The 56,094-nt window shown below is 66.0% G+C and carries 53 protein-coding genes (2 of these 53 cut by a window edge); 36 read left to right on the top strand and 17 right to left on the bottom strand.

Features of this window, described 5'->3' with window-relative positions:
- Both ACIPPQ_RS10050 and ACIPPQ_RS10045 read right to left on the bottom strand, forming a co-directional pair.
- Positions 1–1,753, bottom strand: the 5' portion of a protein-coding gene (locus tag ACIPPQ_RS10050) for a cation:proton antiporter domain-containing protein (protein WP_446543956.1). The gene continues 17 nt to the left of window position 1, outside the view; only the first 1,753 of its 1,770 coding nucleotides appear in the window; the start codon lies at positions 1,751–1,753; its stop codon lies off the left edge, out of view.
- Between the two features lie 66 nt (positions 1,754–1,819).
- On the bottom strand, positions 1,820–3,034 hold the full coding sequence (locus tag ACIPPQ_RS10045; RefSeq protein ID WP_446543955.1) for an NADP-dependent isocitrate dehydrogenase: 1,215 nt from the start codon (positions 3,032–3,034) through the stop codon (positions 1,820–1,822).
- 163 nt (positions 3,035–3,197) lie between these two features.
- Between ACIPPQ_RS10045 and ACIPPQ_RS10040 the strand changes: the two genes are divergently transcribed.
- Together ACIPPQ_RS10040 and ACIPPQ_RS10035 are read left to right on the top strand one after the other, a co-directional pair.
- Positions 3,198–3,932 (top strand): phosphatidylserine decarboxylase, encoded by a 735-nt coding sequence (locus tag ACIPPQ_RS10040; protein WP_446543954.1) that lies wholly within the window; start codon positions 3,198–3,200, stop codon positions 3,930–3,932.
- A 19-nt stretch (positions 3,933–3,951) separates the two neighbouring features.
- The gene (locus ACIPPQ_RS10035) at positions 3,952–4,722 is read left to right on the top strand and encodes a CDP-alcohol phosphatidyltransferase family protein (RefSeq protein WP_446543982.1); all 771 of its coding nucleotides are present in this window, start codon (positions 3,952–3,954) and stop codon (positions 4,720–4,722) included.
- On the opposite strand, the gene ACIPPQ_RS10030 is transcribed toward ACIPPQ_RS10035, so the two are convergent.
- Positions 4,706–4,966, bottom strand: coding sequence for a hypothetical protein (locus ACIPPQ_RS10030; RefSeq protein ID WP_446543953.1), 261 nt, complete (start codon positions 4,964–4,966; stop codon positions 4,706–4,708). The genes ACIPPQ_RS10035 and ACIPPQ_RS10030 overlap by 17 nt on opposite strands.
- A gap of 312 nt (positions 4,967–5,278) precedes the next feature.
- On the opposite strand from ACIPPQ_RS10030, the gene rpsB reads away from it, so the two are divergent.
- From rpsB to rpmE, 12 genes are all read left to right on the top strand, one after another.
- Positions 5,279–6,112 carry a 30S ribosomal protein S2 gene (gene rpsB / locus ACIPPQ_RS10025; RefSeq protein ID WP_327457633.1) on the top strand — a complete coding sequence of 278 codons (834 nt, stop codon included), beginning with the start codon at positions 5,279–5,281 and terminating at the stop codon, positions 6,110–6,112.
- A 136-nt stretch (positions 6,113–6,248) separates the two neighbouring features.
- Positions 6,249–7,175: a translation elongation factor Ts gene (tsf, locus tag ACIPPQ_RS10020; protein ID WP_327457631.1), complete on the top strand. Its 927-nt coding sequence runs from the start codon at positions 6,249–6,251 to the stop codon at positions 7,173–7,175.
- 117 nt (positions 7,176–7,292) lie between these two features.
- Positions 7,293–8,015 (top strand): UMP kinase, encoded by a 723-nt coding sequence (gene pyrH, locus ACIPPQ_RS10015; protein ID WP_446543952.1) that lies wholly within the window; start codon positions 7,293–7,295, stop codon positions 8,013–8,015.
- 53 nt (positions 8,016–8,068) lie between these two features.
- Positions 8,069–8,623, top strand: a complete 555-nt coding sequence (gene frr / locus ACIPPQ_RS10010) for a ribosome recycling factor (RefSeq protein WP_293646677.1) — start codon at positions 8,069–8,071, stop codon at positions 8,621–8,623.
- Between the two features lie 34 nt (positions 8,624–8,657).
- The gene (gene uppS, locus ACIPPQ_RS10005) at positions 8,658–9,350 is read left to right on the top strand and encodes a polyprenyl diphosphate synthase (RefSeq protein WP_446543951.1); all 693 of its coding nucleotides are present in this window, start codon (positions 8,658–8,660) and stop codon (positions 9,348–9,350) included.
- 3 nt (positions 9,351–9,353) lie between these two features.
- Positions 9,354–10,031, top strand: a complete 678-nt coding sequence (locus tag ACIPPQ_RS10000) for a phosphatidate cytidylyltransferase (protein WP_446543950.1) — start codon at positions 9,354–9,356, stop codon at positions 10,029–10,031.
- Between the two features lies 1 nt (position 10,032).
- Positions 10,033–11,199: a 1-deoxy-D-xylulose-5-phosphate reductoisomerase gene (locus ACIPPQ_RS09995; protein ID WP_446543949.1), complete on the top strand. Its 1,167-nt coding sequence runs from the start codon at positions 10,033–10,035 to the stop codon at positions 11,197–11,199.
- Positions 11,192–12,325, top strand: a complete 1,134-nt coding sequence (gene rseP, locus ACIPPQ_RS09990) for an RIP metalloprotease RseP (protein WP_446543948.1) — start codon at positions 11,192–11,194, stop codon at positions 12,323–12,325. Before ACIPPQ_RS09995 ends, rseP begins: the two co-directional genes overlap by 8 nt.
- Before the next feature lie 73 nt (positions 12,326–12,398).
- On the top strand, positions 12,399–15,062 hold the full coding sequence (gene bamA / locus ACIPPQ_RS09985; protein ID WP_327457616.1) for an outer membrane protein assembly factor BamA: 2,664 nt from the start codon (positions 12,399–12,401) through the stop codon (positions 15,060–15,062).
- A complete protein-coding gene (locus tag ACIPPQ_RS09980) occupies positions 15,062–15,730 on the top strand; it encodes an OmpH family outer membrane protein (RefSeq protein WP_446543947.1) in 669 nt (222 codons plus the stop codon). Before bamA ends, ACIPPQ_RS09980 begins: the two co-directional genes overlap by 1 nt.
- A gap of 5 nt (positions 15,731–15,735) precedes the next feature.
- Positions 15,736–16,215, top strand: coding sequence for a 3-hydroxyacyl-ACP dehydratase FabZ (fabZ, locus tag ACIPPQ_RS09975; protein WP_446543946.1), 480 nt, complete (start codon positions 15,736–15,738; stop codon positions 16,213–16,215).
- A gap of 119 nt (positions 16,216–16,334) precedes the next feature.
- Positions 16,335–16,562 carry a 50S ribosomal protein L31 gene (rpmE, locus tag ACIPPQ_RS09970; RefSeq protein WP_327457609.1) on the top strand — a complete coding sequence of 76 codons (228 nt, stop codon included), beginning with the start codon at positions 16,335–16,337 and terminating at the stop codon, positions 16,560–16,562.
- Positions 16,563–16,589: 27 nt separating this feature from the next.
- Here the strand turns inward: rpmE and ACIPPQ_RS09965 are convergent, their stop codons facing one another.
- Positions 16,590–18,062 carry a glycerol kinase gene (locus ACIPPQ_RS09965; protein WP_446543945.1) on the bottom strand — a complete coding sequence of 491 codons (1,473 nt, stop codon included), beginning with the start codon at positions 18,060–18,062 and terminating at the stop codon, positions 16,590–16,592.
- Between the two features lie 307 nt (positions 18,063–18,369).
- Here ACIPPQ_RS09965 and ACIPPQ_RS09960 point away from each other — a divergent pair, with 307 nt between their 5' ends.
- Genes ACIPPQ_RS09960 through ACIPPQ_RS09950 form a run of 3 tightly spaced genes read left to right on the top strand, consistent with a single transcriptional unit; the run spans position 18,370 to position 22,575 of the window.
- Positions 18,370–19,752: a DEAD/DEAH box helicase gene (locus tag ACIPPQ_RS09960; RefSeq protein ID WP_446543944.1), complete on the top strand. Its 1,383-nt coding sequence runs from the start codon at positions 18,370–18,372 to the stop codon at positions 19,750–19,752.
- A 59-nt stretch (positions 19,753–19,811) separates the two neighbouring features.
- Positions 19,812–21,479, top strand: coding sequence for an MFS transporter (locus ACIPPQ_RS09955; protein ID WP_446543943.1), 1,668 nt, complete (start codon positions 19,812–19,814; stop codon positions 21,477–21,479).
- 58 nt (positions 21,480–21,537) lie between these two features.
- The gene (locus ACIPPQ_RS09950) at positions 21,538–22,575 is read left to right on the top strand and encodes an alpha/beta fold hydrolase (protein WP_446543942.1); all 1,038 of its coding nucleotides are present in this window, start codon (positions 21,538–21,540) and stop codon (positions 22,573–22,575) included.
- Here ACIPPQ_RS09950 and ACIPPQ_RS09945 read toward each other — a convergent pair.
- Both ACIPPQ_RS09945 and ACIPPQ_RS09940 read right to left on the bottom strand, forming a co-directional pair.
- On the bottom strand, positions 22,529–23,281 hold the full coding sequence (locus ACIPPQ_RS09945) for an alpha/beta fold hydrolase (protein WP_446543941.1): 753 nt from the start codon (positions 23,279–23,281) through the stop codon (positions 22,529–22,531). The two genes, ACIPPQ_RS09950 and ACIPPQ_RS09945, sit on opposite strands and share 47 nt — an antisense overlap.
- A 48-nt stretch (positions 23,282–23,329) precedes the next feature.
- Positions 23,330–23,569: a hypothetical protein gene (locus ACIPPQ_RS09940; RefSeq protein WP_327457597.1), complete on the bottom strand. Its 240-nt coding sequence runs from the start codon at positions 23,567–23,569 to the stop codon at positions 23,330–23,332.
- A gap of 194 nt (positions 23,570–23,763) precedes the next feature.
- Here ACIPPQ_RS09940 and ACIPPQ_RS09935 point away from each other — a divergent pair, with 194 nt between their 5' ends.
- Positions 23,764–24,237: a hypothetical protein gene (locus ACIPPQ_RS09935; RefSeq protein ID WP_446543940.1), complete on the top strand. Its 474-nt coding sequence runs from the start codon at positions 23,764–23,766 to the stop codon at positions 24,235–24,237.
- A gap of 46 nt (positions 24,238–24,283) precedes the next feature.
- On the opposite strand, the gene ACIPPQ_RS09930 is transcribed toward ACIPPQ_RS09935, so the two are convergent.
- From ACIPPQ_RS09930 to ACIPPQ_RS09915, 4 genes are read right to left on the bottom strand one after another with little or no spacing between them, the layout of a single operon-like run.
- A complete protein-coding gene (locus tag ACIPPQ_RS09930; RefSeq protein WP_446543939.1) occupies positions 24,284–24,955 on the bottom strand; it encodes a spermidine synthase in 672 nt (223 codons plus the stop codon).
- Entirely contained in the window at positions 24,952–26,202 is a 1,251-nt protein-coding gene (locus tag ACIPPQ_RS09925; RefSeq protein ID WP_446543938.1) for an N-succinylarginine dihydrolase, read from the bottom strand. The genes ACIPPQ_RS09930 and ACIPPQ_RS09925 overlap by 4 nt, the downstream gene beginning before the upstream one ends.
- A gap of 3 nt (positions 26,203–26,205) precedes the next feature.
- On the bottom strand, positions 26,206–27,207 hold the full coding sequence (locus ACIPPQ_RS09920; protein ID WP_446543937.1) for an arginine N-succinyltransferase: 1,002 nt from the start codon (positions 27,205–27,207) through the stop codon (positions 26,206–26,208).
- A complete protein-coding gene (locus tag ACIPPQ_RS09915; protein WP_446543936.1) occupies positions 27,204–28,415 on the bottom strand; it encodes a hydrolase in 1,212 nt (403 codons plus the stop codon). Before ACIPPQ_RS09915 ends, ACIPPQ_RS09920 begins: the two co-directional genes overlap by 4 nt.
- Positions 28,416–28,608: 193 nt before the next feature.
- On the opposite strand from ACIPPQ_RS09915, the gene ACIPPQ_RS09910 reads away from it, so the two are divergent.
- The gene (locus ACIPPQ_RS09910; protein WP_446543935.1) at positions 28,609–29,784 is read left to right on the top strand and encodes a GGDEF domain-containing protein; all 1,176 of its coding nucleotides are present in this window, start codon (positions 28,609–28,611) and stop codon (positions 29,782–29,784) included.
- A gap of 2 nt (positions 29,785–29,786) precedes the next feature.
- Here the strand turns inward: ACIPPQ_RS09910 and ACIPPQ_RS09905 are convergent, their stop codons facing one another.
- Positions 29,787–30,086: a hypothetical protein gene (locus ACIPPQ_RS09905; protein WP_446543934.1), complete on the bottom strand. Its 300-nt coding sequence runs from the start codon at positions 30,084–30,086 to the stop codon at positions 29,787–29,789.
- 170 nt (positions 30,087–30,256) lie between these two features.
- Between ACIPPQ_RS09905 and ACIPPQ_RS09900 the strand changes: the two genes are divergently transcribed.
- The 5 genes from ACIPPQ_RS09900 (at position 30,257) to trhO (ending at position 36,626) form a co-directional block, all read left to right on the top strand.
- Positions 30,257–32,350: a malate synthase G gene (locus ACIPPQ_RS09900; RefSeq protein ID WP_446543933.1), complete on the top strand. Its 2,094-nt coding sequence runs from the start codon at positions 30,257–30,259 to the stop codon at positions 32,348–32,350.
- Positions 32,351–32,610: 260 nt separating this feature from the next.
- Complete coding sequence (locus tag ACIPPQ_RS09895) at positions 32,611–33,105, top strand: hypothetical protein (RefSeq protein ID WP_446543932.1); 495 nt, start codon at positions 32,611–32,613, stop codon at positions 33,103–33,105.
- A 38-nt stretch (positions 33,106–33,143) separates the two neighbouring features.
- A complete protein-coding gene (locus ACIPPQ_RS09890; RefSeq protein ID WP_446543931.1) occupies positions 33,144–33,767 on the top strand; it encodes a DJ-1/PfpI family protein in 624 nt (207 codons plus the stop codon).
- Between the two features lie 81 nt (positions 33,768–33,848).
- Positions 33,849–35,864 (top strand): GMC family oxidoreductase N-terminal domain-containing protein, encoded by a 2,016-nt coding sequence (locus ACIPPQ_RS09885; protein ID WP_446543930.1) that lies wholly within the window; start codon positions 33,849–33,851, stop codon positions 35,862–35,864.
- Between the two features lie 27 nt (positions 35,865–35,891).
- Positions 35,892–36,626, top strand: a complete 735-nt coding sequence (trhO, locus tag ACIPPQ_RS09880; RefSeq protein ID WP_446543929.1) for an oxygen-dependent tRNA uridine(34) hydroxylase TrhO — start codon at positions 35,892–35,894, stop codon at positions 36,624–36,626.
- Between the two features lie 4 nt (positions 36,627–36,630).
- Here the strand turns inward: trhO and ACIPPQ_RS09875 are convergent, their stop codons facing one another.
- Positions 36,631–37,965: a caspase family protein gene (locus tag ACIPPQ_RS09875; RefSeq protein ID WP_446543928.1), complete on the bottom strand. Its 1,335-nt coding sequence runs from the start codon at positions 37,963–37,965 to the stop codon at positions 36,631–36,633.
- A gap of 18 nt (positions 37,966–37,983) precedes the next feature.
- On the bottom strand, positions 37,984–38,607 hold the full coding sequence (locus tag ACIPPQ_RS09870; protein WP_446543927.1) for a class I SAM-dependent methyltransferase: 624 nt from the start codon (positions 38,605–38,607) through the stop codon (positions 37,984–37,986).
- A gap of 93 nt (positions 38,608–38,700) precedes the next feature.
- Between ACIPPQ_RS09870 and trxB the strand changes: the two genes are divergently transcribed.
- Positions 38,701–39,666, top strand: coding sequence for a thioredoxin-disulfide reductase (gene trxB, locus ACIPPQ_RS09865; RefSeq protein WP_446543926.1), 966 nt, complete (start codon positions 38,701–38,703; stop codon positions 39,664–39,666).
- A gap of 36 nt (positions 39,667–39,702) precedes the next feature.
- Here trxB and ACIPPQ_RS09860 read toward each other — a convergent pair whose 3' ends face one another.
- From ACIPPQ_RS09860 to ACIPPQ_RS09845, 4 genes are read right to left on the bottom strand one after another with little or no spacing between them, the layout of a single operon-like run.
- Entirely contained in the window at positions 39,703–40,497 is a 795-nt protein-coding gene (locus tag ACIPPQ_RS09860) for a hydrolase 1, exosortase A system-associated (protein WP_446543925.1), read from the bottom strand.
- Complete coding sequence (locus ACIPPQ_RS09855; RefSeq protein ID WP_446543924.1) at positions 40,482–41,150, bottom strand: hypothetical protein; 669 nt, start codon at positions 41,148–41,150, stop codon at positions 40,482–40,484. The genes ACIPPQ_RS09860 and ACIPPQ_RS09855 overlap by 16 nt, the downstream gene beginning before the upstream one ends.
- A 14-nt stretch (positions 41,151–41,164) precedes the next feature.
- Positions 41,165–41,431, bottom strand: a complete 267-nt coding sequence (locus tag ACIPPQ_RS09850; RefSeq protein WP_446543923.1) for a phosphopantetheine-binding protein — start codon at positions 41,429–41,431, stop codon at positions 41,165–41,167.
- Entirely contained in the window at positions 41,428–42,423 is a 996-nt protein-coding gene (locus ACIPPQ_RS09845; RefSeq protein WP_446543922.1) for a GNAT family N-acetyltransferase, read from the bottom strand. The genes ACIPPQ_RS09850 and ACIPPQ_RS09845 overlap by 4 nt, the downstream gene beginning before the upstream one ends.
- Before the next feature lie 35 nt (positions 42,424–42,458).
- Here ACIPPQ_RS09845 and ACIPPQ_RS09840 point away from each other — a divergent pair, with 35 nt between their 5' ends.
- The 11 genes from ACIPPQ_RS09840 to xrtA form a co-directional block, all read left to right on the top strand.
- A complete protein-coding gene (locus tag ACIPPQ_RS09840; protein WP_446543921.1) occupies positions 42,459–43,991 on the top strand; it encodes an acyl-CoA ligase (AMP-forming), exosortase A system-associated in 1,533 nt (510 codons plus the stop codon).
- Complete coding sequence (locus ACIPPQ_RS09835) at positions 43,988–45,217, top strand: pyridoxal-dependent decarboxylase, exosortase A system-associated (RefSeq protein WP_446543920.1); 1,230 nt, start codon at positions 43,988–43,990, stop codon at positions 45,215–45,217. Before ACIPPQ_RS09840 ends, ACIPPQ_RS09835 begins: the two co-directional genes overlap by 4 nt.
- 173 nt (positions 45,218–45,390) lie before the next feature.
- Positions 45,391–46,047 carry an XrtA/PEP-CTERM system exopolysaccharide export protein gene (locus ACIPPQ_RS09830; RefSeq protein ID WP_446543919.1) on the top strand — a complete coding sequence of 219 codons (657 nt, stop codon included), beginning with the start codon at positions 45,391–45,393 and terminating at the stop codon, positions 46,045–46,047.
- Between the two features lie 46 nt (positions 46,048–46,093).
- A complete protein-coding gene (locus tag ACIPPQ_RS09825; RefSeq protein ID WP_446543918.1) occupies positions 46,094–47,623 on the top strand; it encodes an XrtA system polysaccharide chain length determinant in 1,530 nt (509 codons plus the stop codon).
- Positions 47,624–47,637: 14 nt separating this feature from the next.
- Positions 47,638–48,663, top strand: coding sequence for a P-loop NTPase (locus ACIPPQ_RS09820; protein ID WP_446543917.1), 1,026 nt, complete (start codon positions 47,638–47,640; stop codon positions 48,661–48,663).
- Positions 48,663–50,378, top strand: coding sequence for a hypothetical protein (locus tag ACIPPQ_RS09815; RefSeq protein WP_446543916.1), 1,716 nt, complete (start codon positions 48,663–48,665; stop codon positions 50,376–50,378). The genes ACIPPQ_RS09820 and ACIPPQ_RS09815 overlap by 1 nt, the downstream gene beginning before the upstream one ends.
- 21 nt (positions 50,379–50,399) lie before the next feature.
- On the top strand, positions 50,400–51,671 hold the full coding sequence (locus tag ACIPPQ_RS09810) for an XrtA/PEP-CTERM system-associated ATPase (protein ID WP_446543915.1): 1,272 nt from the start codon (positions 50,400–50,402) through the stop codon (positions 51,669–51,671).
- 45 nt (positions 51,672–51,716) lie between these two features.
- Positions 51,717–52,577, top strand: coding sequence for an XrtA system polysaccharide deacetylase (locus tag ACIPPQ_RS09805; RefSeq protein ID WP_446543914.1), 861 nt, complete (start codon positions 51,717–51,719; stop codon positions 52,575–52,577).
- A gap of 17 nt (positions 52,578–52,594) precedes the next feature.
- Entirely contained in the window at positions 52,595–53,641 is a 1,047-nt protein-coding gene (locus ACIPPQ_RS09800; protein WP_446543981.1) for a FemAB family XrtA/PEP-CTERM system-associated protein, read from the top strand.
- 11 nt (positions 53,642–53,652) lie between these two features.
- Positions 53,653–54,867 (top strand): TIGR03087 family PEP-CTERM/XrtA system glycosyltransferase, encoded by a 1,215-nt coding sequence (locus ACIPPQ_RS09795; protein WP_446543913.1) that lies wholly within the window; start codon positions 53,653–53,655, stop codon positions 54,865–54,867.
- Positions 54,864–56,094: the 5' portion of an exosortase A gene (xrtA, locus tag ACIPPQ_RS09790; RefSeq protein WP_446543912.1), read on the top strand. 248 nt of this gene lie beyond the right edge of the window; only the first 1,231 of its 1,479 coding nucleotides appear in the window; the start codon lies at positions 54,864–54,866; the stop codon falls past the right edge of the window. The genes ACIPPQ_RS09795 and xrtA overlap by 4 nt, the downstream gene beginning before the upstream one ends.

Here is a 56,094-nt window from a genome sequence, read left to right as displayed (position 1 = left end):
GCGTCCGGCGAATGCGCGGCTCGTGATCGAGCTCGCCCTTGGTCATGATGTCGTGGCGCATCTTCGCGCGAACATCGTGGATCGAGGCGATCACCGGTCCCATTGCGACGCCGAGGTCGATCAGCACCGCTTCGGCGAGTTGCAGCGAGCTTTCGAGCGTTTCGGGGACGGCGTCATTGGCGCCCGCGCGATAAAGCGCCGCGGCATGGTCGGCGTCGCGCGCGCGGCTGATCACGGGCAGGTCGGGATATTTCTGCTTCAGCTGCCGCGTCATGCGCAGCTGCTGCACCGGGTCGTCCATCGTCAGCACGATGGCATTGGCGCTTTCGATCCCCAGCCGGTCGAGGCTTCCGGGCCGCGCGACGTCGGCGAAGCGTACGCTGAAGCCGTCGCGCCGCGCCGCGGCGACGGTGTCGATGTCGGCATCGACCGCGATATAGGGCCGGTCGTGCTGACGCAGCAGTTCGGCGATGGTGTGGCCGACGCGGCCGAAGCCGACGATCACGGTGCGGCCCTCGGGCGTTTCTTCGCCTTGTGCGTCGCCCGACCGCATTTCGATCCGCCGCGCCATGTCGTGGCCGATCCGCGCGAGGAGCGGCGTGATCGTCAGGCCGATCGCGGTGACCAGCTGCCAGAATTCGGCGGTGGTGCGGCTGATAAGCTGTGCCTGCAGCGCGGTCGCTAGCACGATCAGCGTGGTTTCGGACGGGCTGGACATCAGCAGGCCGACTTCGGCGGCGGTGCCGCGCCGCGCGACCCCGGAAAAGCGCAGCAGCGCGGCGGTCACGACGGCCTTGACGAGCACGACGCCGATCACGGCGGCGATCAGCTGGGGCCAGAGCGCGGCGATCGTCTTGAGGTTGAGCCCCATGCCCACGCTGATCAGGAACACCCCGAGCGCGAGGCCCTTGAACGGCGCGGTGATCGCCTCGACCTCGTTATGATATTCGGTTTCGGCGATCATCAGGCCCGCGAGTAGCGCACCGACGATCGGCGAAAGCCCGACCGCGGCGGTCGCAAGCGCCGCGACGATGACGACGAGCAGGCTGGCGGCGAGGAAGAGTTCGGGGTCCTTCGCGCGCGCCGCCTGCGCAAAGATCCGCGGCAGCAGGAACCAGCCGCCGATCGCGAGGCCGGCGACGACGACGACACCCTGCCACAGCGTCGTGAGCAGCAATTCGGCGCTGTCGCCCGACGCGGCCGGTGACAGCGCGGCGAGGACGAAGATGATCGGGACGAGCGCGAGGTCCTCGAACAGCAGCATCGAAAAGGCCGATTTGCCGACTGCGGACTTGGTGCCCGCGATCGGAAGCACGAGCGCGGTCGACGACAGCGCGAGCGCGATGCCGAGGCCATAGGCGGCGGCGGTCGACAGGTTGCCGACAAGCAGCAGCGCGGTGCCGAGGATCAGGCCGCACAGGGTCAGTTCGGCGGCGCCGATCCCGAACACCAGCTTGCGAAGCTGCCACAGGCGGCGAAACGACAGTTCGAGCCCGATCGAGAAGAGCAGGAGGATGATGCCGAGTTCGGCAAACAGCGCGATTTCCTCCGCCGACCCGATCGTGAGGTGACGCAGCCAGGGGTAATCGCCGGTCAGCGACCCCAATCCTGACGGCCCGACGAGCAGGCCGACGAGGATGAAGCCGATCACTGGCGAAATCCGGAACCGCGCGAACGCGGGGATGATGACGCCCGCGGCGCCCAGCACCACCAGCGCGTCGCCGATGAGCGAGGTTTCTGTCTCCGATACCATAAGGGCCGACCTTATGCAGGCCGGCCCCGATTGGCTAGACGTCTAACCCAACCTTTTTGGTTGTTATCAGCTACCCATCTTGGCTTCGAGATTTTCGACGATCGCCTCGAAGAAACCTTCGGTGGTCAGCCAGTTCTGGTCGGGACCGATCAGCAGCGCGAGATCCTTGGTCATCTTGCCGCTCTCGACCGTCGCGACGCAGACCTTTTCGAGGTCGTCGGCGAATTTGACCAGCTCGGCATTGCCGTCGAGCTTGCCGCGGTGCTTGAGGCCGCCGGTCCACGCGAAGATCGACGCGATCGGGTTGGTCGAGGTCGCCTTGCCCTGCTGGTGCATGCGGTAGTGGCGCGTCACGGTGCCGTGCGCGGCTTCCGATTCGACGGTCTGGCCGTCGGGGGTCATCAGCACGCTGGTCATCAGGCCGAGCGAGCCGAAGCCCTGTGCGACGGTGTCCGACTGGACGTCGCCGTCGTAATTCTTGCAGGCCCAGACGAACTTGCCGCTCCACTTGAGTGCCGAGGCGACCATGTCGTCGATCAGGCGATGTTCGTAGACGATGCCGATTTCATCGAACTTTGCCTTGAATTCGGCGTTGAACACTTCTTCGAACAGGTCCTTGAAGCGGCCGTCATAGGCCTTGAGGATCGTGTTCTTGGTCGACAGATACACCGGCCACTGGCGCGCAAGGCCATAGTTAAGGCTGGCGCGCGCGAAGTCGCGGATCGAATCGTCGAGATTGTACATGCCCATCGCGACGCCCGACGACGGGAACTGGAACACTTCCTCGTCGATCAGCGTGCCGTCCTCCCCTTCGAACACCAGGCGCAGCTTGCCGGGGCCGGGGACGCGGAAATCGGTCGCCTTATACTGGTCGCCGAACGCGTGACGGCCGACGACGATCGGGTCGGTCCAGCCGGGGACGAGGCGCGGGACATTCTTCATCACGATCGGTTCGCGGAAGACGACGCCGCCGAGGATGTTGCGGATCGTGCCGTTCGGCGACTTCCACATCTTCTTCAGGCCGAATTCCTCGACGCGCGCTTCGTCGGGGGTGATCGTCGCGCACTTCACGCCGACGCCATATTTCTTGATCGCGTTCGCGGCCTCGACGGTGATCTTGTCGTCGGTGCGGTCGCGTTCCTCGATGCCGAGGTCGTAATAATGAAGGTCGATGTCGAGATAGGGCAGGATCAGCCGTTCGCGGATCCATTGCCAGATGATCCGGGTCATTTCGTCGCCGTCGAGTTCGACGACCGGGTTGGCTACCTTGATCTTGCCCATGCTTTCAGCCTTTTTCCTTGGGGAGTCGGAGTTGCAGCGGGCCTTAGGCAAAGCGGGGCGATTGATCAACTGCCCCGTCGCAACGGGGTTCGTGCCCGGGTGGCAACGATCGCGGTGCCTTATCCATTGTCAGTATAGAAGCGGCACCCTAGAAGAACGGCCCATGTCCCATATCATATCCTCGAACCGCCCCGGCGGCGGTATCAAATGGCACTGGCCCTCGGTTCATCCCGAAGGCCGCAAGTTCCTGTTAATCGCCGGTATCGTGACCCTCTGCTTCTGGCTGCTCGGCTGGGAGATCGTCGGCTGGCTGATGCTCGGCGTGACGATCTGGGTCGGCGCCTTCTTCCGCGATCCGGTGCGCGTGACCCCGGCCGGCAGCGATGTGATCATCGCGCCCGCCGACGGGCTCGTCACCCAGATCGCCGAAGTGCCGCCGCCGCCCGAGATCGCGGGGGCCGACGGGCTGGGCGCCGCGCCGATGCTGCGCGTGTCGATTTTCATGAGCGTCTTCGACGTCCACATCAACCGCACCCCCGTCGCGGGGACGCTGCGCAAGCTCGTCTATATTCCCGGCAAGTTCGTGAATGCCGACCTCGACAAGGCGAGCGAGGAGAATGAGCGGCAGCATTTCGTCGTCGAACGCGCCGATGGCGTGCGCATCGGCTTCACCCAGATTGCGGGCCTTGTCGCGCGGCGCATCATGCCCTTCGTCACGATGGGCAACGAACTCGCCACCGGCCAGCGCGTCGGGCTGATCCGTTTCGGCAGTCGTGTCGACGTCTACCTGCCCGCGGGAACGACCCCGCAGGTGCTGTTGGGTCAGCGCACGCTGGCGGGCGAGACCGTCGTCGCGCGGATCGGTACGGCGGAGACGATCGAAGGCATCGGACAATAAGGTGGCGGACGGCCCGCCGATCGACGACGGACAGGTCGCGCCCGATGCGGCGGGGCGCCGTATCGCCGGGCTGAGCCTGCGCGCGTTCGCGCCCAATGCGATCACCATCCTCGCGCTCTGTTCGGGGCTGACCGGCGTCCGCTTCGCGATCGGCGGCGAATGGGCCGCGGCGGTGACGATGATCATCGTCGCCGGGGTGCTCGACGGGATGGATGGGCGGATCGCCCGGCTCTTGCGCGCGCAGAGCAAATTCGGCGCCGAACTCGATTCGCTGTCCGACGTGATCGCTTTCGGTGTCGCGCCGGCGATGATCCTGTTCCTCTGGTCGCTCGCCGCCGCGCCGAAATTCGGCTGGACCGCGGCGCTGGCGCTCGCGGTATGCTGCGCGCTCCGCCTCGCGCGCTTCAATTCGCGCATGGATGCCGATTTCCAGCCGCACAAATCGGCGGGCTTCATGACCGGCATTCCGGCCCCCGCGGGCGCGGGACTGTCGTTCGTTCCCGTCTATCTGTGGCTGGTGACCGGGAACGACCTGTTCCGCGAATGGTATGTCGTCATGCCCTGGGCGCTCGGCGTCGCGATGCTGATGATTTCTGCGATCCCGACCTACAGCTGGTCGTCGATCCGGCTCCGCCGCTCGTGGCGGCTGTTCGCACTCGCGGGCGTCGGCCTGCTCGGCGCGGCGCTCGTCACCGCGCCGTGGCAAACGTTGCTGGCGGTGTGCGCGCTCTACCTCGTGTTGCTGCCGTTCGGCATTGCAAGCTATGCGAAGGTCAGGCGGCGCGGCTGAGCGCCGGCTGCATGCGAGCCGCGGCGCGGACGGGGCGCGGGGCATCGCGGCGCGTCGGCGAACGGCGCAGCGTCACCGTCTGCGATGCGGGTCCAGGCTGCGGCGCAGTATCGGCAGGGAAGGCGCCTTCGCCGAGCAGCGCCGAGAGAATCGCATTCTCGTTATTCTTGAGCATGGCCAGGATCACCGTGACGCCGAGACCGGCGGCGAGGGCGAAGAGGAGGGCGGCTGCGACCTGAACCATGATCTTGTCCTTTCGGCTTTCGTATGCGAAACCTTTGGTTAACCAGCGACGGTTTCCATGGTCTTTTCGTTCCATGTTCCCGTTTTGTTCTCAACCTGTTTGCGACGAACGGAGTCGCTTTGTCGACGAATTGAGTCGACGCCGTCGTTCGGTTGAACCCGAAAATGCGCGCGCGGCCCTTGCTTTTGGTGGCCAAGCCCGCTAACGGGCCGCCCATTCCACATGGAAGGCGCACATACCGGTGCCGGGATCATCTCTTCGCGGATGCCTCGGTTCTTGCCTTTCAGAGGACTAACCGGAAGGAGAAAGACTATGGCGGCACCTGTCGTCACGATGCAGAATCTTATCGAAGCTGGCGCCCACTTCGGCCACCAGACCCACCGTTGGAACCCGCGCATGAAGCCGTATATCTTCGGCGCGCGCAACGGCATCCACATCCTCGACCTGTCGCAGACCGTGCCGCTCTTCGCGCGTGCGCTCGACTTCATCGCGTCGTCGTCGGCGGCCGGTGGCAAGGTCCTGTTCGTCGGCACCAAGCGCCAGGCGCAGGGCCCGATCGCCGATGCGGCCCGCGCTTCGGGTCAGCATTTCGTCAACCACCGCTGGCTGGGCGGCATGCTCACCAACTGGAAGACGATCTCGAACTCGATCAAGCGCCTCAAGACGCTCGAAGAGCAGCTCTCGGGCGACACCTCGGGCCTCACCAAGAAGGAAGTGCTCAACAAGACGCGCGAGCGCGACAAGCTCGAAATGAGCCTGGGCGGCATCCGCGACATGGGCGGCATCCCCGACGTGATGTTCGTGATCGACGCGAACAAGGAAGAGCTGGCGATCAAGGAAGCCAACGTCCTTGGCATCCCCGTCGTCGCGATCCTCGATTCGAACGTCTCGCCCGACGGCATCGCTTTCCCGGTTCCGGCGAACGATGACGCCGCGCGCGCCATCCGCCTTTACTGCGATGCGGTTGCCCAGGCGGCGACGCGTGGCGGCCAGCAGGCCCGCGCCAACCGCGGCGAAGACCTTGGCGCCGCTGTCGAGCCGACCGCCGAACCCGTTCTGGTCGAAGAAGCCGCCGCTCCGGTGACCGAGGACGAACAGGTCCCGGCCGAAGCTGCCGCCGAAACCGAACGTCAGAGCGACGCATAATCGCTCTCGGGCATGATGGGATGGCGCGCTGCTTCCAGTGGCCGCCGTCCCTGTCATTCCTCTGACTTATCGCCCCGCCATGCGCGCGGGCGTCCCGCGGGCCAGATGGGCTCGCCCCTTTTGAAAGGAATATTCCATGGCTGAGATTACGGCCGCCCTCGTCAAGGAACTGCGCGACCGGACGGGCGCAGGCATGATGGACTGCAAAAAAGCGCTCGCCGAAAACAACGGCGACATCGAAGCGTCGATCGACTGGCTGCGCACCAAGGGTCTCGCCGCCGCGGCCAAGAAGGCCGGCCGCGTCGCGGCCGAAGGTCTCGTCGGCTTTGCGACCGAGGGCGCCAAGGGTGCGCTCGTCGAAGTGAACAGCGAAACCGACTTTGTCGGCAAGAATGAGCAGTTCCAGGAATTCGTCCGTGACGTGACGCAGGTCGCGCTTGCCGGCAGCATCACCGACATCGACGCGCTGAACGCTGCGGCCTATCCGACCGGCGGCACCGTCGCGGAAAAGCTGACCAGCAACATCGCGACGATCGGTGAAAACCAGTCGCTGCGCCGCAGCGCGGTCGTCTCGGTCGGCTCGGGCGTCGTCACGGGTTATGTTCACAACGCTGCCGCACCCGGCATGGGCAAGATCGGCGTGCTGATCGCGCTTGAATCGACCGCCGGCGCCGACGTTCTTGAACCGCTCGGCAAGCAGCTGGCGATGCACGTCGCCGCCGCGAACCCGCTGGCGCTGAACGGCGACGATCTCGACGCCGACCTCGTCGCGCGCGAACGTGCGATTGCCGAAGAAAAGGCAGCCCAGTCGGGCAAGCCCGCCGAAATCGTCGGCAAGATGGTCGACGGCGCGATCGCCAAGTACCGCAAGGAAAATGCGCTGCTGTCGCAGCTCTTCGTGATGGACGGCAAGACCCCGGTCGCCGAAGTCGTCGCCGCCGCCGGCAAGGATGTCGGCGCGACGATCACGCTCAAGGGCTTCGTCCGCTTCCAGCTCGGTGAAGGCATCGAGAAGGAAGAAAGCGACTTCGCGGCGGAAGTCGCGGCCGCCGCTGGCGTCTGATAAAAGATACGCGCGATTGCAGCGCTGCGGCGCCGCAGTCCGCTTGGCAATGGCGCGTACTCTGACTAGGGTGCGCGCCATTCGCTTATTCATCGATTACATAAGGTTCCCCCAACTATGGCTCTGCCCGGCATGAAACGCATTTTGCTGAAACTGTCGGGCGAGGCGTTGATGGGCTCCAGCCCCTTTGGCATCGACCCCGAAACGGTCGCGAGCATGGCGGCCGAGGTCAAGGAAGCGAAGGGGCGCGGGCTTGAAATCTGCCTCGTCATCGGTGGCGGCAATATCTTTCGCGGTATGGCGGGCGCCGCCAAGGGCATGGACCGCGCGCAGGCCGACTATATGGGCATGCTCGCGACCGTGATGAACGCGCTGGCGATGCAGAATGCACTCGAACAGCTTGGCGTCGAAACGCGGGTCCAGTCGGCGATCGAGATGGACAAGGTGTGCGAGCCCGTTATCCGCCGCCGCGCCGAGCGCCATATGGAAAAGGGCCGCGTGGTGATCTTTGCCGCGGGTGTCGGTGCGCCCTATTTTACGACCGACAGCGGGGCTGCGCTCCGCGCCGCCGAAATGAAATGCGACGCGCTGCTGAAAGGTACCAGCGTCGACGGCGTCTATAACGCCGATCCGAAGAAGGACCCGAACGCGGTCCGTTACGACACGCTGAGCTATGACCGCGTGCTCGCCGACAATCTGAAGGTGATGGACGCGAGCGCGGTGGCGCTCTGCCGCGACAACCATATTCCGATCGTCGTGTTCAACATCCGCGAACCCGGCAATCTGGCGCGCGTGCTGGCGGGCGAGGGCGTTTCCACCATCGTCGGCGATGCCGACTGACGAAAACACGCCCGGCGACGCTGCGGCCTGAGCAATCAAGAGAGGAAAGACAGATGGCGAAATATGACAAGGCCGACCTTGAGCGCCGCATGCACGGCGCGGTCGAATCGCTGAAGAGCGACCTCGCGGGCCTGCGCACCGGTCGCGCGCACACCGCGCTGCTCGATCCGGTGACGGTCGAGGTCTATGGCAGCCACATGCCGCTTAACCAGGTCGCCTCGGTCAGCGCTCCCGAGCCGCGGATGCTGTCGGTGCAGGTGTGGGACAAGTCGAACGTCGGCCCCGTCGACAAGGCGATCCGTTCCGCCGGCCTCGGCCTCAACCCGATCGTCGACGGCCAGATGCTGCGCCTGCCGATCCCCGAAATGACGCAGGAGCGCCGCAAGGAACTTTCGAAGCTCGCCGGCCAATATGCCGAAAAGGCACGCGTCGCGGTCCGCAACGTCCGCCGTGACGGCATGGACAATCTCAAGGCCGACGAGAACAAGAAGGAAATCAGCGAGGACGATCGCAAGCGGTCGGAAACCGAGGTCCAGAAGCTGACCGACGCGACGATCGCCGAAATCGACGCCGCCGCGACCGCCAAGGAAAAGGAAATCCTGGGCTAGTGGATCGGTCGGTTTCCGGGACCCTGTGCAGATTATGACGACACCAGCCGCCAGCCACGGCGCACGCCATGTCGCCATCATCATGGACGGCAATGGCCGTTGGGCCAAGAAGCGCCTGCTGCCCCGCGTCGCCGGGCACAAGGCCGGGGTCGAGGCGGTGCGCACCATCGTGCGCGCGGCGGGCGACCTCGGCATCGAGGCGATGACGCTCTACGCCTTCAGTTCCGAAAACTGGAAACGGCCCGAGGAAGAGGTCAGCGACCTGATGGGGCTGATGAAGCGCTTCATCCTGTCTGACCTCGACGAATTCGCCGCGAACGATGTGAAGCTGAAAGTCATTGGCAACTGGCGGGCGCTCGCGCCCGATGTCGTCGCGCTGATCGAAAATGCACTGACTCGCACCTCGGGCAACAAGCGCACGACGCTCGCGGTCGCGCTCAACTATGGCGCGCAGGACGAGTTGGTGCGCGCGGCGACCGCTGCGGCTGCATCGGGCGAGATCACGGCCGATGCGATCGAGGCGAACCTCGATACAGCGGACATGCCGCCGCTCGACCTGCTGATCCGCACGTCGGGCGAAGTGCGGCTGTCGAATTTCCTGCTCTGGCAGTCGGCCTATGCCGAACTCTATTTCACCGACAAGCTGTGGCCCGATTTCAAACCGGCCGATCTGAAAGCAGCGCTCGACCATTTTGCGCGGCGCGACCGCCGATACGGGGGACTTTAGGGCATGGCGGCAGCGGGTAAATCGGATCTTTGGGTACGGATTGGTTCGGCGATCATCCTGTTCGCGATCGCGGGCACCGCGCTCTGGTTCGGCGGCATCGCCTTCGGCCTGTTGCTCCTCGTCGGCGGTGCGCTCGTCCTCGTCGAATGGTTCCAGCTGGTAAAGCGGATGACGCTGGGCGGCGGGGCCAAGACCGCGCTCAATATCCTCGGCCCGGTCCTCGTCCTCGGCGCGATGGCGGGGCTGTGGTTCATTCGCGACCATCTGGGCGTCACCGCCGCGCTCTGGGTCTTCGGCATGGTCTGGGCGACCGATATCGGCGCCTATTTCGCGGGCCGCGCCTTTGGGGGCGCGCGCCTCGCGCCGAAAATCAGCCCGTCGAAGACCTGGTCGGGGCTGATCGGCGGCATGGTCGCCGCGCTGATCGCCAGCGCCACCATCGGCGACCGCGCGGGCATCGTCGGCGTGCCCTTGTGGATCGGCCTGTTCATGGGGCTGCTCGCGCAGCTCGGCGACCTCGCCCAAAGCTGGATGAAGCGCCGCGCGGGGGTAAAGGATTCGGGCAAGCTCATTCCAGGCCATGGCGGCCTGTTCGACCGCGTCGACGGCGTGCTGCCGGTGGCGCTGCTGCTCGGCGCGCTGGCGTTTGCGGGACAGATCGCCGTGCGGGCGGCGGCCTGACATGACGCGCCGCCGCCTCTCGCTGTTCGGTGCGACGGGATCGGTCGGGCAATCGACCCTCGACCTCGTGCGGCGCGACGGAGAGGCGTGGGCGGTCGGGGTGCTGACCGCCAACAGCGACGTCGCCGAACTGGCGAAGCTCGCGAAGGAATTCCGCCCCGACATCGCTGTGGTCGCCGACGAGGCGCTTTACGGTGCGCTCAAGGAGGCGCTTGCGGGTACGGGGATCGAAGCCGCGGCGGGCGCCGATGCGCTGGTCGAGGCGGCAAGGCGTCCGGCCGATCTCGTGATGGCTGCGATCGTCGGGATCGCGGGGCTGGCGCCGACGATGGCGGCGCTCGAAGCCGGAACCGACGTCGCGCTCGCCAACAAGGAGGCGCTCGTATCTTCCGGCGAGTTGATGACCGCCGCGGCCCGCAACTCGGGCGCGACGATCCTGCCCGTCGACAGCGAGCATAATGCGATCTTCCAGTGCCTCGCGGGCGGGCGGATCGACCAGGTGCGCCGCATCATCCTGACCGCGAGCGGCGGCCCGTTCCGCACGATGAGCGCCGCCGACATGGCCCTCGTGACCCCGGCGCAGGCGGTGGCGCACCCGAACTGGTCGATGGGTGCGAAAATCAGCGTCGATTCGGCGACGATGATGAACAAGGGCCTCGAGCTGATCGAGGCGCATCACCTGTTCCCGGTCGGGCTCGAGCGGATCGAAATCCTCGTCCACCCGCAATCGGTAATCCACAGCCTCGTCGAATATATCGACTGCTCGACGCTGGCGCAGCTTGGCTCACCCGACATGCGCATCCCGATCAGCAGCGCGCTCGCCTGGCCGCAACGGATGGCGACGCCGTGCGCGCCGCTCGACCTCGCGACCATCGCGCGGCTCGATTTCGAGGCGCCCGACGAAGTGCGCTTTCCCGCGACCGCGCTCTGCCGCGCCGCGATCGCCGAGGGCGGCGCGCGCCCCGCGCAGCTCAACGCCGCGAACGAGGTGGCGGTCGCCGCTTTCCTTGGCGGACGGATTTCCTTTCCCGCGATCGTCGATACGGTGCGCCGGGTGATCGATGCGGCGGCCCCTGCGGTCCCCGCCTCGCTTCAGGACATATTCAGCGTCGATGCCGCATCCCGCGCGGCTGCCCAATATTTTGTGGACCAATTTGAACATGCTTGAGACCCCGGGTTTCGCTTTTACCGTCCTCGCCTTCCTGCTCGTGCTCGGTCCGCTCGTGTTCGTGCACGAATATGGCCATTACATCGTCGGGCGCTGGTGCGGGGTGAAGGCCGACACCTTCTCGATCGGTTTCGGGCGCAAGATCCTCGGATGGAGGGACAAGCGCGGCACCGAATGGAAGATCGGCTGGCTGCCGCTCGGCGGCTATGTGCAGTTCGCGGGCGACCGCGACGCGGTCAGCCAGCCCGACGCGACCTGGCACCAACTGCCGGCCGCGGAAAAGTCGCACACGTTCCCGGCGCAGCCGGTGTGGAAGCGCTCGTTGATCGTCGCTGCGGGCCCCGTCACCAATTTCCTGTTCGCGATCCTGATCCTCGCGGGCTTCGCCTGGGCCGGCGGCAAGCCGGTGACGCCGCCCGTCGCGGGCGGGATCGAGGCCGGATCGGCGGCGGCCGCTGCCGGTCTGCGCATCGGCGACCGGATCGTCACGATCGACGGGCGGCCGATAGAGACCTTCGGCGACATCCCGATGGCGGTCGCGCATCGCCCGGGCGAGGCGATGCAGGTGCGCGTCCTCCGCTCCGGAAGCGAGCGCACCGTCGAGCTGACCCCGCGGCTGGTCACCGAGAAGGACCCGTTCGGCAAGGAATATGAGCGCGCGATCATCGGCCTCGCGCCGCCGGCGCCGCAGTTGCAGCCGGTGTCGCTGCTCGAAGCGCCCGCTGTCGGGCTGCACCAGACCTGGCAGATCGTCCGGCAGACGGGCGAGGTGCTGGGCCAGTTCCTGACCGGGCGCCGGTCGATCAAGGACATGAACGGCCCGGTCAAGATCGCCGAGGTTTCGGGGCAGGCCGCGACGCTCGGCCTTGCGTCGCTGATATTCTTCATCGCGCTGATTTCCATCAATCTGGGGTTCATCAACCTCTTGCCATTGCCGATGCTCGATGGTGGCCATTTGCTATTTTATGCCTATGAAGCGATCCGCCGGCGCCCCGCGCCGCTGCAGGTGCAGGAATGGGCGTTTCGGTTCGGCTTTGCGGCGGTTGTCACGCTGATGCTGGTCGTAACTTTCAACGATTTGGCCTCATTGGGCCTGTGGGACCGGATCGCGCGCTTGATTGGCTAGCGAGTCTGGGGCAGGGAGTTGCGCGCGAACCTGCGGTCAGGCGGGTTTGTCGCTTTCGAGTTATTTTTTCGGGATGAACAGCGTGGCTTCACACAAATTCTCGGCGCGGACACAGCTGTCGGCCCTCCTCATGGCAGGTACGATGCTCGCGGCGCCGGCGATGGCGCAGCAAGTGGCGCCGCCGACCGTCCCCGCGCCCGCTCCCGAAGCGGCGCCGACCGCGACGACTGTCCAGTCGATCACCGTCGTCGGCAACCAGCGGCTCGAAGCGCAGACGATCCTGTCGTACCTGCGGCTGCGCGTCGGTCAGCAATATGATCGTTCGGTGCTCGACCAGGCGCTGAAGGACCTCGCCGCGACCGAATTGTTCAAGGATTTCCAGATCACCGACAACGCCGGTGCGCTGACGATCCAGGTGACCGAGAACCCGGTGATCAACCGCGTCATCCTCGAAGGCAACAAGCGCCTCAAGGAAGACAAGATCCGGCCCGAGATCAAGCTGGCGCCGCGCCAGATATTCACCCGCTCGAAGGTCCGCGCCGACGTCGCGCGTATTATCGAACTCTACAAGCGGCAGGGCCGCTTCGCCGCGACCGTCGAGCCCAAGATGGTGTCGCTCGACCAGAACCGCGTCGACGTGGTGTTCGAGATCAACGAAGGACCGAAGTCGAAGGTCCGCCAGATCAACATCATCGGCAACGAGAAGTTCAGCGACGGCGACCTCAAGGACGAGATGGCGACGAAGCAGTCGAGCCTGATGACGATCCTGTCGTCGAACACCAGCTACGACCCCGATCGCCTCGCTTATGACCAGCAGAAATTGCGCCTCTTCTACCTCACCAACGGTTACGCCGATTTCCGCGTCATCTCGGCGGTGGCGGAGCTGACGAGCAACAAGCAGGACTTCATCATCACCTATGTGGTCGAGGAAGGCGAACGCTATAAGTTCGGCGACGTCGACGTGAAGAGCGAGATCCGCGACTTCCAGCCCGAAATGCTGAAGAAGCTGCTGCCGATGCACACCGGCGACTGGTATGATGCGAAGCTGGTCGAGGACACGGTCGAAAGCCTCAGCGAGACCGCCGGGCTGTTCGGCTATGCCTTTGCCGACATCAACCCCGAATTCCGCCGCGATCCCGAAACCAAGACGATGGCGATCACCTTCAACGTCGGCGAAAGCCCGCGTACTTATGTCGAGCGCATCGACGTCAACGGCAACACGCTGACGCACGACAAGGTGGTCCGCCGCGAATTCCGCCTGAACGAAGGCGACGCCTTCAACAGCTTCGGTATCAAGCGCACCGAGAACCGCATCAATAGCTTGGGCTATTTCCAGGAAAATCTGGAAATCGAGCGCAAGGAAGGCAGCGCGCCCGACCGCATCATCCTCGAAACCAATGTCGAGGAAAAGCCGACCGGCGAACTGTCGCTGTCGGCCGGCTTCTCGTCGATCGAGAATTTCCTGCTCCAGGCCTCGATCCGTCAGCGCAACTTCCGCGGCCTCGGCCAGCAGCTCCAGGCCTCGGTCAACTATTCGAGCTATTCGAAGTCGGTCGAACTCGGCTTTACCGAACCCTATCTGTTCGACCGCAATATCTCGATCGGCGGCAGCATCTATCGCCGCGATTTGAACTCGTTCAACTTCATCAACAACGACCGCCGGACGACGTTCCAGCAGGTCACGACCGGCGCGCAGATCAACGCCGGCGTGCCGCTGACCGAATTCATGTCCTTCTTCGCGCGCTACAGCATCAACTTCGACGATGTGACGCTCGACAAGGGGATCTATTATTTCGGGAACGAGTGCGATCCGCTCGTCGCGGGCCGTTACCTCTGCGATGCGATCGGCACGCGGACGACCTCGCTACTCGGCTACACGCTCGCTTATGACGACCGCGACAACCGCCTGCGCCCGACCCGCGGCCAGTCGCTGTCGCTCAGCCAGGATTTCGCGGGCCTCGGCGGCAGCGTCAAATATGTCCGGACGCGCGCCAATGCGTCGAAGCACTTCAATCTCGGCAGCCGCTTCATCCTCAACCTGTCGGCCGAGGGCGGCTATATCTATCCGTTCGGCGGACGGCCGACCCCGACCAGCGACAAGGTTCGCCTGACCGACCGCTTCTTCCTCGGCGAACCGCAGATGCGCGGTTTTGACATTCGCGGCGTCGGCCCGCGCGTGATCCGCTATGGTGTCACCTATGATCCGACCAATCCGGTCGTCGATACGTCGAACGACAATCGCGGGCAGATCGACGACGCGCTCGGCGGCCGCGCTTATTATCAGGGCCGTCTGGAACTCGATATTCCGCTGGGCAGCGGCGCGAAGGAAATGGGGCTCCGGCCGTCGGTCTTCGTCGACGTCGGTTCGGTGTTCAGCGTCAAGCGTCCGACGCTGACGACGCTCGCCGATTTCCGCGATCCGGCCGACGGGTTTACCAAATTCCTGTGCCGCAATGCCACCACGGGCGTGAAGACCTTTGCGACCAACACGCCCAACCCCGACGGCACGCCATCGGGTGATTTCACGACCTGCGACACCGCGAATGGCTTCTCCTCGCTGGCACCCTTCGAGGAACGCTTCTTTGGCGACACCTGGATGCCGCGCGTTTCGATCGGCGCCGGGGTCAACTGGAATTCTCCCTTCGGTCCCTTCCGGATCGACTTCGCTTACGCCCTTCGCAAAGAAGAGGGCGATGATACCAAACGCTTCTCATTCAACGTAGGAACCCAATTCTGATGAAGAAAATTCTCACTGCTTCGGCGCTTGCCATTGCCGCGCTGTCGGTTTCGCCCATGCTCGCCGCGCCGGCCGCGGCGCAGGCGAAGGCAATTGCCGTCGCCGATCTCGAAGGCGCGATTCGCCAGTCGAGCGCGATGAACACCGCCGGCCAGCAGATCCAGACGACCTACAAGGCACAGCTGGATCAGCAGGGAACGCGCGAGCAGACGCTGCAGGCCGAACTCAATGTCCTGGTCGCCAAATATAATGAGGAAGTGAAGCGGTCGCCGCAGAACCAGACCGCCATCCAGGCGGCCGGCAAGGCGCTGCAGGACAAGCGCACCTCGGCGCAGGCCGAACTCAGCAAGATCGGCGAGCCCATCGAACTGGCCGCTGCCTATGCGCAGGAGCAAGTCCAGCTTCGTCTCAACGACGCAGTGAAGGCGGCGATGACCGCGCGCAAGATCGATTTGCTGCTGACGCCCGAAGCCGTGATCGCGCGTGAAAACAATACCGACATCACCGCCGCGGTGGTCGCGGAGATCAACCGCCTTGTCCCGTCGGTGTCGATCGCGGCACCCGCCGGCTATCGTCCGGGCCAGCTGCTGCAGGCAGCGCGCGCGGCTCAGCCGGCCGCCGCACCCGCTGCTCCGGCACCGACCGGCACCGCACCGACGACCCGCTAAGTCCGATGACGGACGGGGAAAAGCCGGACGGCACGATGGGACCGGTGGATATCCGCCGGATCCTGACGCTGTTGCCGCACCGTTATCCGATGCTGCTCGTCGACCGGGTGGAATCGATGGTGAAGGACACCTCGATCCACGCGGTCAAGGCGGTGACGATCAACGAGCCCTTCTTTCAGGGGCATTTCCCCGGCCGGCCGATCATGCCCGGCGTCCTCATCGTCGAGGCGCTGGCGCAGGCCGGCGGCATCCTGGCGGTCGAATCGCTCGGCCTCGGCGGCTCGGGCAAGCTCGTCTATTTCATGGCGATCGACGGCGTGAAGTTCCGCAAGCCCGTCGAACCCGGCGTCCTGCTCGACCTCCACGTCACGATCGTCCAGGCCAAGCGGAACATCTGCAAGTTCGAGGGACGGGCGATGCTCGGCGACGCCCTTGCCGCGGAATGCCAGTTCACCGCGATGATCGCCGATCCGCCGAGCGACTAAGCAAGGCTTGCAAAATCAGCCATTCACCGTTAGGGGCCACCGCTTCGCGAGCCCCATAGAGGGGAAAGCACAGACTCACAGCTAGCTGGTCGGTAACCAGCAGCACAGGAGCCCATGACATGAAAAAAGATATCCACCCCGCGTACCACATGATCACGGTCAAGATGACCGATGGTACCGAATATCAGACGCGCTCGACCTGGGGCAAAGAGGGCGACACGATGACGCTCGAAATCGACCCCACCGCGCACCCGGCGTGGACCGGCGGCACGGGCCGTATGCTCGACGCGGGCGGCCAGGTCGCGAAGTTCAACAAGCGTTTCGGCGGTCTCTCGCTCAAGCGTTAATGGCGTCTGCCCCTGCGAAAGCGGGGGTCAGCCCAGAACCTTTGCAAGCGCGCTTTGCCAGCCGGCAAGGCGCGTTTTGCGTTTTCCGGCAGCCAGCGCGGGCGTGAAGCGCGTCGCGGTACCGCGCATCGTCGCGGCAGCGCTTGCGAGGTCGGGGTACAGCCCCGCGCCCGTCGCCGCGAGCATCGCGGCGCCCAGTGCCGTGCTTTCGACGAACCCCGGCCGTTCGACCACCAGGTCCAGCATGTCGGCCAGATCCTGCGCCATCCAGTCGTTCGCCGCCATGCCCCCGTCGATACGCACTTCGGCCCAATCGACACCATCGGCAGCGAACGCCGATTTCAGATCGTGCGCCTGATAGGCCTGTGCCTCGAGCGCGGCACGGGCGACATGCGCCTTGGTGCTCGCGAAACTGAGCCCCGACAGCGCGGCCAGCGCATCAGGCCGCCAGTGCGGCGCGCCGAGCCCGGTGAGGGCAGGGACCAGATAGACGCCGCCATTGTCGGCGACTGACCGCGCCAGCCCCTCGCTCTCGCCCGCGCTCGCAAGCAGGCCGAGCCCGTCGCGTAGCCATTTGATCAGGCTGCCCGCGACGAATACCGACCCTTCGAGCGCGTAGGAGCGCACATCGCCCTCCTGCACGAGTATAGTTGCGAGCAGGCGGTTCGCCGATACCGGCCGGGTGGTACCGCTCGCCGACAGGATGAACGCGCCGGTGCCGAAGGTCGCCTTGGTCTGTCCCGGGGACAGGCAGGCCTGACCGATCGTTGCGGCCTGCTGATCGCCCGCCATGCCGCAGATCGGGATCGGGCTCCCGAACAGTGCGGGTTCGGCTACGCCGACGGTGGCCGTACAGCCGGTGATTTCGGGAAGCAGCGCCACGGGCACGCCGAGCAGGTCACAGAGTTCGCCATCCCAGCCGCCGGCGCCGTTGATGTCCATCAGCGAGGTGCGCGACGCGTTGGTGGCGTCGGTGACATGGACACCGCCGGTCAGTCGATAGACGAGATAGGATTCGATCGTCCCGACCGCGAGCCGATCTCCTGCCTCGCGAAGTTGCGGCCAGTGGTTCAGCGCCCAGCCGATCTTGCTCCCCGAAAAATAGGGATCGAGCAGCAGCCCGCTACGGGCCTGCACCATCGCCTCATGCCCCGCCTCCTTCAGCGCGGCGCAATCGGCGGCGGTGCGGCGATCCTGCCAGACGATGGCGGGCGCCAGCGGCTCGCCCGTCTTGCGGTCCCAGAACACCACCGTTTCGCGCTGGTTGGTGATGCCGATCGCCGCCACCTGATGCGCGCCGCCCGCCTGTTCGACCATATCGCGCGTGCAGGCGAGGGTGGCAGCCCAGATTTCTGCGGCGTCATGCTCGACCAGTCCCGGTCCCGGATAATGTTGGCGAATCTCGCGCTGCGCGCTGCCCAGCGGCGTGCCGTCGGCTTCGAAGAGCATCGTGCGGGTCGAGGTTGTGCCCTCGTCGATGACGATGATCTTCTCGGCCATATCGCTCTCCCTCTTTTGCTTTTGATGCAGAAAGAACGGCGCCTCGACAAGGCGCGCGACACGAACATTCGTAATCGCCTTGCAAAATTGCGGGCACTATGCCATATATTGTGCAGCGCAGCATGGCGGGACGACCCGCCGCAACCACCGGCAGCGTGATTTCCCGCCCATTTTCAGGCGCGGGCGAGCCGGACCAGCGCTTTGTCCTCAGAGGCACCCTTTCACGCGGGTCGTTTCGAACCCGCGGCCGTGCGCCGTCCGTTCGATGCGAACGGACGCTGTGCGCGTCGCCCTTTGTGAGTATTTTATGACGACTTTTAATGACTTTGGCCTGCACGCCGACATCAATCGCGCGCTTGCCGCCAAGGATTATACCCAGCCGACCCCGATCCAGACGCAGGCGATCCCGCCGCTGATGAAGGGCCGCGACCTGTGCGGCATCGCGCAGACCGGAACCGGCAAGACCGCCGGCTTCTCGCTGCCCTCGATCCACCACCTGATCACCTATCCGCACAAGACCAACCCGCGCAGCTGCCGGATGCTCGTGCTCGCGCCGACGCGCGAGCTCGCGGCGCAGATCGCGCAGAGCTGCCGCGATTACGGCCGTTTCACCAAACTGCGCGTCTCGACCGTCTTTGGCGGCGTGCCGATCAACAAGCAGATCCGCGACCTTGCACAGGGCGTCGAAATCCTCGTCGCCACGCCGGGCCGTCTGCTCGACCTGATCGACCAGCGCGCGCTGCGCCTCGACGACGTCGAAATCTTCGTCCTCGATGAAGCCGACCAGATGATGGACATGGGCTTCATCCACTCGCTGCGCCGCATCGCCAAGCTGCTGCCGTCGCGCCGTCAGAACCTTTTCTTCTCGGCGACGATGCCGAAGGAAATTGCGCATCTGGCCGAACAGTTCCTCGAGGATCCGGTGACCGTGTCGGTCACGCCGGCGGCGACCACGGTCGAAAAGATCAGCCAATATTCGACCTTCGTCGAACAGAAGGAAAAGCAGGCGCTGCTCCATTCGGTCATCGCCAGCGAAGATATCGACCGCGCGCTGATTTTTACCCGCACCAAGCATGGCGCCGACCGCGTCGTGCGCCACCTTGCCGGCGCGGGCATCAAGGCGATGGCGATCCACGGTAACAAGAGCCAGTCGCAGCGCACCCATGCGCTGCAGGCGTTCCGCTCGGGCGACATCAAGCTGCTCGTCGCGACCGACATTGCCGCACGCGGTATCGACGTGTCGGGCGTCAGCCATGTGATCAACTTCGAGATCCCGAACGTTCCCGAACAATATGTCCACCGCATCGGCCGCACCGCGCGCGCCGGCGCCGAGGGCAAGGCGATCAGCTTCATCGCGCCCGACGAGCGTCCGTACATGCGCGATATCGAGCGCGTCACGCGGTCAAAGTCCGAACCGATGCCGCTGCCCGAGAATTTCACCGAGCTGGTGCGGAACCTGCCGAAGCCGGCGCAGCCGCCGCGCGACACTGGCAGCCAGGGCCGCAACCCGCAGCGCCAGCGCGAAGACGCGCTCCGCGGCCGTGACGGCAACAAGCCGCGCGGCGACCGCGGCCCGCGCCGCGACGGCGCGCCTGCCGGCGAAGGCGCAGAAGGTCAGCGCAAGCGCCGTTTCCGCCCGCGCAACAAGAGCGTCGGTGCGCACAAGGGCGCGGTGAAGCGCGTCGGTTGACGCTTGCCGCCCATCCGCTAGACCCTTCGCCCACAAGATGACGGGCGAAGGGGTAGCGGATGACGAACGGTGATGGCGCGGCGGCAATCGATAGCCGGCAGAGCGAACGCAAGGTCATCCTCGCCTCGTCGCTCGGCACGGTGTTCGAATGGTATGATTTCTACCTCTATGGCCTGCTCGCGACGATCATCTCGGCGCAATTCTTCTCGGGCGTCAACGAAACCACCGGTTTCATCTTCGCGCTCGGGGCCTTTGCCGCGGGCTTTGCGGTAAGGCCCTTTGGCGCGCTCGTCTTCGGGCGCATCGGCGACCTTGTCGGGCGCAAGAACACCTTCCTCGTCACCATGGGCCTGATGGGCGCCTCGACCTTCCTCGTGGGCGTGCTTCCAAGCTATGCGTCGATCGGCGTCGCGGCGCCGATCCTCCTCGTACTGCTCCGCCTCGTCCAGGGGCTCGCGCTCGGCGGCGAATATGGCGGTGCCGCCACTTATGTCGCCGAACATGCCCCCGACGGCAAACGCGGCCTGTTCACCAGCTTTATTCAGACCACCGCGACGCTCGGCCTGTTCGCGGCGCTTGGCGTCGTCATCGTCATCCGCTCGGCGATGGGCGAGGCGGCGTTTGCCGACTGGGGCTGGCGCATTCCCTTCCTCATTTCGGTGATCCTGCTCGGCGTGTCGCTGTGGATCCGCCTCCAGCTCGAGGAAAGCCCGGTCTTCAAGCAGATGAAGGAGGAGGGCACGACGTCGAAGGCACCGCTGACCGAAGCCTTCGGCCGCTGGGAGAACCTCAAATGGGTGATCGTTGCGCTGTTCGGCGCGGTCGCGGGGCAGGCGGTCGTCTGGTATTCGGGGCAATTCTACGCGCTCTTCTTCCTCGAAAAGACGCTGAAGGTCGACGGCGCGACCGCGAACATCCTGATCGCCATCGCGCTTGCGCTCGGCACGCCCTTTTTCATCTTCTTCGGCTGGCTCAGCGACAAGGTCGGGCGCAAGCCGATCATCCTCGCGGGCTGCGCGCTCGCCGCGATCACCTATTTCCCTGCGTTCCAGATGCTGACCAGCGCGGCCAATCCCGCGATGGCCAAGGCGCAGCAGAACGCTGCGGTCATCATGGCCGCCGATCCTGGCGCCTGCTCGTTCCAGTTCGACCCGATCGGGCGCAACAAGTTCGAAGGCAGCGGTTGCGATATCATCAAGTCGACGCTGGCAAAGGCGGGTGCGAACTACACGGCGTTCACGCGCGAGCGCATGACGGGCGAACCCGCGCGTGTCCGCATCGGATCGCGCGTCCTCGCCGCGCCCGATCCCTGGCGCCTGGCCGAAGAGGATCGCGCTGGCGCGATCGCCACCTTCCGCTCGGATCTCGAACGCGCGCTGGCGGAGGCGGGCTATCCGGCAAAGGCCGATCCGGCGGCGATCAACAAGCCGCTCGTCGTGGCGATCCTCTTCTACCTCGTGCTGCTGGTAACGATGGTCTACGGCCCGATTGCCGCACTGCTCGTCGAGCTGTTTCCCACCCGCATCCGCTACACGGCAATGTCGCTGCCCTATCATATCGGCAACGGCTGGTTCGGCGGTTTCCTGCCGACGACGGCGTTTGCGATGGTCGCGGCGACGGGCAATATCTATTACGGCCTCTGGTATCCCGTGATCGTCGCGGTGATCACGCTGGTCGTCGGCCTGTTGTTCCTGCCCGAAACCTTCCGCCGGTCGATCCATCAATAGCGCGCATTGACGATCGGCGCCCGCCCGCTAGGGTTACCCCAGCCTTGAGGGGGGCGTGATGATTGTCGACGACGAAGATTTCGATCCGCCGCCGCCGCGGCGTCCGATATTCCGGCGCAAGCGGGTCCTGATTCCGCTCGGCATCCTGCTGGCGCTCGTTGCCGGTTTCCTGCTGCTCCTGACCCCCGATACCGATCGCGACGAAATGATCGCGAAATATGGCGGGCCGAACGCGGCGTTTGTCGCGGGGCCGGCGGGGCAGCGCATCCATTATCGCGATCAGGGAAGCCGCGATGGCCCCGCGATAATCCTGCTCCACGGATCGAACGCGAGCCTGCAGACATGGGAACCGCTCGTGCAGCGGCTCGGCGGCACATATCGTATCGTCACGCTCGACCTCCCCGGGCACGGGCTGACCGGGGCCACGCCCGACCGTGACTATGGCGCCGACGGCATGATGGACGCGGTCGACGTGGTCGCGGCGAAACTCGGGCTCGACCATTTTATCCTCGGCGGCAATTCGATGGGCGGCTGGGTCGCGTGGCGCTATGCGCTGGCGCAGCCGGCGCGCGTCGACGCGCTGCTGCTGATCGACGCCGCGGGCATGCCGCTGCGCAAGGGGGAGAAGCGCCCCGAATCGAACGTCGGCTTCCGCGTCCTCGAATATCCCTTCGGCCGCTGGCTCGCGACGCGGGTGACGCCGCGGATGCTGGTCGAACAGTCGCTGCGCGGGTCGCTCGAGAAACAGGCGATCGTCGATGATGCGATGATCGATCGCTATTGGGAGCTGCTGCGCTTTCCCGGCAATCGCGAGGCGACGGTGCTGCGCGCGCGCATGGATCGCGAACCTGCGATGGCGGCGCATGTCGGTGCAATCAAGGCGCCGACGCTGATCCTGTTCGGCGACAGGGACCGGCTGATCAACCCCAGCGCGGCGCAGACCTTTCACGAGCGAATCGCGGGGTCCGAAGTCGTGCTGCTCGCCGATATCGGCCATCTGCCGATGGAGGAAGCGCCCGACGCGACCGCCACCGCGATCGCCGATTTCCTCAAGCGGCGGCTTGTGCCGCCGTCGGTTGATCCAGAAACGCGCTGATCCGCGACGAAATGGCGGCGGCATGGGTGAAGGGGAAGAGGTGCGATCCCGGCACCAGCTCCAGCAGCGCGCCGTCGATCTGGTCCGCCAGCATCTCGCCGAAACAGGCGGGCATGACGCCGTCGCGTTCGCCCATCAGGACCAGCGTCGGCAGGTTCTTGAGCCCGGACAGCAAGCCGAGGCTGGTCCACCCGGCCATGGCAGCGGTCTGGTAGGCGATGCCGAGCGGGGTTGCAGTCTGGATCTTGAGCCCGCTCGCCAGCATGTCGTCGTCGAACATCGCCGCCCAGCCGATCCCGGGGGCACCCATGACGGGGGTGGTCGCCATCAGCACCAGCCGGCGGACGCGCCCCGGAAACTGGATCGCGATCTGCTGCGCCAGCGCGCCGCCCCAGCTGAAACCCGCAAGATCGATGCTTTTGTGACCCAGCCGGTCGGCAATCTCCATCACCACCGCCGCGATCGTCGGCGCGCCATAGGGCAGCAGCGCGTCGGGCGAACCGCCGACTCCCGGCATGTCGAGCGTCCACACCTCGCGGTCGTGGATTTGCGCGAGCAGCGGCGCCGCGGCGGCGATATCGGCGCCGATGCCGTTGAGGAACAACAGCGGTGTGCCGGCCGTCCCCTCGCGCCAGCGCGCGATGCGCAGGCTCAGGCCATAGACATGCTCGGTGCTGATGGCCGGGCGGCCGCTGATCCTGCTCATGGCAGTTGCCTTCGCATATCTGGGTGACACGCGAAAGGCCGTGCGGGCCTAGCCCGGCTGCTTTGCGGCCGCTGCCGCCTGTTCGTAGCGGAGGCAATCGAAAATCTTGGCGCCGGCAAGGAAGACCGACCCGCTGCACGCGATCAGCAGCAGCTTGCCGCCAAGCCCCGGATATTCATGCAGATAGGCACCCCCGCGCGCCATCGCGCCGACGGCGAGGGCATAGATGATGAGGCACGCTTCGAGGCGGGTCTTGATGACGAACAGGCGTCCGATTTTTTTCAGCATCACCATCTATCCAGCAAGAGCCGTGCCACCGGCGCAAAAGCGGGATTCGCCGCGCCGGGCTTATGGTAAACTGTAAGTTAATCCGACAAGCCAAGGCAAGGGGCGTCGGCTTTTGGGGCGGAAAGCGGACATTAACGATCAGTTGTCTATTCTATAAACGTGCCGCGGAAGGCGCGGTTTTCAGGGGCACTTTTATGCAGATGGGCGTTGGGTTGACGGTGGCGGCCGTCGTTACGATGCTTGCGAGCCAACCAGCTCTGGCATGCCGAGTAACCAACGAGTTGAACCTCCCCGACGTAAAAAATGCCGATCTGGTAGTTGTCGGCAGGATCTCGGGATACGAGGTGATCCGCAACAAAGCACATTATGCGAGATTTACGGTTCAAGTTGAGGAGACGCTGATCGGAGATGTCGGGCAGACCTTCACAGCGAGGTGGGACAACTCGAATTTTGCCCTGCCTGACGAAATGGGCCAAGGCCCGTTCCTGACTGCCTTACGCGCGCCACGGTCCGAGAGATCTGCTAACGCTACGACGCCGGAAATATTGCATCACAATGCTGACCTAATAACAGTTCTTCAGGCACCTTGTTCGCCAGCGTTCATATTTGAGATTCCGAGCGATGAGGCAAGGATCGCTCGCGACATTTTGGCACTTGATAAAAAATAGCGAACGTCCGCAATCGGTCGGAAGCCGCCGTCCGCGCGGCGCGCAACTAACCCGTCCTGGCAAACCAGATCACGTGCCGCGGGCCTTTGCCATTGCTGCGCGCGCGAACGCCGACCTCTTCGACCTGAAAACCCGCTGCCGCCAACCGGCGGGTAAAGCGGGCATCGGGGGCGGCCGACCATATCGCGAGGATGCCGCCGGGGCGCAGCGCTGCCTTCGCCGTCGCGAGGCCTGCCGTGGAATAGAGCCCCTCATTGGCCTCGCGTGTCAGGCCATCGGGACCATTGTCGACGTCGAGCAGGATCGCATCATAGCGGCGCGTCGCCGCGCCGATCGCCTTCGACACGTCGCCGAGGACCAGCTCGACCCGCGGATCGTCGAGACAGCCTGCGGCCAGTTCGGCCATTGGCCCGCGCGCCCACTCGATGATGCCCGGCACCAGCTCGGCGACGGCAATTTTTGCGTCGGGACCGAGCGTCGCCAGTGCCGCGCGCAGGGTAAACCCCATGCCATAGCCGCCGATCAGCAGGCTGGCGCCCTTCGCGCTGCGCAGCCGGTCGCAGGTCATCGTCGCGAGCGCTTCTTCGGAGCCGCTCATCCGGCTGCTCATCAATTCGTTGCGATCGATCGCGATGATGAAATCGTCGCCGCGTCGGTACAGGCGCAGTTCGTCGCCGCCCGGGACCTCCGCCGTGCCGATCAGTTCGCGTATCTTCAACCGAGTTCGCCGAGGTCGAGCGTCTCGAGCAGCGCCGCGCGGGCCGTCCGCACGTCGTTTGCCAGCGCCGCCGAGGCGAGGTCGCCGGGGGCGATCGCCTCGGGCCAATGGCGCGCCACGACGGCGGCGATGCGGTCGAGCTTCGCTTCGTCGGCGATGAAGCGCGGATCGACCGTCGCGGGGTCGGCGACGACGCGCAGCCGCAGGCACGCGGGGCCGCCGCCATTCGCCATCGACTGGCGGACATTGACCGGCAGCAGGCGGCGGATCGGCCCATTGCCCGCGACATGCGCCTCCAGCCAGTTCCACACCGCGGGCGTGTCCTGCGCTTCGGTCGGCAGCACCAGCCCCATGCCGCCGCCGTCGGGCAGGCTGACGAGCTGGGCGTTGAACAGATAGGATTTGATCGCGTCCGGCAGGCTCACCGCGCTTGCGGGCACTTCGACGATCTCGACCGCGGGGAAGGCGGCGCGAATTTCGGCGTGCGCCGCCTCGCGGTCCTCGAAGGCGGTTTCGTGGGTGAACAGCACATGCTCGTTCGCGACCGCGACGACATCGTTGTGGAACGCGCCGCCCTGGATCGCGGTGTCCGACTGGCGGATGAACAATGTCCGCGCGGGATCGAGCCGGTGGTTGCGCGCGATCGCCTTCGACGCGTCGAGATGCTGGCGCGCTGGGAAGCGCCCGCCGCTTAACCCATAGACGAAGATTTCGACGCCCTGGCCGTCATGCCCGCTGCACAGCCGCATATGGTTGGCGGCGCCCTCGTCGCCGAAAGGGGCGGGGATGGGGGCGTGCACCGCAAAAGCGGGGCTGGCGAAGGCGAGGCGAAGCTGCGCCAGCGTGCCCGGCCATTCGTGGCTGCGGTGCGGCATGGTGACGAGGTTCGCGACGGTCAGGTGGCATTTGCCGTCGGCGCTGTCGGGGGCGGGGGAGACGGTCGCGGCGTTCGCGGCCCACATCGACGAAGCCGACCAGGCTTGCGCGCGGAGATGTCCTTCCGCCTGCTCCGGCGTCGTGCCGAGCGTTGCAAGCCAGGGCGCATCGGGGCGATCGAGCGGCATGAAGAAGCCCTGCGGCAGCCCGAGCGACAGGTTGTGGCGCATCTTGTCGATGCCCTGCAACGCCGCGGCGCGTGGCTGCGACACGTCACCCGCGTTGCTTGCGGAGGCGATATTGCCGCGGCTGAGGCCGGCATAATTGTGGCTCGGACCGATGATTCCGTCGAAATTGATTTCGGTGAGCATGGTCTAGCGTCCGATCCAGCTGATCGCGTCGCCCTTGCCGACGCCGAGAATGCGCGCGGTTTCGGCATCGACCGTGCCGTCGGCGCCGACCTTGCCGAAACAGCAGCGGAAATCGGCGAGGCGGCCGGTCGCGATCAGCGCGTCCTCGCCGCCTTCGGCTATGCCCGTCACCTCGACATGCTTCGCATCGCGAATGCTCGCGACCTGATCGGTGCGCGCGGTCATCGTCGGGCCGCCGTCGAAGATGTCGACATAATTTTCGAACGCGAAGCCCTCATTCTCCAGCATCCGCATCGCGGCGCGGCCGGTCGGGTGCGGGACGCCGATAACGCTGCGCGCATGCTCGCCCAGCATCGCGATATAGACGGGATGCTTGGGCATCAGGTCGGCGATGAACTGGTTGCCGTGCACCGCATTGAACTGGTCGGCTTCCTGGAAATTCATCCCGAAGAATTTGCCCGCAACCCCGTCCCAGAAGGGCGAGCCGCCCGCCTCGTCGATTACACCGCGCAGCTCGGCGAGGATGCGGTCGCCGAAACGTGCACGGTGGCGCGCGATGAACAGGTAACGCGAGCGCGCGAGCAGCAGCCCGAGTCCGCCGGCGCGTGCCGCGGGATGAAGGAACAGCCCGCCGACCTCGCTCGCGCCGTTGAGGTCGTTGCTGAGCATCAGCACCTGCGCGTGGAACGTGCGACCGAGTTGTTCGCTATGCTTGCTGTCGGTGCCGATGCGATAGGAATAGAAGGGCCAGCGCTGGCCGACCTGCCCGAAAATCTGGCACGTGCCGCGCACTTCGCCGCTGTCGAGATCCTCGAGCACCATCAGGTACAGTTCGTCGCCGGGATATTCCTTTTCCGACGCGAAGCCGGCTTCGGCGCGCTCCAACTTGGCGCGCAGTGCCTTCTTGTCGGGGGGCAGGTTGGTGAAGCCCCCGCCGGTCAGCTTCGCCATCTCGTAAATGCTTTGCAGGTCGCCCGGTTTGGCCGCCCGGATCACATAATTCACACAGTCCCCCGTTCCGCTATTCTTATCATGGTGAGTGCCGATAATTGCGCGCGTTCGGGCAGGCTGCCCGTGATCAGAAATTCGTCCGACGAATGGATCGCACCGCCGCGCGGCCCCATCGTGTCGACCACCGGCACCCCGCACGCCGCGATATTGTTGCCGTCGCACACGCCGCCCGTCGCGTTCCAGCTGATGGGCGGCAGGCCAAGCGCGGCGCCGCAATCGCGCACCAGTTCGAACAGGCGCGTCGCTGCCGCGTCGAGCGGTTTGGGCGGGCGGTTGAAGCCGCCGTGGACATGGCAATGGACGTCATGCTCGCGCGATACCGCGGCGACGGCATCGCGCATCGCGGCTTCGGCGGCTGCCATCGCATCGGGGGTCGACGGGCGCATATTGACGCGCAGGATCGCCTGATCCGGCACGATATTGTTGGGACCGCCACCGTCGATCTTCGCCGGATTGACCTTCAGCACGTCGGATTTCAGCGCACCGAGCCGCAGCGCGAGGTCGGCGGCGGCGAGCAGCGCGTTGCGCCCCTCCTGCGGATTGCGCCCGGCGTGCGCCGCGCGGCCGTGGACGATGATCGAGAAATTGCCGCTGCCCGGTCGTGCTCCGGCGAGCGTGCCGTCGGGCAGCGCGGGTTCGTAGGTGAGCGCCGAGGTCTTGCCCTTCGCGAGTTCGGTGATCAGCCGCGCCGACGCCTGGCTCCCGGTTTCCTCGTCGCTGTTGATCATCACGTCGTAACCGATGCGGCCCGCGAGCGGGGAAGCCTCGAGTGCGGTAAGCGCCGCAAGGATCACCGAAATCCCGGCCTTCATGTCGGCGGTGCCGGGGCCGTTCAGCACCCCGTCCTCCAGCCACTTCAGCGTCTGGAACGGATGATCGGCGGCGAACACCGTGTCCATATGGCCGGTCAGCAGCAATTGCACCGGCGCTTCGGGGCGCACCCGCACATGCAGATGGTCGCCGCGCTGGATGGTGTTGACGCGGCCCGCGCCGTCGACGCTTTCGACCGGATCGGCCGCGACCAGCCGCACCTCGCCCGGCAGTGCGGCAAAGGCGTCGGCGAGATGCCCGGCGACGGTCTTCAGTCCCGCCAGATTGCCGGTGCCGCTGTTGATCGCCGCCCATTGCTCGACTTGGCGCAGCATCGGCGCATCGGCGGCGCGTTCGAGCGCTGAATTTTCGGTCGCGGTCAGACTGGCCATCGGGTGGCTATAGCGAGCGGTGAGGGGCTTTGGCACCCCCAGCCGGTACTTTTGTCTTCGCTGTGCGACAAGTCACTGCCGCTGGCCGCCCATTTCGGTAAGGAGGCGATCGAATCGCACCGAATCGCAATGCATTAACCGAAAGTTCGGAACAGTGTCGCTACGCTGGCCGTACCCATAAGTGAGTGAGCCGATGACTGCCGCCTTTGTGCTTGGCATCAACATGTCCGTTGCCGGCATTTTTGCCCTGGCGTTCGCGGTGGTTGCGGCGACAAACCGCGGCGCGCGCGGGGCGCGGTGGCTTGCGGCTGGCTATGGCATGGGCATCATCTATGTCGCGCTCGAATTCCTGCTGACGCGTCAGGTCGATCCGACCCCGGTCGGCATCGGCATATTCCTGGTCTTCCTGATCGCGCTCAGCTTTGCGCTGGTCGGTATCGCGCACCATTATCGCGCGCAGCCGCCGTGGGGCGCCATGGCGGCGATCTGGGTTCTCACGATCCTCGCCGTGCCGGTGATTTTCAGCATGACCTATGGCTCGACGCTGCGGCTGATGTTCTACCAGCTTCCCTATTTTGCGATGCAGTTTCTGATCGGCCTCGTGATCTGGCGCTCGGGCCGGCGTCAGGCGCTGGACGTTTTGCTGATCGGGCTCCAGATGATCGCCGCGGCCATCTATGTCGCCAAGCCCTTCATTGCGGCGGCGGTCGGGACGGCGAGCGCGCCGCAGGGCTATATGGCGACGACCTATGCCGCGATTTCGCAGAGCGGGAGCGTCGTGACGCTCATGGCGATCGCGCTCGTCATGCTGCTCGTGATCATGCGCGACACGACCGCAGAGATGGTGGCGCGTTCGGAAACCGACCCGCTTTCGAGCGTGCTCAACCGGCGGGGCTTCGAACATCACGCCGAACTGGCGCTGATGCGCGGCGAGGGGGCCGCGGTGCTGATCGCCGCTGATCTCGACGATTTCAAGAATATCAACGACAGTTTCGGTCATGCCGCGGGCGACGGCGTGATCGCGCATTTTGCGGCGATGCTGGTCGAAGCCGCGCCCGCGGAGGCGATCGTCGGCCGCGTCGGCGGCGAAGAGTTCGCCGTCCTGCTCCCCGATGCCCTGCTGTCCGACGGGCGGCTTTACGCGGAGACCGTGCGCGCCGCTTTCGCCGCGGCGCGGTTGCCGGTGCTCGGCGTTGACCGCAGCTTTACCGCATCCTTCGGCGTCGCGCAGCGAACGTCGGACAATTCGCTTTTCGAATTGTCGCGCCGCGCTGACGCCGCGCTCTATCGCGCCAAGGCAGGTGGACGGAACCAGGTTCGCGTCGCGCTGGGTGAAATGCCGCCGGTCCCGGCGCTCGGCGTCGCCTGACCTCAGACGGCGAGCAGCGGCGTATCTTCCTCGCGCGGCGGCGCAGGTTCGAAGCCGGGCAGGGGATCGAACTCGTCTTCGCTGAGTTCGATCGACGCCAGCCCATCGAGCTTGAAATGGCCGAGCCGCGGGTCCTCGTCGGACCGCCAGCTCTTGTTGAGGTTCAGCGCGCTGATGAACAGGTCGCCGCGACGCTCGAAGAGCAGGTGCGGCGCGAGCGTCAGCACCTGGCCGTTGTAATGCGCCGTCACCAGCCGTTTGCGGGCGATGGCTTCCATCAGTTTCAGTCGTGTATCGTCCATGATTCCGGGTCAGTTGGGGAGAGAGATTTTTTCGTTGTGCGTTGCAACGTAAACTACCCGGCCCCCGTTGAAAAGCGCCCATTGCCAATCGAAACCAATCGCGGCATAGGGCAGCGGCCCTTTCCTCCCCGGGTCCACTGGCGCAGCCGCGCCGACCAGAGGGTGCTTGCATGACTGAATTTCTCGATCGCTCCGGCCTGTCCGTCGATTCGCGTCTGGCCGACTTTGTCGAGCAGCGCGCGCTGCCGGGGACGGGGCTTGATGTCACGAAATTCTGGGAAGATTTCGCGGACCTGCTCGGCAAATTCGCGCCCGAGAATGCGGCGCTGCTAGCGAAGCGTGAGGATCTGCAGACGCAGATCGACGCCTGGCACGAGGCGCGCGCCGGACAGGCGCACGATGCTGGGACCTATCAGGCGTTCCTCCGCGACATCGGCTATCTCGTCCCCGAACCCGCGCCATTCCAGGTCGGCACGCAGAATGTCGATCCCGAAATCGCGACGATGGCGGGGCCGCAGCTCGTCGTGCCCGCGCTCAACGCGCGTTTCGCGCTCAACGCCGCCAATGCGCGCTGGGGCAGCCTTTACGATGCGCTCTACGGCACCGACGCGCTCGACGCGCCGCCGGCAAGGCCCGGCGGTTATGACGCGGAACGCGGCGCCGCGGTGATCGCGCGCGCCAAGGCATTCCTCGACGAAGCGGTACCGCTCGCATCGGGAAGCTGGACCGACTGGCAGGGCGGTGAGCCCGCGCTCGCCGACCCCGCGCAGTGGGTCGGCAGCAAGCCCGGCGGCATCCTGCTCCGCCACAACGGCCTGCATATCGAGCTGGTGATCGACCCCGGCAGCGCGATCGGCAAGACCGACCCCGCGGGCATCGCCGACGTTGTGCTTGAGGCCGCGCTGACGACGATCATCGATCTCGAAGACTCGGTCGCGGCGGTCGACGGTGAGGACAAGACGCTCGGCTACACCAACTGGCTCGGCCTGATGCGCGGCGATCTTGTCGAAAGCTTCGCCAAGGGCGGGCAGACGGTGACGCGCGCGATGGAGGCCGACCGCGAATGGACCTCGCCGTCGGGCGAGGCTTTCACGCTCCACGGCCGCAGCGTGATGTTCGTGCGCAACGTCGGCCATCTGATGACGACCCCGATGATCAAGCTGCCCGGTGGCGCCGAAGCGCCCGAGGGTCTGTGCGACGCGGTGATCACCAGCCTCTGCTCGCTCCACGATCTGAAGGGTCTCGGCACGCACAGGAACAGCCGTGCGGGCAGCATCTATATCGTGAAGCCCAAGCAGCATGGCCCTGAGGAATGCGGCTTCACGAACCGGCTGTTCGATGCCGTGGAAGATATGCTCGGCCTCGCGCGCCACACGATGAAGGTCGGCGTGATGGACGAGGAGCGCCGGACCTCGGCTAACCTCGCTGCGTGCATCCACGCGGTGAAGGACCGTATCGTCTTCATCAACACCGGCTTCCTCGACCGCACCGGCGACGAAATCCACACCTCGATGCGCGCGGGTCCGATGATCCCGAAGGGCGAGATGAAGGCGAGCGACTGGATCGCGTCCTACGAGGACCGCAATGTCCGCATCGGCCTCGCCTGCGGGCTTTCGGGAAAGGCGCAGATCGGCAAGGGCATGTGGGCGATGCCCGACCTGATGAAGGCCATGCTCGAAGCCAAGATCGGCCACCCCAAATCGGGCGCGAACACCGCGTGGGTGCCGTCGCCGACCGCCGCGACGCTCCACGCGCTCCATTATCATCAGGTCGATGTCTTCGCGCGGCAAAAGGAAATCGCGGGCGAAGCGGTGCCCTCGCTCGACCGCCTGCTGAACATCCCCGTCGCCACGGGACGCAACTGGAGCGAAGCCGAAATCACCCGCGAACTCGATAACAATTGCCAGGGCATCCTCGGCTATGTCGTGCGCTGGATCGATCAAGGCGTCGGCTGCTCGAAGGTCCCCGACATCGACGACGTCGGCCTGATGGAAGACCGGGCGACGCTGCGCATCGCCAGCCAGGCGCTCGCCAACTGGCTGCTTCACGGCGTCTGCACCCCCGAACAGGTCGACGCCGCGCTGACGCGCATGGCGGCGAAGGTCGACGCGCAGAATGCGGGCGATGCGCTTTACGAAAAGCTGACCCCCGACGGTATCGCGTACCGGGCTGCGCGCGCGCTGATCTTCGAAGGCGTGACCCAGCCGTCGGGCTATACCGAGCCGTTGCTGCACAAATATCGGCAGGCGAAAAAGGCGGCGTGAGCGACCGGCAGCTGACGAGCGGAAGCTGACGACCGGAAGTTGCCTATCCATCATCGTCACCCCGGACTTGATCCGGGGCCTGCCTTCTTGAAGGAAAAGGCGGATCCCGGGTCAAGCCCGGGATGACGGAAGTGGATGATCGATAAGGACCGCTTCCCACCCCCAAGCCCCGCCGTTATCTCGCTCACGATCATCGCTAGCCCCATTGCGCAGTGCCGCAATGGCATGTAGAACAAAATGGCAACATGATCGGAGATTCCATGTCCGCTGCCGTCGATCCCGCCTATCGCCATTATCCGAAGCAGGCCGAATATCGTGCGCTCGTCGAAGCCGGCGGCGCGGCGATGAAGCTCTATCATCTGGCCGCCGCCGATGCGCCGGTACCTGAAGATGTGGCAAGGCTCTGCGACCAATGGTTCGCCGAGCATGCTTCGGCGGTGCTGGCCGAGGGCGATTGCGGTTTCGTGATCCTCCACCGCTGCGGCGCCAATTTCTATTTCCTGCTCGTGTCGGTGTGGCGCGGGTCGAACGAACTCTGGGAAGCCGTGTGGTATCGCCACGGCGACATGCCGGCGTTCGCGCCCTTCGACCCCGGCTATCCCGAGACGTCCGGCGTGGTGCGTCCGACCTTCTGCGTCTGGGAACTGGGTATTGTCGCGCACGAGAGCGCGGCGTGGAGCCATTACCTCGCGTCGCCGCGCGACACAGCCGCGCGGTCGCGCTGGGTTGAAGATGTGTTCGAGGGCGTCGTATAGGGCGCGCCCTTTGCTGGCATTTTTCCGGGAGTTTTGACGTGCAGATTGCGGTGCTGACCTTCGACGGCTTCAACGAACTCGATTCGTTCGTAGCCGCGGCTATCCTGAACCGCCTCCGCGGGCAGGGCTGGGAAGCGCACATCACCTCGCCGACGCCGCAGGTTATCTCGATGAACGGCGTGACGATCGAACGGCAGCAGCCGCTCGATTTCGCGGCCAAGGCTGACGCGGTGATTATCGGCAGCGGGATCAAGACGCGCGAGATTGCGGCCGACCCGCTGATGCTCGGGCGCATCCGACTTGACCCGGCGCGGCAATTGATCGGTGCGCAATGTTCGGGGACGCTGTTGCTCGCAAAGCTCGGGCTGATCGGCGCGCTTCCCGCCTGCACCGACCTCACCACCAAGCCGTGGGTGATCGAGGCCGGGGTGGAGGTGCTCGACGCGCCGTTTGTGGCACACGGCAATGTCGCGACCGCGGGCGGCTGCCTCGCGTCGCAATATCTCGCCGCGTGGATCATCGCGCGGCTCGCCGGGACGGCTGCGGCCGAAGAGGCGCTGCATTATGTAGCGCCAGTCGGCGAAAAAGAGGATTATGTGACGCGCGCGATGGCGGCGGTGCTGCCGTTCCTTCCAGTCGAGAGGGTCGTCCGCACCGCATAACTGGCGATCCCGTACAATACGGCTTGCCCCGGCCTGCTATAATCCGGCATTTTGCAGCGTGCGCAAACTGGGGGCAGGGCGATGATGGCACCATTTAATTTCGGGCAGCTCAAATTTCTGAAGGCGCTGACCGAAGCGCTGTTTCACGATGCCGAGATGGTGATTTCGGCCGATCAGGTCGTCGCCAATGTCTGCGACCTGTTCGAAAAGGTCGGCGGGACCAAGCTCGACGAGATCCGGCTGTCGCTGACCGCGACCGAGATCGTGCTGGGCGGGCCCTTCTTTACCGAGGACGATGTCGCGGGGCGCGCCGAAAAGCTGCGCGACCGGCTGCAGAACAGCCAGATCGACCTGTTCCAGGATATGGCGCGGCTGCGCGGCGTCATCTACGCCTGCTACTATGGCCATTGGCAGCCGGGGCTCGAGCCGGGCGACCAGGGCGCGAACGCCCATAATCCGGTGCACCGCCAGATCGGTTTCACGCTCCCCAAATTCCGGCAGCGTGGTGGCTATGATGTGCCGCTGGAGCCGATACGCGGGCGCGAGATCGACCCCTCCCATATCCTCGATGCCGCCAGCCTCGAGGACGAATATGATGTCGTCGTAATCGGTTCGGGCGCCGGCGGCGGGGTCGCCGCCTATAATATCGCTGCGCAGGGCTATAAGGTGCTGATCGTCGAAGCGGGGCCTTTCTATCCCAGTCACGCGATCACGCATCACGAACTCGACATGATCGCGAAGCTCTACAAGCACGGCGCGCTGCAAACCTCGACCAATCGCGATTTCGTGGTGTTCCAGGGGCGCTGCGTCGGCGGGTCGTCGACGATCAACAACGGCATCTGTCTGCGCGTCAACGAGGCGGGGCGCACGCACCCCGACGCAAAGGACGTGCTCGCCAAATGGGCGAGCATCGGCGCGCCAGTCGACGCCGCCGCCTTTCATGCCAGCTATGACGCGGTGCAGGCCAAGCTCGGTATCGCGCCGATCGAACCGCGCAGCGGGCGCCACAACGGCCCGCACCTGATCGAGGGTTGGCACGCCTATGCCGCGGGCTCGACCAACCCGCGCGACAGCCGCGCGATCGCCGACTGGTTCGCCAAGAATTTCGGCCCGCCGAACACGGTCAATGCCTGCGCTTATTGCGGATATTGCAATTCGGGCTGCGCCTATGGCCGCCGCATGGGGATCGCGCAGACCTATTTGCCCGAGGCGTGCCGCGATTTCGGTGCGCGCATCCTGCCGGGGACGAAGGCCGAACGGATCGTCTGGCAAGCCGCCTATGACGGCCGGCGCGAGGCCGAGGCGGTGAAGCTGGTCCTGCCCGACGGGTCGAAGACATTGGTGCGCGCGCGCGTCGGGGTCGTCGTTGCGGCGGGTACGATCGCCTCGTCGAAGCTGCTCGACCGCAGCGACATCGACGGCACCGGCTATCAGGTTTCCTTGAACGTGGCTTCGCCGGTCGTTGCGCTGATGCCCGATGGCGTCGGCGGCGATGCGTGGGACGAAGACCAGATGTCGAGCTACGTCGATTGCGGCGACTTCCTGCTCGAAAGCCATTTCCAGCCGCCGATGTCGATGGCGTCCCTGATGCCCGGCTGGTTCGGCGACCATGCCACGCGCATGAAGAATTTCGGACGCGTCCATTCGGCGGGTATCCTCTTTCCCGCCGACCGCCGCGGGCAGATTGTCGACGGCAAGCTGAAATTCAGCCTCGACACCAGCGACGACTTGCCGGTGCTGCGCGATGCGATGGCGACGCTGACCAAGGTGCATTTCGCGGCGGGCGCGCTCGAATGTTATCCTGCGCTGGCGAAGGGCCAAAAGATCACGCCCGACATGGATGTCGACGCTTTCTTCCGCGATGCGATCCGCGAACAGGACGACGTCACCCTGTCGAGCAGCCATCCGCACGGCGGCAATGCGATCAACGAGAACCCGCAATATGGCATCGTCGACCTCGACTGCCGCGTTCACGAAACGACCAATGTGTTCGTCACCGACGCGAGCGTTTTCCCGAGCTGCATCCGCGTGAATGCGCAATGGACGACGATGGCGATGGCGCAATATGCGACGGGGCGCGGCGATCCCTTTCGCTGACGCGCAATCGCGCCTACATGCGCGCGCATGTTCCAGGTTGCCGCCCTTTACCGCTTCGCGTCGTTCGATGATCCCGCCGCGCTGCGCCAGCCGCTGATCGACCTGTGCGCCGCAGAAGGCGTGAAGGGGACGCTGCTCCTCGCGCGCGAAGGTATCAACGGCACGATCGCGGGCGGCGGCGCGGGGATTGCAGCGGTGATCGATCATATCCGTGCGCTTCCCGACTGCGCGCTACTCGATGTCAAATATTCGGCGGCCGCCGACATGCCGTTCCAGCGCATGAAGGTACGGCTGAAAAAGGAAATCGTGACGATGAAGGTGGCGGGGCTCGACCCCGCACGCCGCGCCGCGCCTTATGTCGATCCCGCCGACTGGAACGCGCTGGTCGACGACCCCGATACGGTGCTCATCGATACGCGCAACGGCTTCGAGGTCGGCTATGGCAGTTTTGCGGGCGCGATCGACCCCGAGACGAAGAGCTTCGGCGAATTTCCCGACTGGTGGCGCGCGAACGCTGACAAATTTGCGGGCAAGCGCGTCGCGATGTTCTGCACCGGCGGTATCCGCTGCGAAAAATCCACCGCCTTCCTGCGGCATGAAGGCGTCGAGGATGTCGTCCACCTGAAGGGCGGTATACTCGCCTATCTCGAACAGGTGCCCGAGGCTGACAGCCGCTGGCACGGCAGCTGCTTCGTCTTCGACGAGCGCGTGAGTGTCGGGCACGGGCTGGTCGAGGTCGGCGACAAGCCCGGCCCCGGCTGAGCCGTCAGGCAACCGTCAGCGTATAGGTCACCCGGTAGTCGCTGGCGTCGCCGCCCAGCGTCTTGGTGAACGTCCCCGGCGCGTCGCCGAGATCGATCGTCCCGATATTGTCGCTGCCGCCGATATCGTCGAACTCGCGCAGCTGGAAACTCACCGGCTGGTCGAAATCGAAGCTTTGGGGCACCACCCAGCTCTCGCCCTTCTTGATCGAATAGATCTCGCTCTTCCCTTCGGGAAAACGCTGTCCGGTGTTGAAGCGCAGGAACAGCTGGTCGGGCAGGCCGAGCCCCAGTCGCCCCGTCAGCTTGACGCATTCGACGCGGATGTTCGACAGGGTGAATTTTCGCGCCGCCGGTCGCGCCGCGGGGGCCGGTGCCTTCATCGCGACCATCGTCACCGGCGGGATGACCGCGCCGGGGTCCTTCGACAGGCGGTCGATATTCTCGCTCGCTTGCCCGGCATATTTGCCCGCCGGAAATTCGGCGAGATAGGCGCTGAAGCCGCGGACGCTGTTTTCGGCCATTGCGCCCTTCCACAACAGCTCCTCCAGCCCGCTGCGGTTGCCGGTCGCCGGGACATTCGCCGGTGTCGTGCGCGGCACCAGATAGACCGGCGTGCCCGTGATGCTCGCGCTCACGAACGGCCGCTGGCTTCCGCCGGTTGCCTTGAGCACGTCGTCGCGGATCAGCCCGCCGAGCAGCTGCACGGGCATATCGGGCTGCGGCAGGCGCTTCGCGAGCGACGTCGCGAACGGCGAATTGCCGCTTGTCCCGTCGGCGGCGGTCTGCCCCGGCGCGGCGGCGAAGATGACGAGCACATCGTCGGCCTCGACCCCCGCGAGGCCGTTCACTACCGCGCGCGTTCCCGACCGCCACGAGCGGCCGAACGGGTTGTTGCGGCATGAATCGAGTACGATCATGCGGATCTGCGCCCCCGACACCGATTCCATCAACCGGTCGAGATTGATCGCCTCATACGGCAGGTCGAGATCGGATTTCAGCTGCGCGTCGGTAGGGATCAGCCAGTTCTTGCCCTGCGCCTCGATCCCGTGCCCGGCATAATAGACCATCGCGACGTCGGCCCCGTCGGCCTTGGCGCGAAAGTCGCGCATCGCCTTCTGGAAATCGTTGACCGCGAGGTCGGCGGCGATCGTCACATCGTCGAAGCCCGCTTGGCGGGCCGACGCCGCGATGATCCTGATGTCGTTTGCCGGGTTCACCAGCCGGCTGGTGTTCGCATAATCGCCATTGCCGATGATCAGCGCCACCTTGCGTGCTTCGGCCGCCGAGGGCGCGAGAAGCAACAGGGCGGTGAGGGTGACAAGCCAGAATCGCATCATCGCGATATCCTCTCTGCGCTATGTGGGGCGCGCCGCCCCATATTCGGTCCAGCCGAACGGCCGCGGTGTTTTCGGTATGTAAGCGGCCGCCTGCCGATCGACCGCGAACCCGGCTTTTTCATAGGCCTCGCTGATCGGCCGGGTGAGGTGGCAATTGCCGCCGACGCGCTTCCACACCGGCTCGATCCGCCGCTGCCACTTCGCGACCCCGGCATCGGGCGCGGCGCCATGTTCGAGGAACAGCGCGGTCCCGCCCGGCTTCAGCACGCGGCGGATTTCGCTGAGCACCGCCGCCTGATCGCCAACCGAGCAGAGCGTGAATGTCGTGACGACCGTATCGAACTGCCCGCTTTCGAACGGCATCGCTTCGCCGACGCCTTCGCGGATGTCGGCCTCAATCCCGCGCGCGGCGGCGGCCGCAACGCTCATCGTCAGCAGTTCGGGCGAGGGGTCGAGCCCGCTGAAGCTCTCGATCTGGCCCGGCCGATAGAATTCCATGTTGATTCCGCCGCCGCAGCCGAGTTCGAGCACATGGCCGCGCGCGTGCGGCACGACCTTGCTGCGCAGCTTCATGATCTGCCCCTGCGAGCAGGCGCATTTGATCAGCCGCGGCACCCCATGACGTTCCCACCAGCTTGCCATTCGCCAGTCTCCCCTTGGCGTGGAAGGTGACCCTTGCTAGCGCTATTGGCAACACCCATCTGTGCCTGCCCGCACAGTCAACGAAAGATCGCCATGCCCGCCGTCCACCATACCAAGATGCTCATCCTCGGTTCCGGCCCCGCCGGCCTGTCGGCCGCCATTTACGCGGCGCGCGCGGGCATGATGCCGATCGTGGTGCAGGGGCTGCAGCCCGGCGGCCAGCTGACGATCACGACGGATGTCGAAAACTACCCCGGTTTCGCCGAGGTCGTGCAGGGCCCCTGGCTGATGGAACAGATGACCGCGCAGGCGATGCACGTCGGGACCAGCATGATCTGGGACACGATCGTCGACGTCGACCTGTCGCGCCGCCCGTTCAAGCTGACGGGCGACGGCGGTGACGTCTATATGGCCGACACGCTCGTCATCGCGACGGGGGCACAGGCCAAATGGCTCGGCGTTCCGGGCGAGCAGGAACTCGGCGGCAAGGGCGTCTCGGCGTGCGCGACGTGCGACGGATTCTTCTATCGCGGCAAGAAGGTCGTGGTGATCGGCGGCGGCAATACCGCGGTCGAGGAAGCGCTCTACCTCACCAACCACAGCGACGATGTGACGCTGATCCACCGCCGCGACCATTTGCGCGCCGAAAAGATCCTGCAGGACCGGCTGATGGTCAACCCGAAGATCAAGATACTGTGGAACAAGCGCGTCGACCGTTTCGTCGCGGGCGAGGGCGTTTCGGGGCTGGTCGGTGTCGACCTGATCGACACCGTGACCGGCGAGGCGAGCCACGAGCCGACTGACGGCGGCTTCGTCGCGATCGGCCACAGCCCGTCGACCGAGCTGTTCAAGGGCAAGCTGCCGCTCGACGACGATGGCTATCTGCAGGTCACGCCGGGCACCTCGCTGACTTCGATCCCCGGCGTCTTTGCGGCGGGCGACGTCACCGACAAGGTCTATCGTCAGGCGGTGACCGCGGCGGGCATGGGCTGCATGGCCGCACTCGACGCCGAACGCTTCCTCGCCGAAGCCGAATATCACGCGCTGGCCGACGCCTGATGCAATTCGTCGCCCCCGTGAAAGCGGGGGCGACGATTATTTGAGTGCCGCCAAAATCCGTTCGGCGAGCCACTCGCCATCGTCGCCGGCAAAGCTGTGCGACGGGCTGGCGAGGCGTTCGACGGGAAGGCGGCTTAGCGCCGACGGGCAACTTTCCATAAAAGCCTGCGCGGTCCGGTCACCAGTGGCGAGCAGGATCGTCGCGGGCGCCCCGAGCGCGGCTATCGCACCGTCTATCCGCGCCGCGAGACTATCGGGCGCGGCGGGGGCGGCCGGAGCCTTGAGCGCCGAAAGACCGCGGAACAATTTGCGGAAATCCACCTCGCCCGTGATCAGTCGCAGAAGGCTCTTCGGGTCCTTCAATCGCGACAGATAACGCGCGCGGATAGCGGCGGCAGGGGGCAGCGCGGGCTCGTCTGCTTCTTCGGCCTCGCCGTCATAGGTCCAAGGATTGGCGACGATCAGTCCATCGAGCGCCAGCGGCTGATGAAGCAACAACGCGCTCGCCGCATCGCAATTACCCAAGGCAAAGATGCGCGAGACATGCGGCGCCGCTGCGCGGAATGCCGCGATCGCCGCCGCGATATCGGGGCCGCTGCTCTCGAACCCGCCGTTCGCGCCCTCGCTGTCGCCGATCCCGCGCCGGTCGAAACGAAACACCGGATAGCCTTCGGCGGCGATCCGCGCCGCGAGCATCGCCATCCCGCGATGCGCGCCGCTGCGAATCTCGTTGCCGCCCGACACGATCAGCAGCCCCGTACCGCCCGCCGCCTCGTCAAGGCTCGCGGCGAGGGCAGCGCCTTCGCAGGCAAAGCTCAGCTGATGCCGCATGTCGTGCTCCATGCAGCGATGTCGGCGGCGATCGCGGCCGCCATCGCGCTATCTTCGCCCGGCTCGGCGCGTAGCCACAAGGGCGTGCCGGCGATCCCGTCGGTGCCGAGGCCGATGCTGCGCAAGGGCGCTACCGCTTGCGTCTCGCTGGTGCCGAGCCCGGCGACCATGGCGGGCGACAAAAGATTGCCGGCAAGTAGCAGCGATGCGGTCTGCGCCTGCTCCTGCAAGACTTCGAGCGAAGAGGTCCGTCCGGCCTCGCGATCGGCGCTGACGCGTGCGCGCATCAGGGTGCGGAGCAGCGAGGCGCCGCCGACGGGGGCCAGCCGCCACCACGCAGCCGCTTCCGCTCGATGATCGATCAGCGCGCCGCCGCGCATCGATGCCACGATGAGCGGACCGTCGATGGTCGCCGCAACTTCGGCGAGCGCGTCCTGCCAACGCGCCAGATCGATCTCGACCAGCGGCACAAGGCTCTCATTCTGCCCGGGGAGGTCGGGGATCAGGGCCGCAAAGCCATCGGCCGCGAGCGCGCGCATCGCGAGCACCAGCGTGCGGCGCGTGCGGTTCGCTTCCTCGAACAGCGGCGGGACGATCAGGATGGTGGCGCGGGCGGCACCCGCGGGGTCGATGCGCAGGATATGTTCGCTCATACGCGCATCCGGGGTCAGTCGGTCACTTTGCGCTGCGAAAAGGCGAGCAGATTGCCGTAGGTTTCAAAGATTTCGCCATCGATCTCGTCATCGTCGATGATGATGCCGAGCCGGTCTTCCATCTCGGTCAGCACGGTCGCGACCGCCATCGAATCGAACTCGGGCAGTTCGCCGAACAGGCCGCTGTCGTCGGTCAGCGCGGCGGCGCGGGCCTCGCCAAGGCCGAGCACGTCGGCGAGCAGGGCGCGAAGGGTGGCGTCGACGGAGCTGCTATCGGTCACGTTTCTTTCCTCAACACGGAACGGGCAAATGCCTTCAATGCCGGTCCCCATGCCGCGACGCGCGACGGATTGAAAGCCTCGATGCGCCACAGCGGATCGTGCCGGTTCATCCAGTCGCGCTTGTACCCGTCGTTGCCGGTGCCGAAATCGACGCACTTCACGCCGTCGATCTCGATGACATGGCGGAACAGCGCCGCCGACAGCAAGGTGCCGGGCGAGGCTTTCAGACTGTCCTCGACATGCGCCAGCTTGTGGATGAAGGCGGTGCCGTCCTCGACGGTCCAGAACTGCGCGGCGACGGGGGTGCCGTCGATGCGCGCAATCCCCATGCGGAGGCGGCCGCCGGTGCCTTCGGCTTCGGCAAAGGCGCGGAGCAGCGCGGGATGCCCTTCTTCGGGTTTCCAGCTTGCGGCGTAGATTTGTTCATAGGCCGCCCAGCTTCCCGAATCGAAATCGGCGAGCAACTGGATGTCGACGATGCCCTTCTTCGCCTTGCGCTGGACGGTGTTGCGCAGCGCGCCGGGGCGGCTGGCCCACCATGCGTCATGATCCATATCGCCGAGGTCGAGCCAGTGGCGGTCGCCGGCGGGCGTCGCCTTCACCCGCCAGCCCGCGGCGCGGAGTTCCGCGACAAGCTCGCCCGGATCGACCACGGGAAAAAGCGTCAATCGGGCGGCCTTTCGGCGAATTCCGGAAAAGAGCGCGCGGAGTGCGCCCTCCCGATTGCCGTCGCCATCGAAAAGCGGGCGGATCGAAAAGCTGTACCAGTTGGTCAGTCCCGCGAAGTCGCCGGGCTTCTCGATCCGCAGGGGTAGCCATGCCGTCGTCGAACCGGCGCTGCCATGCGCGTCGAAACGGCCCCGCCCCGCAAAGCCGTGCGCTTCCAGAAGGTCGAACCACGCTGCCCGGTCGAACGGGGACGCAAATCCGGCCGCGCGCGCTGTGGCGGGCAGCCGCTCATCATTAGCGTGATGTTCACCGTTCCCTTGCATGGTGCCGCCCTCTATCACTTCACTCCTAACAGCCGATGACCAAAGCCGAAAACCCATCATCGAGACCGCTCGACCATCTCGCCCGCTGTGGCGCGCCGGACGCGGCCGCGCTTCTGATCGGCGACCGTGTCACGACCTTCGCCGAACTCGATGCCGGTGTCGGACGCCTTGCGTCGTGGCTGCTCGAACAGGCGGGCGGCCCCGGCGAGCGCGTCGCGAGTTGGAGCGCCAAGACAAGATTTGCCTGCCTGATGCCGCTCGCCGCGGCGCGCGCGGGGCTGATTCATGTGCCGGTCAATCCGCTGCTCAAGGGGCCGCAAGTCGCCCACATCCTGTCCGACAGCGGCGCGAAATTGCTCGTCACGGGTGGCGCGCGCGCCGATGCGCTCGGCGGCGGACTGCCCGACGAATGCGCGGTACAGGATTTGAAGATCGCCGAAGAGGTGATCGATTCGGGCGGGCAGGGGCTGCCGCCGTCGATCGCCGAACCCGGCGATCTCGCCGCGATCCTCTATACCAGCGGCTCGACCGGCCGGCCGAAGGGCGTGATGCTCAGCCATGCGAACCTGTGGCTCGGCGCCGAAAGCGTCGCCTCCTATCTGAAGATCGTCCCCGACGACCGCGTGCTCGGCGTCTTGCCGCTCAGCTTCGATTATGGTCAGAACCAGCTGCTTTCGAGCTGGTATGCGGGCGCGGGGGTCGCGCCGCTCGATTATCTCACCGCGCGCGACGTCGTGAAGGCGGTCGCGCGGCACAAGGCGACGACGCTCGCCGGGGTGCCGCCGCTCTGGGTGCAACTCGTCGAGGCCGAATGGCCTGCTGAAACCTCGATCCATCTGAAACGCCTCACCAACAGCGGAGGGGCGCTCACGCCGTCGCTGATCGACGCGATGCGCAGGACGTTCCCGCGCGCCGACATCTACCCGATGTACGGGCTGACCGAGGCTTTCCGATCGACATATCTCGACCCGAAACTCGTCGCCGGTCATCCGACATCGATGGGGCGCGCGATCCCGCACGCGGAGATTTTGGTATGCCGCCCCGACGGGACGATCGCTGCCGACGATGAGCGCGGCGAACTTGTCCATTGCGGCCCGCTCGTCGCGCAGGGTTATTGGCAGGACGAAGAGCGCACCGCGCAGCGTTTCAAGCTCGCGCCTGCCGGCTCGCGCTATGGCGGGATGGCGGTGTGGTCGGGTGACACGGTGCGCCGCGATGCCGAAGGCCTCCTCTATTTCGTCGGCCGCGACGATGCGATGATCAAGACCGCGGGCAATCGCGTCAGCCCGACCGAGGTCGAGGATGTCGCGGTCGCATCGGGGCTGATCTATGAAGCGGTGGCGTTCGGGGTGCCCGACCCGCGGCTCGGCGCGGCGATCGTCCTCATCGTGCGCGGCAAGGACGGCGTCGCCGACGAAGAGGGGCTTGCGGCATATCTTCGCCAGAACCTGCCCAATTTCATGCAGCCGCAGGCGGTCGAATGGCGCGATGCCTTGCCGCGCAATCCCAATGGCAAGCTCGACCGCGTGGCGATCGCCGCCGACTGGGCAAAGGAGGTGACGGCATGAAGCCGCACGGCCCGATCCCGCCCGGCTTTCGCGCCGATGCGGGCGGCATGTTGCTGATCGGCGGCGACCGCGCCGAGGCGCTCGCCGACATGGCGGGCGACACCCCGCTGTTCGTCTATGACAGCGCGATGCTGGCTGCGGGCGTCGCCGAATGGCGCGCCGCCATGCCTGCCGAAGTCCAGCTTCACTATGCGATGAAGGCGAACCCCTATGCGCCGCTGCTCGCCTTCATGGCGACGCTGGTCGACGGGTTCGATGTCGCGTCGGGCGGCGAGCTGAAGGCCGCGCTCGCCAGCGGGATGGCGGCGGGCGACATCAGCTTTGCCGGACCCGGCAAGCGCGATCGTGAACTCGAGGCGGCGATCACCGCCGGCGCGACGCTCAATCTCGAATCCGCGGGCGAGGCGACCCGCGCGCTGTCGATCGCCGAGCATCTCGGCCTTACGCCCAGCCTCGCGGTACGCGTCAATCCCGACTTCGACCTCAAGGGGTCGGGCATGAAGATGGGCGGCGGCGCCAAACCCTTCGGGGTCGATGCGGCCGAGGTTCCGGCGCTCGTCCGGCGCTTGCTGGAGGCTGGCGCCGACTGGCAGGGTTTCCATATTTTCGCGGGATCGCAGGCGCTTGACGCCGCGGCCATCGCCGATACGCAGGCGCAGACGGTTGCGCTCGCAGCAAAGCTCGCGAACGAGATCGGCGAGACCCCACCGCTCGTCAACCTCGGCGGCGGCATGGGCGTGCCCTATTTCCCCGGCGACAAGCCGGTCGATGCCGCTGCCGTCGGGACGGCGCTCGCCGGGACGCTGGCGGCGCGCGACCCGATCCTCGCCAAAAGCCATTTCGCGATGGAACTCGGACGCTGGCTCGTCGCCGAAGCCGGCGTCTATCTGACCCGCATCGTCGATCGGAAGACGAGCCATGGCGAGACCTTCCTCGTCACCGACGGCGGCCTCCATCACCAGCTCGCCGCCAGCGGCAATTTCGGCACCGTGATCCGCCGCAACTATCCGATCGCGGTTGCGAACGCGTTCGGCGCCGAGCCGGCCGAAACGGTCTCGGTCGTGGGCTGCCTCTGTACCCCACTCGACCGGCTCGGCGACCAGGTGGCGCTGCCGCACGCCGGGGTCGGTGACCTGATCGCGATCTTCCAGGCGGGGGCTTATGGCGCGAGCGCGAGCCCGGCCGCCTTCCTGGGGCAAGGGCCGGCGCGCGAAATGCTCGTCTGACACCGCGAAATCTGTTCCTTATCGGGACAGTTTCGTGGCGGTGCGGTCCAAACTTATGTCAATACTAACATTATGTTCACCCTTTTCGAGCAATGGCTGAAGCTGACGCAATGGCTGTCGCCGCGGAGTTTCCGGACCGCGGCTCCCCTGACGGCTCGAAAGGTTGATGGATTATGGCTTCGTTCCCCTCGCTTCGCATCGCGCGCGCCGCGCTCGTTTCGGGCATCGCCGCGACCGCGCTGACGGGCTGCATGGGCGCCGGCGGCAAGGCGCCGCAGCTGCCCAGCGCAACCTTCGTCCAGAACCAGGAAGGGCCGGGCGAGGAATATGTTATCGGCCCGCTCGACGAGCTCCAGATCTTCGTGTGGCGCAACCCCGAACTCGGCGGCAAGGTCCAGGTGCGCCCCGACGGGCGGATCACGACGCCGCTGATCACCGACATGCCCGCGGTCGGCAAGACGCCGACGATGCTGCAACAGGATATCAAGCTCCAGCTCAGCCAGTATATCACCGATCCGATCGTCAGCGTGATCGTCACCAGCTTCAACAGCACCTTCTCGCAGCAGGTGCGCATCGTCGGCGCGACCGAAAAGCCCGCGTCGATTCCCTTCCGCGCCAACATGACCGTGCTCGATGCAATGATTGCAGTGGGCGGGCTGGGCGAATATGCCGCTGGAAACAAAGCGCGACTCGTCCGTTTCGACAAGGGTACCGGCAAGCAGCAGGAATTCGGGCTGCGGCTCAACGACCTGATCAAGCGCGGCGACATCAAGGCGAATGTGCGGCTGCAGCCCGGCGATGTGATCATCATCCCCGAAAGCATGTTCTGACCGAAGGCCGCCGACCAACCCACCTCCCGAGGATAGATTTCGACCGATGAACAGCCTTTACGACGAATTCCGGGTGGCGCTGCACAGCGTCTGGACACGCCGGTGGCTCGTGCTGGCGGTGGCGTGGGGCATCTGCATCCTCGGCTGGCTGGCGATCGCGTCGATCCCCAACCGCTATGACAGCCGCGCGCGCCTGCTCGTCGACATCAACGAAATCCTGCCCGACGAGGTACAGGGCGGGGGCGGGCGTCCGCAGCTCGACCAGATCCGCGAAACGCTGACGAGCGCGCGCAACCTCGAAAAGGTTGCGGCGACGACCGGCCTGCTCCCCGCGGGCGCGAACGAACGCGAAAAGGCCGGCGCGGTCGCGATGCTGCAAAAGAACATCAAGGTGATCCCGCAGCAGGACAATATCTTCGAGATCACCTCGAGCGTTGCGGTCGGCAGCCTGTCGGACGCCGACAATGCCAAGCTTGCTTCGGGCGTGCTCGACAGCCTGATCACCGTGTTTCGCGACGACCAGCTGCGCGGCGGCCGGATGAACGCGCGCGAGAGCCTCAAATTCCTCGACGCGCAGATCGCCGACCGCGAAAAGGCGCTCCGCGAGGTCGAAGCGCGCCGCGGCGCCTTCGAGGCACAGAATATCGGCATGATCCCGGGCGGCAGCGGTTCGCCCGCACAGCGCGTCGAAGCGGCGCGCGCCGAACTCAGCCAGCTCGATTCGCAGATCGTGTCGGCGCAGGCGCAGCTTGCGGCGGCGAACGGCCAGCTTGCCTCGACCCCGCAGTCGATCCCCGGCGGTGGTGGCGTCGGCGGCGGTGTTGCGCGCCAGCAGCTCGCGGGAGCGCAGAACGAGCTTTCGTCGATGCGCGCGCGCGGGCTGACCGACGCGCATCCCGACGTGATCGCGCTCAAGAGCCAGATAGCGTCGCTGAAAGCCATGGCCGATCGCGAAGGCACGGGCGGCGGCGGCGGGATGCAGAATCCGGCCTATGCCTCGCTTGCCGCGATGCGCGCCGAGCGCCAGGCAACGGTCAGCGCGCTGTCGGCGCGCAAGAGCCAGCTGATGGGCGATATCGCCAAGATCACCGCGCAGCAGATCCAGAACCCCGGCATCGCCGCCGAATATGACCGGATCAACGGCGAATATACCGCGTTCAAGGCGCAATATGACAAGCTGCTCGCCCAGCGCGAACAGGTTCGCCTGCGCGGCGATGTGCAGACCGAAACCGACGCGATCAAGATTGAACTGCTCGACCCGCCGTCGAAGCCGACCAGCCCCGCGGCGCCCAACCGGCCGCTGTTCCTGACGCTCGTGCTGCTTGCGGGCATCGGCGGCGGTGTCGGCGCGGCCTTTGGCCTGTCGCAGATACGCACCAGCTATTCGACCGCCGGCAAGCTCGAGCGCGCGAGCGGCCTGCCGGTCATCGGGTCGATCACCGAAGTCGTGACGCCCGAACGCCATCTCGACCGGCGCAAGAAACTCGTCTGGCTCGCGGGCGGCGGCGGCGCGCTCGTCGGCCTCTATGCCTTGCTGCTGGTCGCCGAATTTATCCAGCGCGGCATGGTGGCGTGACGGGGGACGATGACATGAACGACCAACGCAAAGTCAAGCGTCCGCCCTCGCTCCTCGAACGTGCGGCCGATATGTTCGGGCTCGATCCCGCGGCCAACGCGCCGACGATCGACATATCGAACCTGCCGCCCGAGCCCGAGAAAAAGGTCAAGAAGGCGAAGCCGGCCGAACCTGCTGTCGAGGCGTCGCAGCCCGAAGTTCTGGAACCCGTCGCCGAGGCCGCGCCCGCGGTCGAAGCGGCGCCTGCGCCAAAGCCTTCGCCGCGCAAGGATGTCGCCAAGGCCGCGCCCGCCATCGTGCCGACGCGGCAGGGAACGATCGACCGCGAACGCCTCGCGGCGCGCGGCATGATCGTGCCCGGCACGCCGGTCACCGGCATTTCCGAAGAATATCGCATCGTGAAGCGCGAGTTGATCCGCAATTTCGGCGGCACCGGCAATCGCCCGATCCTGCCGCGCGGCCACCGCGTTCTGATCGCATCGGCGAACCCCGGCGAGGGCAAGACCTTCTCGGCGGTCAACCTCGCGCTCAGCCTCGCGGTCGAGGCCGATCACGACGTGCTGCTGATCGACGCCGACATCGCGAAGCCGAGCGTGCTCGAAGCGCTGGGACTGGAAGACGGCCCCGGCCTGATGGACGCGCTCGCCGATCCGCACCTGCCGCTCGGCGACTGCCTGATCCAGACCGATATCCCGGGGCTGAAGGTGATGCCCGCCGGAACCGGGCATATGCACGATACCGAACTGCTCGCCTCGGCACGGACCGAGGCGCTCCTCGGCCAGCTCGAAGCGGGGGCGCCGGGGCGCATCCTCATTCTCGATTCGCCACCGGTGCTCGCGGCGTCGCCTGCGGCGGTGCTCGCGGGGCATGTCGGGCAGACGATCATGGTGGTGCGCGCTGACGAAACGCTCGAATCGGCGCTGCGCGACGCGATCGGCCTGATGGGCGCCTGCCCGCATATCCAGCTCTTGCTCAACGGCGTGAAATATTCGCCGGGCGGCCGCCGCTTCGGCACCTATTACGGACAGGGAGGCGCGTGATGCGCACCATGACCACCATGCGTCATGTCGGGACGGTGGCGGCCCTGCTGCTCGCCGGGACAGCGACGGGTGCGCACGCGCAGTTTTCGGGCGATCCCGGCGCGTCCGGCGCCGGCGATGCGCCCTCGGCGGGCGCCCCGGCGTCCGAACCCGGCCGCTCGGCGAAGCGCGCCGAAGGACGCCGCACGCAGCGGCAGGTCGATGTCAGCCCCTATCTGGAAATCGGGCAGGTGTTGACCGCCAACCTCAAGAATGGCGGCGACGTCTTGACCTATACGACCGTTGCGGCCGGGGTCGACGCCGCGATCGTCACGCGCCGCGCCGAACTGTCGGCGACGCTGCGTTACGAACATCAATTCGGTTGGGGCAGCCAGGGCGACACCGACGTCATCAGCGGCCTCGCCCGCGGCCGGCTGGAGGTCGCGCGCGGCCTCAATCTCGAAGCCGGCGCGCTCGCGACGCGGACCCGGGCGGACCGGCAAGGCGCCGACAGCGGCCTGTTCATCGGCGACGCCAGCAATGTCGCGAACCTCTATTCGGTCTACGCCGGCCCGACCTTTACGCGGCGTATCGGTGGCCTCGATTTCGGCGCCGGCTATCGCTTCGGCTATACCAAGGTCAATGTCGAAGAACCCGCGATCCTCGCGCCGGGTGCGCAGCCGCAGGATATTTTCGACAGCTCGACCAACCATGTCGCCTGGGCCAGCCTCGGCGCGCGGCCGGGCGACCTGCCGTTCGGCTGGCAGGTCTCGGGCGGTTACGAGCGCGAGGATGCGAGCCAGCTCGACCAGCGTTACGAGGGCAAATATGCCCGTGCCGACGTCACCGTGCCGATCGGCCCGACCGTCGCGCTGCTCGGCGGTGTCGGGTACGAGGATATCGAAATCGGCCAGCGCAATCCGCTGCTCGACGTCAATGGCGTCCCGGTGCGCGATGCGAACGGGCGTTTCGTCACCGACAAATCGAGCCCGCGCCAGCTCTCCTTCGACACCGACGGGCTGATCTGGGACGCGGGTGTGATGTGGCAGCCGAGCCGCCGCACCTCCCTTACGGCACGAGTCGGCCGCCGCTATGGCGACACCATCTACACCGGCAGCTTCGCCTATCGCGCCGACCATGCGACGACGATCCAGATCGGCGTCTATGACGGGCTGTCGAGCCTCGGCCGCGGCCTGTCGGGCGGGCTCGCGGCGCTGCCGACGCAGTTCGATCCGACGCGCAACCCGATCGGCGGCGGGGTCAATCCGTGCGTCTTCGGCCAGCAGGGCGGCGGCTGCCTCAGCAACCAGCTCGGCAATGCGACCTCGGCGCAATATCGCAGCCGCGGCGTACAGGCGACGCTGTCGTCGCGCTTCCGCGGCTGGAGCTATGGCGTCGGTGTCGGATACGACCAGCGCAAGCTGCTCGCGCCTTTGTTGTCGCCGATCGGCAGCCTCAACGGGACGAAGGACGACAGCTATTATCTGTTCGTCTCGGCGGGGCGCCAGCTTGACGTCGATTCGGATTTCAGCCTGTCGGGCTATCTCAATTATTACGACAATGGCGCGCCGGGGACGAGCGACGTCCAGTCGGCCGGGCTGTCGGCCGCCTATTCGCGACGCTTCTGGCGCAGCCTGACGGGGACCGCGGCGGCCAGCCTCAACGCCTTCGATCAGGAAGGCTTCAACAGTCAGCTTATCGGTTCAGCTTTGGTGGGACTGCGTTACAACTTCTGACCAGGCAACGGGAATAAAACGATGTACGATCAGTTCTATGGTTTCACCGGGCGTCCGTTCCAGCTGACGCCAGACCCGCATTTCTATTTCGAGAGCGGGACGCACCGCAAGGCGATGTCCTATCTCGGCTATGGTCTCGCGCAGGGCGAAGGCTTCATCGTCATCACCGGTGACGTCGGTGCGGGCAAGACGACGCTCGTCGGCCATCTGATGAACACGATCGACCCCAACCGCCTGACCGCGGTCAAGCTGGTGTCGACGCAGGTCGAGGGCGACGACCTCCTCCGCCTCGTCGCCGAACAGTTCGGCATCGAGTGGGAAGGGCAGAGCAAGGCCGAATTGCTGCGCTCGATGGAGCAATATCTTCGCGAACAGGCGCGCGCCGGAAAGCGCACGCTGCTGATCGTCGACGAGGGGCAGAATCTGGCGATCTCGGCGCTCGAAGAGCTGCGGATGTTGTCGAACTTCCAGCTCGGCGGCCATTCGCTGCTGCAAATCTTCCTGCTCGGCCAGCCCGAGTTCCGCCAGACGCTCTTCCACTCGCCGACGCTCGAACAGCTGCGCCAGCGGGTGATCGCGACGCACCACCTCGACCCGATGGAGCCTGAGGAAGTCGAACCCTATATCCTCCATCGCCTCGGCAAGGTCGGCTGGACGGGTAATCCCAGCTTCAGCTCCGACGCGTTCGAAGAAATCTTCGATTACAGTGAAGGCGTGCCGCGCAAATTGAACGTGCTTGTCAGCCGCCTGCTGCTTTACGGTGCGGTCGAGCAGATGAACCGCATCACGGCGCAGAATGTGCGCTCGGTCGTCGCCGAGATCGAGGCCGACCGCGGCATCGACGCGGCGACGCTCGCGCCGCTGCCGGTCGAGGAGGTCGTTGCGGCCGCAGCGACCGCCGTCGCGCCGACGCCCGCGCCTTTTTCGGCGCCGGCGCCCGCAAATGAAGCGCCGCTCGAATGGCCGCGCCGAGCAGCCGAACCCGTCGCCGACGGGCCGGCTCCCTTCGCGGCGCCCGCCGAAGCGGCGCGCGTCGTGACGCTGTCCGCGCCCGGTGCCGAAGAAGATATTCTCGAACTTGCGCCCGAAACGGTCGACGCGCCGGCGCCGGCCGCTCCGGCGGTCGACCCCGAACATCTCGCGGCGCTCGAGGCGCAGATCGCATCGCTCGAAGAACGCCTCGTCGAACAGGATGCGGCGCTGCGCCGCGTGCTCGACCTGCTGATCGAATGGGTCGAACGCGACCCGGACAATGCGCCCAATCCGGCGACGTCGCAGACTTGGGCGGCCTGACAAGCCGGTCCCGATCCGCTAGCCTGCCGATGAAGGTGAGGAAAAATGCAGAACGGCCTGTCGGTCGATGTCGAGGACTGGTTCCAGGTCGGCGCGTTTGAGCGCACGATCGACCGTGCCGACTGGCCGACGCTCGAATGCCGGGTCGAGGCGAATTGCGACGCGGTGCTGCAGATTTTTGCCGATGCCGGCGTAAAGGGTACTTTCTTCACGCTCGGCTGGGTCGCCGAACGTTATCCCGCGCTGATCGGACGTATCGTCGCGGCCGGGCATGAACTTGCGAGCCACGGTTACGATCACAAGCGCGTCTTCAACATGACCGCCGACGAATTCGCCGCCGACCTGAAAAAGGCACGCACGATTCTCGAGAATCTGGGTGGTGTGGCGATCCGCGGTTATCGCGCGCCGAGCTTCTCGGTCGATACGCGCACGCCATGGGCGCATGCGGTGCTCGCCGAACAGGGCTATGCCTATTCGTCGAGCGTCGCGCCGGTCGTGCACGATCATTATGGCTGGCCGCAAAGTCCGCGTCACGCATGGCGCCCGCTGCCCGACAGCGACCTCGTCGAATGGCCGGTCACGACCGCGCGTTTTGCCGGGCGGACGCTGGCGGCGGGCGGCGGCGGCTTCATGCGGATGCTGCCCTATGGCTTTACGCGCTGGGCGATCGCGCGGATGAATGCGGAAGGCCATCCGGCGATCCTCTATTTCCATCCGTGGGAAATCGACCCCGGCCAGCCGCGCGTCGCCGATGCGCCGATCAAGTCGAAAATACGCCATTACAGCGGCTTGTCGGCCATGGCTGGCAAGCTGAAGAAGCTGCTCACCGACTTTGAATGGACGCGCGCCGACGCCTTGCTCCCCGCGCAGCAGCAGCGGGCGCAGCCGTGGCGCGACGCGGCGTGAATGCGCCGACGCTTTCGATGAAGCATGGGTTTTCCGGTGCACCGCTGTCCGACGCGGGCGAATGGGACGCCTATGTGGCCGGACACCCGGACGCGACTCCCTTCCATAGCCGCGCGTGGTGCGAGGCGATCACTCGGGCCACCGGTCACCGCTGCCACCTCGCCACGGCGCGCGATGCCAGCGGAGTGCTGACAGGGATTCTCCCGCTCCACCATATCCGCTCGCCTCTGTTCGGTCAGGCGCTGGTCGCCAGCGGATTTGCGGTGGGCGGCGGCATCCTCGCCGACGATCCGGCGGTCGCCGCGACGCTGGCGCAGGGCGCGGCGGACATGGCGAAGTCGCTCGGGGTTCCCTCGGTCGAGTTGCGCGGCGGGCCTGTGCCCGACGGCGAGGGCTGGACCCGCGAGGAAGGCGTGTACGCGGGCTTCGCGCGCGACCTTGCCGCCGATGACGATGCCGAACTTCTCGCGATCCCGCGCAAGCAGCGCGCCGAGGTGCGCAAGGTTCTGGAGAGCGGGCTGACCGTGACAACGGGTCGCGACGCTATCGAACGCCGCGATCATTATCGCATCTATGCGACCAGCGTTCGCAATCTCGGCACGCCGGTGTTCCCCAAGGCGCTGTTCGACGCGGTGCTCGACGCCTTTGGCGACGATGCCGATATCCTGACCGTGCGCGACGACGGGCGGCCCGTCGCGAGCGTGCTCAGCCTTTTCTGGCGCGGCACGGTGATGCCCTATTGGGGCGGCGGCACCGCAGACGCGCGGCGGCTTCGTGCCAACGAACTGATGTATTTTGCCTTGATGCGCCACGCTCGTGCAAAAAGCTGCACGCGGTTCGATTTCGGCCGCTCGAAGGTCGGCACCGGCCCCTTCGCCTACAAGAAGAATTGGGGCTTCGAACCGCAGCCGCTCGTCTACGGCCGCTGGCTTGCTCCGGGCGAGGTCGCGCGAGACACCAACCCGAACAGCGCCAGATATCGCCTCCAGGTCGATCTCTGGAAGAAGCTGCCGCTGTGGGCGGCAAACCGGCTCGGCCCGCTGATCGCCCGCGGATTGGGATAGGCTTTGGGCTGATGGCCGAGATATTGTTCCTCGTTCACCGCGCGCCGTGGCCTCCCGACCGCGGCGACCGGATACGCAGCTGGCATATGTTCGAGGCGCTGGCGAAGCTCGCGCCGGTGCACGTCGCGGCGCTCGCCGACAATGATGCCGACGCCGCGCTCGCGCGCGACAAGATGGCACCGCTTTGCAAGAGCCTGGCGATCGAAGTGCGCAATGTGTCGCGCCCGTTGGCGCTGGCGCAGGCGGTGCTGAACCGTGAGCCTGTGTCGAACCGGCTGTTCCGCAATGCGGCGCTCGCGCGTCATGTCGACGCACTGATCGGGCAAGGCAGCGTTACCCATATCGTCGCTTTCTCAGGCCAGATGGCGCAATATCTGCCCGCCCGGTTCGACGGGCCGGTGCTGATGGACTTCGTCGACGTCGATTCGGCGAAGTTCGCGACCTATGCCGAGCAGGACGGGCGCCAGCCGCTGCACTGGGTGCACGCGCGCGAAGCCCGGCTACTCGGCGTCTGGGAGGCCGAGGTGGCGCGCCGCGCCGACGCCAGCCTGTTCGTCAGCGAGGCCGAGGCGGCGTTGTTTCGCAGCCGCAGCGGGCCGGGTTCCGGCAAGACCGGCAAGATATGCGCCGTCGAAAACGGCATCGACACCGACCGCTTCGATCCGGACCTCGCGCTCGATCCGGTGCGAACGGGCGAGGGGCCGCTCGCGGTCTTCACTGGCCAGATGGACTATCGTCCCAATATCGATGCGGTGCGATGGTTCGCGGCCGATATCCTGCCGCTGATCCGCCGGCGCCACCCGCAGGCGCGCTTTGCGATCGTCGGCCGCGCGCCGACCGATGAAGTGCGGGCGCTCGAAAGCTTGCCGGGCGTCATGGTGACCGGGGAGGTGCCCGACGTTCGCCCATGGCTCGCCGCCGCCGACGCGGTGGTCGCGCCGCTGCTGCTCGCCCGCGGGATACAGAATAAACTTCTCGAAGCGATGGCGATGGCGCGGCCCGTCGTCGCGAGCGCCGCCGCCGCGACGGGAATCGACGCCGTGCCGGGCGAACATTTGCGCGTCGCCGACAGCGTGGAAGAGATGGCGGACGCGGTGCGCGCGCTTTTCGACGACCCCGCCGGCGCGGCCGCGATGGGGCAGGCGGCGCGCGCGCGGATGATCGCGCGTTATGGCTGGGATGCCCGCCTCGCACCGCTCGGCGACTTGCTGGGACTGTCTGCATGACGGTCTGGCAACGCCACCTTGCCGCGCTCGCGCTGCTCTCCGCGGCCATCCTCGCGATCTTCTGGCGCGACGCCGCCGATATGGCCGGGATCTGGTGGCACAGCTCGACCTTCACCCACTGCCTGCTGATGGTGCCGATGATCGGTTGGTTGGTGTCGCAGCGGATCGCGTTGCTGCGTCCGCTGACCCCGGTCTTCTGGTGGCCTGCGCTGGTCTGGATGGCGGGGGCAGGGCTGGTGTGGCTCGTCGGCGAAGCCGCAGGGGTCGGCTTGTTCCGCCAACTCGGGCTCGCGCTGATGCTGCAGGGCGCGGTCGCGGCGACACTCGGCGAAAAGCTGGTGCGCGCGCTGTTGTTCCCGCTCGGCTATGCGCTGCTGCTCGTGCCGTTCGGCGAGGAACTGGTGCCGCTCCTCCAGACCTTCACCGCACACATCAGCGTCCTCCTCCTGCACCTGTCGGGCCTGTCGGCGGAAATGCAGGGGGTGTTCATCACGACGCGCGCGGGTTTCTTCGAGGTCGCCGAGGAATGTTCGGGGGTCAATTTCCTGATCGCGATGCTCGCCTATGCGGTGTTCGCGGCGCATCTCTGCTTCAAAAGCTGGACGCGCCGGATCGTCTTTGTCCTCGCCGCACTCGCGACGACGATCCTCGCCAATGCGCTGCGCGCCTATGGCACGATGGTCGCCGCCGAAATCTGGGGAATCGAGGCGGCGGGCGGGATCGACCATATCTTCTACGGCTGGATCTTCTTCGGGCTGGTGATCCTGATCGTCATGCTCGTCGCGCTGCGCTGGTTCGACCGGCCAGCGAATGATGTCGCGGTCGATGTGAGCGGGCTGGATGGAGTGCCGCGCTTCACAGGCCCGGCAAAGGCGGTGCTGCCTGCCGCACTCGTGCTTCCGCTGATCTTCGCGGAATGGGGGATGCTGATCGGCGGGCGCAGCGCGCCGCTTCCCGAAACCATGGTGGTCGAAGCACCGCCGGGCTGGCGCGATGCGCGCACGGGCGGCACCGTCTGGGCGCCGCGCTTCGACGGCGCCGACCAGCGGTTGCTGCGCCAGTTCGCCAACGACAAGGGGCAGGTGGTGACCGTCGCGATCGGCGGCTACGAACGCCAGGCCGAAGGGCGCGAGGTCGTCGCCTTCGGGCAGGGGGCGATCGATCTCGACAGCAAATGGGCGTGGAGCGCGGCGCTGCCGGCGGTCGAAGGAGCGCGAACCGAACGCC

Source organism: Sphingopyxis sp. LARHCG72 (assembly GCF_052871675.1).
Note: the sequence above shows the minus strand (reverse complement) of the source record. Positions and strands in the feature narration are given on the sequence as shown.

Excerpts from the sequence above, each read along its gene's own strand:
- ACIPPQ_RS09900 (WP_446543933.1), top strand. The coding sequence starts at position 30,257 with ATGACTGAATTTCTCGATCGCTCCGGCCTGTCCGTCGATTCGCGTCTG.
- frr (WP_293646677.1), top strand. The coding sequence starts at position 8,069 with ATGGCGAAATATGACAAGGCCGACCTTGAGCGCCGCATGCACGGCGCG.
- ACIPPQ_RS09945 (WP_446543941.1), bottom strand. The coding sequence starts at position 23,281 with ATGAGCAGGATCAGCGGCCGCCCGGCCATCAGCACCGAGCATGTCTAT.
- ACIPPQ_RS10030 (WP_446543953.1), bottom strand. The coding sequence starts at position 4,966 with ATGGTTCAGGTCGCAGCCGCCCTCCTCTTCGCCCTCGCCGCCGGTCTC.
- ACIPPQ_RS09915 (WP_446543936.1), bottom strand. The coding sequence starts at position 28,415 with ATGGCCAGTCTGACCGCGACCGAAAATTCAGCGCTCGAACGCGCCGCC.
- ACIPPQ_RS09995 (WP_446543949.1), top strand. The coding sequence starts at position 10,033 with ATGACGCGCCGCCGCCTCTCGCTGTTCGGTGCGACGGGATCGGTCGGG.
- rseP (WP_446543948.1), top strand. The coding sequence starts at position 11,192 with ATGCTTGAGACCCCGGGTTTCGCTTTTACCGTCCTCGCCTTCCTGCTC.
- ACIPPQ_RS09835 (WP_446543920.1), top strand. The coding sequence starts at position 43,988 with ATGAAGCCGCACGGCCCGATCCCGCCCGGCTTTCGCGCCGATGCGGGC.
- ACIPPQ_RS09950 (WP_446543942.1), top strand. The coding sequence starts at position 21,538 with ATGATTGTCGACGACGAAGATTTCGATCCGCCGCCGCCGCGGCGTCCG.
- ACIPPQ_RS10040 (WP_446543954.1), top strand. The coding sequence starts at position 3,198 with ATGTCCCATATCATATCCTCGAACCGCCCCGGCGGCGGTATCAAATGG.
- ACIPPQ_RS09910 (WP_446543935.1), top strand. The coding sequence starts at position 28,609 with ATGACTGCCGCCTTTGTGCTTGGCATCAACATGTCCGTTGCCGGCATT.
- ACIPPQ_RS10000 (WP_446543950.1), top strand. The coding sequence starts at position 9,354 with ATGGCGGCAGCGGGTAAATCGGATCTTTGGGTACGGATTGGTTCGGCG.
- ACIPPQ_RS09845 (WP_446543922.1), bottom strand. The coding sequence starts at position 42,423 with ATGCAAGGGAACGGTGAACATCACGCTAATGATGAGCGGCTGCCCGCC.
- ACIPPQ_RS09965 (WP_446543945.1), bottom strand. The coding sequence starts at position 18,062 with ATGGCCGAGAAGATCATCGTCATCGACGAGGGCACAACCTCGACCCGC.
- ACIPPQ_RS09870 (WP_446543927.1), bottom strand. The coding sequence starts at position 38,607 with ATGGCAAGCTGGTGGGAACGTCATGGGGTGCCGCGGCTGATCAAATGC.
- trxB (WP_446543926.1), top strand. The coding sequence starts at position 38,701 with ATGCCCGCCGTCCACCATACCAAGATGCTCATCCTCGGTTCCGGCCCC.
- ACIPPQ_RS09905 (WP_446543934.1), bottom strand. The coding sequence starts at position 30,086 with ATGGACGATACACGACTGAAACTGATGGAAGCCATCGCCCGCAAACGG.
- ACIPPQ_RS09860 (WP_446543925.1), bottom strand. The coding sequence starts at position 40,497 with ATGCGGCATCAGCTGAGCTTTGCCTGCGAAGGCGCTGCCCTCGCCGCG.
- ACIPPQ_RS09815 (WP_446543916.1), top strand. The coding sequence starts at position 48,663 with ATGCGCACCATGACCACCATGCGTCATGTCGGGACGGTGGCGGCCCTG.
- ACIPPQ_RS09895 (WP_446543932.1), top strand. The coding sequence starts at position 32,611 with ATGTCCGCTGCCGTCGATCCCGCCTATCGCCATTATCCGAAGCAGGCC.
- ACIPPQ_RS09960 (WP_446543944.1), top strand. The coding sequence starts at position 18,370 with ATGACGACTTTTAATGACTTTGGCCTGCACGCCGACATCAATCGCGCG.
- pyrH (WP_446543952.1), top strand. The coding sequence starts at position 7,293 with ATGGCTCTGCCCGGCATGAAACGCATTTTGCTGAAACTGTCGGGCGAG.
- ACIPPQ_RS09855 (WP_446543924.1), bottom strand. The coding sequence starts at position 41,150 with ATGAGCGAACATATCCTGCGCATCGACCCCGCGGGTGCCGCCCGCGCC.
- trhO (WP_446543929.1), top strand. The coding sequence starts at position 35,892 with ATGTTCCAGGTTGCCGCCCTTTACCGCTTCGCGTCGTTCGATGATCCC.
- ACIPPQ_RS09980 (WP_446543947.1), top strand. The coding sequence starts at position 15,062 with ATGAAGAAAATTCTCACTGCTTCGGCGCTTGCCATTGCCGCGCTGTCG.
- ACIPPQ_RS09805 (WP_446543914.1), top strand. The coding sequence starts at position 51,717 with ATGCAGAACGGCCTGTCGGTCGATGTCGAGGACTGGTTCCAGGTCGGC.
- ACIPPQ_RS09795 (WP_446543913.1), top strand. The coding sequence starts at position 53,653 with ATGGCCGAGATATTGTTCCTCGTTCACCGCGCGCCGTGGCCTCCCGAC.
- tsf (WP_327457631.1), top strand. The coding sequence starts at position 6,249 with ATGGCTGAGATTACGGCCGCCCTCGTCAAGGAACTGCGCGACCGGACG.
- ACIPPQ_RS09875 (WP_446543928.1), bottom strand. The coding sequence starts at position 37,965 with ATGATGCGATTCTGGCTTGTCACCCTCACCGCCCTGTTGCTTCTCGCG.
- ACIPPQ_RS09885 (WP_446543930.1), top strand. The coding sequence starts at position 33,849 with ATGATGGCACCATTTAATTTCGGGCAGCTCAAATTTCTGAAGGCGCTG.
- ACIPPQ_RS09940 (WP_327457597.1), bottom strand. The coding sequence starts at position 23,569 with ATGCTGAAAAAAATCGGACGCCTGTTCGTCATCAAGACCCGCCTCGAA.
- uppS (WP_446543951.1), top strand. The coding sequence starts at position 8,658 with ATGACGACACCAGCCGCCAGCCACGGCGCACGCCATGTCGCCATCATC.
- ACIPPQ_RS09810 (WP_446543915.1), top strand. The coding sequence starts at position 50,400 with ATGTACGATCAGTTCTATGGTTTCACCGGGCGTCCGTTCCAGCTGACG.
- fabZ (WP_446543946.1), top strand. The coding sequence starts at position 15,736 with ATGACGGACGGGGAAAAGCCGGACGGCACGATGGGACCGGTGGATATC.
- rpsB (WP_327457633.1), top strand. The coding sequence starts at position 5,279 with ATGGCGGCACCTGTCGTCACGATGCAGAATCTTATCGAAGCTGGCGCC.
- bamA (WP_327457616.1), top strand. The coding sequence starts at position 12,399 with ATGAACAGCGTGGCTTCACACAAATTCTCGGCGCGGACACAGCTGTCG.
- rpmE (WP_327457609.1), top strand. The coding sequence starts at position 16,335 with ATGAAAAAAGATATCCACCCCGCGTACCACATGATCACGGTCAAGATG.
- ACIPPQ_RS09800 (WP_446543981.1), top strand. The coding sequence starts at position 52,595 with ATGAAGCATGGGTTTTCCGGTGCACCGCTGTCCGACGCGGGCGAATGG.
- ACIPPQ_RS09935 (WP_446543940.1), top strand. The coding sequence starts at position 23,764 with ATGCAGATGGGCGTTGGGTTGACGGTGGCGGCCGTCGTTACGATGCTT.
- ACIPPQ_RS09955 (WP_446543943.1), top strand. The coding sequence starts at position 19,812 with ATGACGAACGGTGATGGCGCGGCGGCAATCGATAGCCGGCAGAGCGAA.
- ACIPPQ_RS09840 (WP_446543921.1), top strand. The coding sequence starts at position 42,459 with ATGACCAAAGCCGAAAACCCATCATCGAGACCGCTCGACCATCTCGCC.
- ACIPPQ_RS09925 (WP_446543938.1), bottom strand. The coding sequence starts at position 26,202 with ATGCTCACCGAAATCAATTTCGACGGAATCATCGGTCCGAGCCACAAT.
- ACIPPQ_RS09820 (WP_446543917.1), top strand. The coding sequence starts at position 47,638 with ATGAACGACCAACGCAAAGTCAAGCGTCCGCCCTCGCTCCTCGAACGT.
- ACIPPQ_RS10045 (WP_446543955.1), bottom strand. The coding sequence starts at position 3,034 with ATGGGCAAGATCAAGGTAGCCAACCCGGTCGTCGAACTCGACGGCGAC.
- ACIPPQ_RS09830 (WP_446543919.1), top strand. The coding sequence starts at position 45,391 with ATGGCTTCGTTCCCCTCGCTTCGCATCGCGCGCGCCGCGCTCGTTTCG.
- ACIPPQ_RS09825 (WP_446543918.1), top strand. The coding sequence starts at position 46,094 with ATGAACAGCCTTTACGACGAATTCCGGGTGGCGCTGCACAGCGTCTGG.